This window comes from Sphingobacteruim zhuxiongii (genome assembly GCF_009557615.1).
Lineage (GTDB): Bacteria > Bacteroidota > Bacteroidia > Sphingobacteriales > Sphingobacteriaceae > Sphingobacterium > Sphingobacterium zhuxiongii.
Genome location: NZ_CP045652.1, coordinates 2,076,177 through 2,133,847 on the forward strand (window position 1 = coordinate 2,076,177; position 57,671 = coordinate 2,133,847).

At 38.7% G+C, this 57,671-nt stretch carries 44 protein-coding genes and 1 pseudogene (2 of these 45 cut by a window edge); 29 read left to right on the plus strand and 16 right to left on the minus strand.

Annotated elements, in window-relative coordinates; translation table 11 throughout:
* The 5 genes in view from GFH32_RS08880 to GFH32_RS08900 are tightly spaced (at most 46 nt apart) and all read left to right on the plus strand, a layout consistent with a single transcriptional unit that may run on beyond the window.
* Window positions 1-438, plus strand: partial view of a SusC/RagA family TonB-linked outer membrane protein gene (locus GFH32_RS08880; RefSeq protein ID WP_153511284.1) — the final stretch only. Its footprint begins 3,012 nt before the window's first position; only the last 438 of its 3,450 coding nucleotides appear in the window; its start codon lies beyond the left edge, outside the window; its stop codon occupies window positions 436-438.
* 12 nt (window positions 439-450) lie between these two features.
* Entirely contained in the window at window positions 451-1,839 is a 1,389-nt protein-coding gene (locus GFH32_RS08885) for a RagB/SusD family nutrient uptake outer membrane protein (protein WP_153511286.1), read from the plus strand.
* Between the two features lie 46 nt (window positions 1,840-1,885).
* Window positions 1,886-4,258 carry a TlpA family protein disulfide reductase gene (locus GFH32_RS08890; protein WP_153511287.1) on the plus strand — a complete coding sequence of 791 codons (2,373 nt, stop codon included), beginning with the start codon at window positions 1,886-1,888 and terminating at the stop codon, window positions 4,256-4,258.
* Window positions 4,259-4,278: 20 nt separating this feature from the next.
* Complete coding sequence (locus tag GFH32_RS08895; RefSeq protein ID WP_153511289.1) at window positions 4,279-5,175, plus strand: S1 family peptidase; 897 nt, start codon at window positions 4,279-4,281, stop codon at window positions 5,173-5,175.
* Window positions 5,176-5,182: 7 nt separating this feature from the next.
* Complete coding sequence (locus tag GFH32_RS08900) at window positions 5,183-6,553, plus strand: TlpA disulfide reductase family protein (protein WP_153511291.1); 1,371 nt, start codon at window positions 5,183-5,185, stop codon at window positions 6,551-6,553.
* A 220-nt stretch (window positions 6,554-6,773) separates the two neighbouring features.
* Here GFH32_RS08900 and ilvD read toward each other — a convergent pair whose 3' ends face one another.
* From ilvD to GFH32_RS08915, 3 genes are read right to left on the minus strand one after another with little or no spacing between them, the layout of a single operon-like run.
* On the minus strand, window positions 6,774-8,474 hold the full coding sequence (gene ilvD / locus GFH32_RS08905; protein ID WP_153511293.1) for a dihydroxy-acid dehydratase: 1,701 nt from the start codon (window positions 8,472-8,474) through the stop codon (window positions 6,774-6,776).
* Window positions 8,475-8,486: 12 nt separating this feature from the next.
* A complete protein-coding gene (locus GFH32_RS08910) occupies window positions 8,487-9,572 on the minus strand; it encodes a Gfo/Idh/MocA family protein (protein ID WP_202111215.1) in 1,086 nt (361 codons plus the stop codon).
* On the minus strand, window positions 9,569-10,447 hold the full coding sequence (locus tag GFH32_RS08915) for an amidohydrolase family protein (protein ID WP_153511295.1): 879 nt from the start codon (window positions 10,445-10,447) through the stop codon (window positions 9,569-9,571). The genes GFH32_RS08910 and GFH32_RS08915 overlap by 4 nt, the downstream gene beginning before the upstream one ends.
* 154 nt (window positions 10,448-10,601) lie before the next feature.
* Here GFH32_RS08915 and GFH32_RS08920 point away from each other — a divergent pair, with 154 nt between their 5' ends.
* From GFH32_RS08920 to GFH32_RS08955, 8 genes are all read left to right on the plus strand, one after another.
* The gene (locus GFH32_RS08920; RefSeq protein ID WP_153511297.1) at window positions 10,602-11,504 is read left to right on the plus strand and encodes an AraC family transcriptional regulator; all 903 of its coding nucleotides are present in this window, start codon (window positions 10,602-10,604) and stop codon (window positions 11,502-11,504) included.
* 111 nt (window positions 11,505-11,615) lie between these two features.
* On the plus strand, window positions 11,616-12,869 hold the full coding sequence (fucP, locus tag GFH32_RS08925; RefSeq protein ID WP_202111216.1) for an L-fucose:H+ symporter permease: 1,254 nt from the start codon (window positions 11,616-11,618) through the stop codon (window positions 12,867-12,869).
* Window positions 12,870-13,000: 131 nt separating this feature from the next.
* Window positions 13,001-15,373 (plus strand): alpha-L-rhamnosidase-related protein, encoded by a 2,373-nt coding sequence (locus GFH32_RS08930; protein WP_202111217.1) that lies wholly within the window; start codon window positions 13,001-13,003, stop codon window positions 15,371-15,373.
* A 173-nt stretch (window positions 15,374-15,546) separates the two neighbouring features.
* On the plus strand, window positions 15,547-18,615 hold the full coding sequence (locus GFH32_RS08935) for a SusC/RagA family TonB-linked outer membrane protein (protein ID WP_194285682.1): 3,069 nt from the start codon (window positions 15,547-15,549) through the stop codon (window positions 18,613-18,615).
* 10 nt (window positions 18,616-18,625) lie between these two features.
* Entirely contained in the window at window positions 18,626-20,437 is a 1,812-nt protein-coding gene (locus GFH32_RS08940) for a RagB/SusD family nutrient uptake outer membrane protein (RefSeq protein ID WP_153511301.1), read from the plus strand.
* A 2-nt stretch (window positions 20,438-20,439) separates the two neighbouring features.
* Complete coding sequence (locus GFH32_RS08945) at window positions 20,440-22,341, plus strand: sialate O-acetylesterase (RefSeq protein WP_153511302.1); 1,902 nt, start codon at window positions 20,440-20,442, stop codon at window positions 22,339-22,341.
* 26 nt (window positions 22,342-22,367) lie between these two features.
* Window positions 22,368-23,627, plus strand: coding sequence for a hypothetical protein (locus tag GFH32_RS08950; RefSeq protein ID WP_153511303.1), 1,260 nt, complete (start codon window positions 22,368-22,370; stop codon window positions 23,625-23,627).
* A 182-nt stretch (window positions 23,628-23,809) separates the two neighbouring features.
* The gene (locus GFH32_RS08955) at window positions 23,810-25,132 is read left to right on the plus strand and encodes a hypothetical protein (protein ID WP_153511304.1); all 1,323 of its coding nucleotides are present in this window, start codon (window positions 23,810-23,812) and stop codon (window positions 25,130-25,132) included.
* On the opposite strand, the gene GFH32_RS08960 is transcribed toward GFH32_RS08955, so the two are convergent.
* On the minus strand, window positions 25,035-25,886 hold the full coding sequence (locus GFH32_RS08960) for a hypothetical protein (protein ID WP_153511305.1): 852 nt from the start codon (window positions 25,884-25,886) through the stop codon (window positions 25,035-25,037). The two genes, GFH32_RS08955 and GFH32_RS08960, sit on opposite strands and share 98 nt — an antisense overlap.
* A gap of 715 nt (window positions 25,887-26,601) precedes the next feature.
* On the opposite strand from GFH32_RS08960, the gene GFH32_RS08965 reads away from it, so the two are divergent.
* Entirely contained in the window at window positions 26,602-29,841 is a 3,240-nt protein-coding gene (locus GFH32_RS08965; protein WP_202111218.1) for a SusC/RagA family TonB-linked outer membrane protein, read from the plus strand.
* Window positions 29,842-29,845: 4 nt separating this feature from the next.
* Window positions 29,846-31,537, plus strand: a complete 1,692-nt coding sequence (locus tag GFH32_RS08970) for a RagB/SusD family nutrient uptake outer membrane protein (protein WP_153511306.1) — start codon at window positions 29,846-29,848, stop codon at window positions 31,535-31,537.
* A 123-nt stretch (window positions 31,538-31,660) separates the two neighbouring features.
* Here the strand turns inward: GFH32_RS08970 and GFH32_RS08975 are convergent, their stop codons facing one another.
* The gene (locus GFH32_RS08975; RefSeq protein ID WP_153511307.1) at window positions 31,661-32,503 is read right to left on the minus strand and encodes a DUF6929 family protein; all 843 of its coding nucleotides are present in this window, start codon (window positions 32,501-32,503) and stop codon (window positions 31,661-31,663) included.
* A 380-nt stretch (window positions 32,504-32,883) separates the two neighbouring features.
* Entirely contained in the window at window positions 32,884-33,447 is a 564-nt protein-coding gene (locus GFH32_RS08980) for a hypothetical protein (RefSeq protein WP_153511308.1), read from the minus strand.
* A 280-nt stretch (window positions 33,448-33,727) separates the two neighbouring features.
* Here GFH32_RS08980 and GFH32_RS08985 point away from each other — a divergent pair, with 280 nt between their 5' ends.
* The 3 genes from GFH32_RS08985 to GFH32_RS08995 are packed head-to-tail and all read left to right on the plus strand — an operon-like array spanning window position 33,728 to window position 37,661.
* Window positions 33,728-35,314 (plus strand): hypothetical protein, encoded by a 1,587-nt coding sequence (locus tag GFH32_RS08985; protein WP_153511309.1) that lies wholly within the window; start codon window positions 33,728-33,730, stop codon window positions 35,312-35,314.
* Between the two features lie 9 nt (window positions 35,315-35,323).
* Entirely contained in the window at window positions 35,324-36,547 is a 1,224-nt protein-coding gene (locus GFH32_RS08990; protein WP_153511310.1) for a hypothetical protein, read from the plus strand.
* Window positions 36,548-36,557: 10 nt separating this feature from the next.
* Window positions 36,558-37,661 (plus strand): LGFP repeat-containing protein, encoded by a 1,104-nt coding sequence (locus GFH32_RS08995; RefSeq protein WP_153511311.1) that lies wholly within the window; start codon window positions 36,558-36,560, stop codon window positions 37,659-37,661.
* A 7-nt stretch (window positions 37,662-37,668) separates the two neighbouring features.
* Here the strand turns inward: GFH32_RS08995 and GFH32_RS09000 are convergent, their stop codons facing one another.
* Entirely contained in the window at window positions 37,669-38,304 is a 636-nt protein-coding gene (locus GFH32_RS09000) for a hypothetical protein (RefSeq protein WP_153511312.1), read from the minus strand.
* A gap of 412 nt (window positions 38,305-38,716) precedes the next feature.
* Between GFH32_RS09000 and GFH32_RS09005 the strand changes: the two genes are divergently transcribed.
* The 9 genes and pseudogenes from GFH32_RS09005 to GFH32_RS09045 all read left to right on the plus strand — a co-directional run bounded on the left by GFH32_RS09005 (window position 38,717) and on the right by GFH32_RS09045 (window position 45,600).
* Window positions 38,717-39,199 (plus strand): hypothetical protein, encoded by a 483-nt coding sequence (locus GFH32_RS09005; RefSeq protein ID WP_153511313.1) that lies wholly within the window; start codon window positions 38,717-38,719, stop codon window positions 39,197-39,199.
* 273 nt (window positions 39,200-39,472) lie between these two features.
* Window positions 39,473-39,826, plus strand: a complete 354-nt coding sequence (locus tag GFH32_RS09010; protein ID WP_160366831.1) for a hypothetical protein — start codon at window positions 39,473-39,475, stop codon at window positions 39,824-39,826.
* Between the two features lie 340 nt (window positions 39,827-40,166).
* On the plus strand, window positions 40,167-40,913 hold the full coding sequence (locus GFH32_RS09015) for a hypothetical protein (RefSeq protein ID WP_153511315.1): 747 nt from the start codon (window positions 40,167-40,169) through the stop codon (window positions 40,911-40,913).
* Between the two features lie 194 nt (window positions 40,914-41,107).
* A complete protein-coding gene (locus tag GFH32_RS09020; protein WP_153511316.1) occupies window positions 41,108-41,593 on the plus strand; it encodes a hypothetical protein in 486 nt (161 codons plus the stop codon).
* A 658-nt stretch (window positions 41,594-42,251) separates the two neighbouring features.
* A complete protein-coding gene (locus GFH32_RS09025) occupies window positions 42,252-43,244 on the plus strand; it encodes a hypothetical protein (RefSeq protein WP_153511317.1) in 993 nt (330 codons plus the stop codon).
* 159 nt (window positions 43,245-43,403) lie between these two features.
* Window positions 43,404-43,490, plus strand: a pseudogene (locus GFH32_RS18650) (polymorphic toxin type 10 domain-containing protein); the annotation flags it as partial.
* 35 nt (window positions 43,491-43,525) lie between these two features.
* Complete coding sequence (locus tag GFH32_RS09035) at window positions 43,526-43,810, plus strand: Imm27 family immunity protein (RefSeq protein WP_153511318.1); 285 nt, start codon at window positions 43,526-43,528, stop codon at window positions 43,808-43,810.
* Window positions 43,811-44,218: 408 nt separating this feature from the next.
* Window positions 44,219-44,704, plus strand: coding sequence for a hypothetical protein (locus GFH32_RS09040; RefSeq protein WP_153511319.1), 486 nt, complete (start codon window positions 44,219-44,221; stop codon window positions 44,702-44,704).
* 548 nt (window positions 44,705-45,252) lie between these two features.
* Window positions 45,253-45,600, plus strand: a complete 348-nt coding sequence (locus GFH32_RS09045; RefSeq protein ID WP_153511320.1) for a hypothetical protein — start codon at window positions 45,253-45,255, stop codon at window positions 45,598-45,600.
* Window positions 45,601-45,613: 13 nt separating this feature from the next.
* Here the strand turns inward: GFH32_RS09045 and GFH32_RS09050 are convergent, their stop codons facing one another.
* The 5 genes from GFH32_RS09050 to GFH32_RS09070 are packed head-to-tail and all read right to left on the minus strand — an operon-like array spanning window position 45,614 to window position 48,591.
* Window positions 45,614-46,000 carry an integrase core domain-containing protein gene (locus tag GFH32_RS09050; RefSeq protein ID WP_153511321.1) on the minus strand — a complete coding sequence of 129 codons (387 nt, stop codon included), beginning with the start codon at window positions 45,998-46,000 and terminating at the stop codon, window positions 45,614-45,616.
* On the minus strand, window positions 45,997-46,548 hold the full coding sequence (locus GFH32_RS09055; protein ID WP_153511322.1) for an IS3 family transposase: 552 nt from the start codon (window positions 46,546-46,548) through the stop codon (window positions 45,997-45,999). Before GFH32_RS09055 ends, GFH32_RS09050 begins: the two co-directional genes overlap by 4 nt.
* Window positions 46,494-46,775, minus strand: coding sequence for a transposase (locus GFH32_RS09060; protein ID WP_153509217.1), 282 nt, complete (start codon window positions 46,773-46,775; stop codon window positions 46,494-46,496). The genes GFH32_RS09055 and GFH32_RS09060 overlap by 55 nt, the downstream gene beginning before the upstream one ends.
* A 44-nt stretch (window positions 46,776-46,819) precedes the next feature.
* A complete protein-coding gene (locus GFH32_RS09065; RefSeq protein WP_153511323.1) occupies window positions 46,820-48,094 on the minus strand; it encodes a HEPN domain-containing protein in 1,275 nt (424 codons plus the stop codon).
* A gap of 20 nt (window positions 48,095-48,114) precedes the next feature.
* Window positions 48,115-48,591 (minus strand): hypothetical protein, encoded by a 477-nt coding sequence (locus tag GFH32_RS09070; RefSeq protein ID WP_153511324.1) that lies wholly within the window; start codon window positions 48,589-48,591, stop codon window positions 48,115-48,117.
* A gap of 166 nt (window positions 48,592-48,757) precedes the next feature.
* Between GFH32_RS09070 and GFH32_RS09075 the strand changes: the two genes are divergently transcribed.
* Window positions 48,758-49,150 (plus strand): helix-turn-helix transcriptional regulator, encoded by a 393-nt coding sequence (locus tag GFH32_RS09075; RefSeq protein ID WP_153511325.1) that lies wholly within the window; start codon window positions 48,758-48,760, stop codon window positions 49,148-49,150.
* 104 nt (window positions 49,151-49,254) lie between these two features.
* The gene (locus tag GFH32_RS09080) at window positions 49,255-49,557 is read left to right on the plus strand and encodes a helix-turn-helix domain-containing protein (protein WP_153511326.1); all 303 of its coding nucleotides are present in this window, start codon (window positions 49,255-49,257) and stop codon (window positions 49,555-49,557) included.
* A 257-nt stretch (window positions 49,558-49,814) separates the two neighbouring features.
* Here GFH32_RS09080 and GFH32_RS09085 read toward each other — a convergent pair whose 3' ends face one another.
* The 4 genes from GFH32_RS09085 to GFH32_RS09100 form a co-directional block, all read right to left on the minus strand.
* The gene (locus GFH32_RS09085; protein ID WP_317162877.1) at window positions 49,815-51,116 is read right to left on the minus strand and encodes a phage integrase SAM-like domain-containing protein; all 1,302 of its coding nucleotides are present in this window, start codon (window positions 51,114-51,116) and stop codon (window positions 49,815-49,817) included.
* 790 nt (window positions 51,117-51,906) lie between these two features.
* A complete protein-coding gene (locus GFH32_RS09090; protein WP_153511328.1) occupies window positions 51,907-52,701 on the minus strand; it encodes an SIR2 family protein in 795 nt (264 codons plus the stop codon).
* A 28-nt stretch (window positions 52,702-52,729) separates the two neighbouring features.
* Complete coding sequence (locus GFH32_RS09095) at window positions 52,730-57,373, minus strand: DUF3320 domain-containing protein (RefSeq protein ID WP_153511329.1); 4,644 nt, start codon at window positions 57,371-57,373, stop codon at window positions 52,730-52,732.
* A gap of 81 nt (window positions 57,374-57,454) precedes the next feature.
* A protein-coding gene (locus tag GFH32_RS09100) for a hypothetical protein (RefSeq protein ID WP_153511330.1) crosses the window boundary here: on the minus strand, window positions 57,455-57,671 show its 3' portion. The gene runs 668 nt beyond the window's last position; 217 of the gene's 885 nt are visible here — the last part of the coding sequence; the start codon falls outside the window, past its right edge; its stop codon occupies window positions 57,455-57,457.

Sequence of the window (57,671 nt, forward strand, 5' to 3'; positions counted from 1 at the left end):
CTATTCATCAATTTCCATCGACAAATTGAAATAAATTATGAAAATGGGGCACCTATACGTGACTATGGTATTCGTAATATGTATGCGCATATGCTGGATCAGCGCTGGAAGAATCCTGGTGATATTGCTACTGTTCCAAGAGTAACGCAAACTAATGTGCCTACTACAGGGGTGCTAGGAGATTTTTTTACCGCAGCAATGAACAGTGATTATTTGAGAGAGGAATTGACCATGCTACGTTTGGGAACGGTCATGTTCTCCTACAATTTGCCTGAGAAATTAGTTCATCGCCTTAAACTTTCACGCTCAAGCCTATTTCTTCAAGGACAAAACATCTATTCATTTTATCTAGATAGTAAGTTTAACCCCAATCATTATGTAGGATTACATTTGCCTATGCCAAGAAGGTTTACGGTAGGTATCCAATTAAATTTTTAATCATACAAAGGGATGAAATATTTTAAAAGCAGTTTTATTCAAGCCATAATCGTTCTAACGGTAGTTCTTACGAGTGGCTGCAGTAAATTAATTGAAGTAGACATGCCTATAGGCTCTACCGATAAGGATAAGATTTTTTCAACAGAAGGCGGAGCGGAGTCTGCTGTGCGTGGTATGTATGGCTATTGGACCGTGAAGGAAATGACGACTCATATTGGTGCGGCCAAGTTTACTGGCTTGTCTGGAGATGAGCTGGTGCGCCTCTCTTATATGGATACCGAGCGTTTATATTTTGAGAATGCATTGACCTCAGATCGAGGATTAGATCCCTTTTGGACCCATCCATATCATTTAATTTATCAGGCGAATAATATTATTGATAACCTATCTAACTCTACTAAATTTTCCAAAGACAAGGTAGACGGCTTCCTTGCAGAAGCGAAGTTTGTCCGGGCATTGATGTATTTCAACTTGGTTAACCTAATGGGGGATGTTCCTTTGTTATTGACTGCAGAATACACTAAGAATGTGAATGTTACCAGGTCGCCTTCTTCTGAAATTTATAAGCAAATCGAGGATGATTTGATTTTTGCAAAGCAGTTTGCGACGCATAAAACCTTAGCATTAGGGGATAGAAATCGTGTGACCAGTTATGCCGCTTCTGGTTTATTGGCGCAAGTATATCTTTTTCAAAAGAAATATGCTTTAGCGGAAGCAGAAGCAAACGAGGTAATTAACTCCAATGAATTTGTATTAGAGTCTATTGACAAAGTGTTCTTGAAGGAGTCCAAGGAAACTATCCTTTCGCTTGCGAATTGGTTAAATAATCCAGTTTCGGCATTTAGTATCGGTGGACCGGGGTTAACAAACGTGCATTATCGACTTTCTGATCAGCTAATAGCAAAATTTGAAAGTAATGATTTACGACTCCAACATTGGGGTAGAGCAGGGATCGATGAAGGTTTAGGGTCTATCGCACCATTTAAATATAAGTTTAACTTACCTTCTGAGGCGAATGGTAAAGTGGAAAACAAACAGATTATCCGATATGCGGAGATCTTGTTGATTCGTGCAGAAGCGCGCAACGAGTTAGATAAGCCTCAATTGGCGCTTCATGATATGGATCTTGTGCGGAATAGAGCAGGCTTATTGCCGCTAGCTACTCGAGTTCCAGCGTTGAATAAGGAGCAGATTAGAGACTTACTGTTTAAGGAAAGAGCAACCGAACTTTTCGCAGAAGGTAGCCATCGATGGTTTGATATTAAACGTCGTGGCGATGACTACGCAGTCAACTATATGAAGTCTATAAAACCTAGTTTTACCAAAACAGATTTATACTATCCGATACCACTTGGAGAGATAACGAAAAACCCTCAATTAGTCCAGAATGAAGGATACTAATATTTAAATAATTCAAAATTTAGTTTACCCGTTTTTTAATACGAATATGATGATAAAACACATTATACTGGCTTGCCTATGCCTAATTGCTTTGCAAGTACGTGCGCAAGATGCGAATATAACGCAGCGATCTCAAGAGTTATCACGAGAAATATTAGAGGCCAAAGATATCGATAAGAAGTTGGCGATCTACAATTCAAGTGAAGTACAGGCGCTATTCAAAGAGAATAAAAATGTAGAACCTGGCTTAGCGATATTTATTGCCATAGAGTACATCAATTTGGCTGATAAGGAAAATTCAGTGAAGTGGATGAACAAGAGCCGAGGAACAGGAATTGGACATGAAAATGTGGAATCTCGCTTTTATGATAAGTTTCAAGATCTGCAGGAGCACCAATTTGTTGTAGATGTAGTAGGTCCAGAGTTAGATAGCTTATATCTGATTATGGTAAATCGAAAAGACGCCGATGGATCTACATTTGCTTATTATCGACCGCGGATTTCTTACTACACGAAGTCATTGGCGGCAATCAATAAACAAGATGAAGTATTTAAGCATCTGTCAATGTTTTATCAGTATTGCGGTAATAAGTTCCTCAATATTAGCAATTATTACACTTATGGTGAAGCTTTACTACATTTAGGGAAGCATGATGAAGCGATTAAGGTTTTCGCAAAATTCAATACCGAGAAGATTGATTTTAGTGCTAAAATCGAGGAAATGAGCAATAAGTTGATTTCTAAAATCCCTAATGGTGATAAAAGATTCGCTCTGGTTGTAGATTCACAAGAGAATGTGCAGCGCACGCAATTTAAGAATCTGGTCACAGCAAGCTCAGAAATCAATGGCGTAGATATCGCGGATAAAGTATCTAAAAATAAATATATCCTCCTAGATTTCTGGGGTACATGGTGCGCACCATGTGCAGAATCACATCCCAAACTTATCGAGACCTACCATAAGTATAAGAATTTAGGTTTCGAAGTGATTGGTATTGCTGCTGAGAATGGCTCAGATTTGTCTAAAATAGAAAATACTTTACAAAATGAGATTGCCAAGCAAGGACTTCCATGGCTTCAAACCCTATGGTTAAGTAAAGACTTGAAACACCCTGCATCGAAATATATTATTACAGGCTATCCGACAAAAATCCTTGTCGATCAAACAGGTAAAGTTATCGCCCGTATTGAAGGTGGCAGTTTTAAGAACTCTGAGCGTCTAGATAACCTGTTAGCGGAACTTCTTGGAGATGAGGAAACAAAGTATAGGCTCGGTAAAATACGTATTGTAGAACCGTATTATGTCAAGTTTTATTCGGAGAACGATTTGGAGTTGAAAGTAGAAGCCTACGATCGATTTGTTAAGAACAGTGATCTCAATATTAAAGAGTTGAGAACTTGGAAAGACAAAATGGCGAAAGACTTAGTGAAATTGTTTATCGAGAATAATGATCTCGCGTCCGCTGGTAAGTACCATAGTCAAATTCAAGATAAGCACATTCTTGCGCAGTCTTTAAAGCAATTATTAAAGACTAAGAATAACCAAGATTATAGCCATGTGGCAAGGCAAATATTAGATGATTTCACAACAAAGACAATCTTTGGAGAAATAGTAAGCGAGTCCAATTTTAACGCATATAGTCAGCTCGCAATGCAATTGATTCACTCTTCAAAACCTGAACTTCAAGACAGCTTAATTGCTAAATACTTGTACCCGGTATCTAGACAAATGATGTATCTAGAAGAGAAAGTTGCCAATGGAGATTATAAACAGTCGCTTTCTTACCGTTTTGCTAAGATTATGGTGAAGAATCCTAATGATATAACTATAGCGAAGATTGTTCTTAACGATTATCTGATTGCGGCTGCAGAGCCGGTGTCACTTCGTGCTAATCTCCTGAACGAATTTAAGGCCATCCCTGATTTGGCAACCTATTTTGATGAGCATAAAGCACTCGGAAATGAAAAGAATGTTCAGTTTTTGAATCGCTTGCTTTCTAAGTCAGATGTAAACGATAAGGTACAGGGAGTCCTAGCCATCAATGAAAAATACGTGTTGGTTGATTTCTGGGGTTCTTGGTGTATTCCATGTCGTGCAAGTCACCCTCATCTAAATGAGTTGTACAGCAAATACAAGGATAAGGGATTTGAAATTGTTGGTGTAGCAGATGAAAAGGCAGGTAATGAATATGTTGCCTTAATGAATTGGAAGACTGCCATTCAAACAGATAATATTAAGTGGATTCAACTATTAGCGCTTGATCGCGAAGAAATCGACTTTGATCCCGTGAAGGAGATGTCGATTACATCCTTTCCAACGAAGATATTGTTTGATAAGGATCGGAATATCATTGGTACTTATTCTGGTGGAGATCAAGATAAATTAGACGCGAAATTGAAAGAACTTTTTGGAGAGTAATAGAATCTAAATCAAGAGAAATGAAAGCATTATTTATAGTATGTGCGTTGCTGTGTAGTCCCCACGTTTCGCATTTATACGCCCAGCAGGCACCGACGACAACAAACTTTATCGATAATAATGACGTATTAATTCGACATCAGCAGTCGACAGTTACGCTATTAGGGAAAAATCAAGTTCAGCTGACATCCAAGTTGGCTAAAGATCAATTAAAAGAAACGGAAGGAAAGAAGGTTCGATTGAGGAAAGCGAAGCAGCAGCGAGAAGCGCTGTCTGGTGAGGCCTTGGCGAAACTACTCCGTAAGTCGACTGTCGTTTTTGGAATTGCTTATGATTGTGGGTATTGTCCCGATGTGCATATTGACGCCGCTACAGGTTATATAATTGATCCCTCTGGCATTGTTGTTACGAATTATCACGTCGTGAAATCTTTTACTTCGATGGCCCGTAAGAATTTGGTGATGACTATTCAAACTAATGCGGGAAAGGTATTGGAGGTAAAATCGATTCTATCCGCTAATCAAGCCGACGACTTATGTATTGTTCAGGTCGATAGTCAAGGTGAGGAACTTAGTAGTCTGGCTTTAGGTCAAACAGCAGAACAAGGAGCGGAGGTTTACGTTATGGGGCATCCCTTTGGCAATTTCTTCCACTTCGCCAAAGGCATTGTTGCTAGAAATTATACCGATTATACAGATGAAAGCAAAACATCAAAACGTCCATTAGTTGATATTACAGCAGATTATGCTGGAGGTTCAAGTGGCGGTCCAATAATTAACAATAAGGGAGAGCTTATTGCGACTGTTTCTTCAACGAAATCTTTATACTATACACCGTTGGAACAAAAAAACTTGCAAATGGTGCTCAAAATTACAAGACCAGTGAGCTGTTTAAGAGACATGATAGAATTTAAATAATTGACAAATGAAAAAGATGATCATTCTTATGTTTTTAAGTTTTCATACTTGCTTCGCGCAGTCTTCTGTCCAGCAAGCAGTTGATAGCTTAAAACAAATAACAGACAAGTCAGAATTGTGCGACAAGTTAGATGCTTTAGCCAAAGGAACAGAGCGCGATTTGGATATCTTAATCGACTATTATTACATTAAAGATAACCCAAAAGTTGATTCCTTAAAGCAAGTAGCTATTCTTCGATTTCCCACTGGACGCATCGCATTTAATAAGACATGGAATGTCATGATGACGATTAAGCCTGCTGTGGAGCAAGAAAACGAGATCAATGACTTACGTCATAGATTTGATGCACAGCATTTAGAGGTCCCCATTTCTTCAGCTGCTATCCAGTTCGCAAAAGAGAAAAATACCGATAAGGCGATTGATTATTACCTTCAGCTAAAGGAAAACTACATCAAGCAGACGACGGCTGGTCTATTGGTCAAAGTGCTAGATAGCAATGAGCTCTCTAAGTTCGAGAAGATTGTTCAATCTGATATAAACGCGCTCAAGAAAGCTCCAAATGAAGGTTCCATTTATTATGGCTTTTTGGACGTATACGCGAATCTATTGATCAAGCGTGGTCGGTATAAAGAAGCGTTGCCCTATAGTAAACTAGCCTTTGATAATTTGCCTAAGCGCGATGAATTGAGTCGCAATTACTATTATTTATTGAGTAAAACGGGAAAATATAGCGATGCAATTGCCTTTTTGGAGGCGTCAGTTCGCTCAGGATTTGCCGATGAGGAGATTAAGGCGGAGCTTCGGATAGCTTATGCAAAACTTCACCCATCAAAAGACTTAAGTGTATATATGAAGTCGCTCAGATTAGACTTGCGTGCAGAATTGATGGATAAGATTAGAGCCATGGAGATCAAAGAAAATGTAGTCAATTTCAACCTAAAGGATACCTCTGACAAAGAGGTGTCCTTATCCGACTTTCAAGGTAAGATTGTTGTGATCGATCTATGGGCAACATGGTGTGGTCCTTGTGTGGCAGCGCTTCCCGCGATGCAGGAGGTTGTTGAACAATACAGGGATGATCAGGAGGTAGCATTTTTATTTGTTAATACTTTGGAGAAGGGAACAAAGGTGAGGGAGCGAGCAATGGATTTCTTCAAGAAGAACAATTACCAGATGGATCTCTATATCGATGAGATAAATCTAGCGACCAATTCTAGTGATGCTTATGATGCCTTAGGGAAAGGGGGGATCCCTAGAAAAGTTGTCATTGATCGCCAAGGGAAGATTCGCTTTAAGACTGCCGGATTTAGTGGTGGTAGAGACGACCTAGTGGAGGAGCTATCCATCATGATCGAGCTTGCTAAGGAAGAAATTTAAGGATTAGATTCGTGTAGTTGTTTTATGGATAATCAATTGGACAACGTACCTGATTTTATCACTTGAAAGAAATCGATCATCGTATTTCCTTGCCTTAGAGGAATCTTTATCCTTCAATAAGACATACAAAAACAAAAGCCTAGATTTATATTAGGCTTTTGTTTTTTATCTATTCAACGGCTTTGTAGCCTAGTTTCCTTTTCTGTATAGGCTTTAGCAATTACTTTGATGGTGTTGGTATATATAGATCTGTGACACAGCCGACCGATGCGGAGGTCACATTTTGCGCATACTTATAAAGCACACCGGAAGTTACTCTTGGACTTGGTTGAATCCAATTGTTTAAACGTTCCTTAATCTCGTTATCGGTTAGCGCAACAGTAATACTATTGTTCTTTACATCAATTGTAATTTCATCGCCATCTTCGAGGATTGCAATTGGTCCGGCTTCAAATGCTTCCGGAGCAATATGTCCAACAACAAAACCATGTGTTCCGCCAGAGAATCGTCCATCGGTGATCAAGGCGACAGAGTTTCCAAGTCCAGCTCCCATAATGGCGGCTGTTGGTTTTAACATCTCCGGCATCCCTGGTCCACCTTTCGGACCCACGAAGCGGATTACAATTACATCGCCGGCAGCTATTTTTCCCTCTTCAATCGCGTGTACTGTCAGATCTTCACTATCAAATACTCTTGCTTTTCCTTGAAAATACTCACCTTCTTTCCCTGTTATTTTCGCCACAGATCCGAGCGGTGCAATATTACCATGTAATATTTCAATATGACCAGATTCCTTTAACGGTTTGCTGACCGGGAATAAAATATTCAATCGGTTATCCCAAGGGCGGATGTTCTCTAGATTTTCCGCGAGAGTTTTTCCAGTTACTGTCTTACAATTCCCGTCTAGGAGCTTCTCTTCTAGAAGTATTTTCAAAATAGCAGGTGTTCCACCACTATCGTGTACATCCTCCATCAAATACTTTCCAGAAGGTTTTAAGTCAGCAATAAAGGGCGTATTATTGCTAATATGTTGTATGTCGGCTAAGTCTAGTTGTAGGCCAAATGCTTGTGCGATAGCTAGAAAATGCAAGACTGCATTTGTTGAACCTCCCAATGCCATTACGACCGTTAAGGCATTCACTAATGATTGTTGGGTAACAATATCTCGAGGCTTAAGGTCTTCTTTCAGTAAGATCTGCATGGCTGCGGCAGCCCGAATGCATTCCCCTTTCTTATCTTCACTTGTTGCAGGAAAGGAGGAACTGTAGGGGAGTGTGATGCCTAATGCTTCCAAGGAAGAAGACATGGTGTTGGCAGTATACATTCCTCCGCATGCACCGGCGCCAGGGCATGCATTCTTTATTATATCGTTGAGTTCATTCTCGTCGATAAGTCCAGCGATTTTTGAGCCGTAGGCTTCGAAAGTCGTCAATACATTTATTTTATTGTCCTTATGCTTCCCGGAGTGAATACTCCCCCCGTAAATCATCAAGCTAGGACGGTTTAATCGCCCCATAGCAATGGCAGCACCTGGCATATTTTTATCACAACCCATAATAGATATTAAGCCATCATACCACTGTGCGCCCATAATCATTTCGATACTGTCGGCAATAAGATCACGCGAGGGTAATGAATAGTTCATTCCCAAGGTTCCCATACTAATGGCATCACTAACGCCGATGGTGTTAAAGGTCATGGGATTGAGATCGTATTTGGGGAGTTCGCGAGCTACGATACTTGCCAAATCGTTAAGATGCATATTACAAGGGTTTCCAGAATAGCCTGCACTCGCGATTCCAATCTGCGGGAACTTTAGCGTTTCTTCGGTCAAACCAATAGCATGCAGCATCGCCTTGGATCCAGGTTGACTGTCATTTTCAGTAATTTGTCTACTGTACTTATTCAAAATTGTACTCATTATAAATAGGAATTAGAATGCCGATTCATCGGGGATGGCGGTACCGCCAGTATCATTAGAAAGGTAGGCTGCCTCGACTAATCGCATCGTGTCAAAAGCTTTATGGATGGAGGTGTCGTGGATAGCGGTTGGATCTTCAATAGCACACATTAAATCCGCCATAGTCGCAATAAACGCATCAGGATACCAATGTCCAGCAACCTCTTTGCTTATCCATCCTTTTGAAGGATGATCCGTTAAGTAGTATTCGAATGAATCGGGCTCACCTTGAGGGAAATTGATATTTTTGCCAATGACCGCTTTTATGGCGCCTTTCGTCCCTTCGAGTTTAATAAACGAGTCTTGATACTTCAGTCCATAGTCATGACCGTGATTAGTATTAACAAAGGCGCGAATCGCTTGTTGATAGTCAAATAAAATGATCGAACGCGTTGAGGATAATTGCATTTGCTTTGGATGTTGAAATGTTTTCGCATAAACGGCGCTTGGCATACCTAAGAAATGCTTGATGATATCCATATAATGTATACTATGGTATAGCATCTCCATTCTCGGTAGTCCAAATAGAAAGTTCCAAAGTTCCCAAGGATGGTAGATATTCATACGAATTTCAATATCGTGTAGTTCACCAATTATTCCTTGATCAACCATCTTTTTCGCCGCCAATAGCGAAGGGATAAATTTCATTTGAAAGTTAACGCTAGCGATCATTTTTTTTGCAACCACGAGATCCCGAATTTTCTTTGCTTCTGTTAGTGTTTCCCCCATTGGCTTCTGCATCATGATATAAGCACCATCGGGGAGCTGCGCGATAATTGCTAAGAGTTGAGAAGCCGGAACAGCGATATCAAAGATGGCATGTTTAGGCGCCTCCGAAACTAGCGCAGAAAGGCTGTCATAGCAGGTATTGATATCGAATTTCTCTTTCAATTTAAATGCCTTATTCGTGTCAATATCATAAATACCAGCAATCGGCCAATTTGCTTTGCGATACGCTGGTAAATGTGCATCTTCAATAATACCACCGGCACCTATCATATAAATAGGATAGCTGTTTTTCGGCATAGCAAACTGTGTAAGTGTGTTTATATCGATCATAAAGCGTTCTCTAATTGATAGAAATTAAGGGCATTTTGATAAAAGATCTGATGCAGTTCGTTTTCATTTAACTCGCGGCAAAGGTCTAGTGCACAATACAACCATTGCTGGTAAGTTGCAGCTTGGGTTACGACCGGCCAGTCACTCCCAAAAATTAATCGATTGACACCGAAATTTGATAATACCACTTCAAAATAAGGTAAGAGATCTTCTATATTCCAAGCCTGTAAATTTGATTCCGTTAGAAATCCAGATAATTTACAAGCGACATTTGGATTGGATGCCATATCTTTTATTTGATCCTTCCAGATCTTAATTTCTTTGGTTCTTATAGGCGGCTTTCCAGCGTGATCTAATATGAATCGTTGATTGGGGAAGCATTCGGAAAGCTTAAGCGCTGCGTCCATTTGATTAGCTTTCACACCTAAATCAAAACTCAAGTTGTGTTTTTCCAAGAGCGGCATGTTGTTCAGAAAAGTTTCTTTCTGATAAAGGGAAATAGGAGACTCTTCTAAACGTCGGATGCCTTTAATAAGCTTATTGTCTAACATGGCGATCAATTGTTGCTCAGCATGATCCATCTCTAGGGGAAAGTAAGGGATAATACAACGAACCCGATTATCTAGAGCGGCAAACTTACTGATAAAATCAATTTCCTGTTGGTATTCCTGCGGCAGGCATTCGCATTGAACAAAAATGAGCTGTTCAAGTTGCAGATTTTCTGTATCCTTTTGGAGATCCGCTAAGCGGAAACTTCTTTTTAATGTGGGGATTTCTTGTAGCCAAGGATAGTTCAGTTGCTCGATATCCCAAAAATGGATATGTGCATCTGTAAAACTATGGTTTTCGAAATAGGTTGATCGGTTAGAAATCATGTTTTAAAATTAGATAGAATTATAAGTCGATAATGGTATTCGTTTTGCCTAAATGCGTACGAAATTGATATAACGAACGACATTTCAGTTTTTTAAGGTAAATTGGGTATAAGTAATATGAATTTAGCAAATTCAATCGACCTAATAAACTAATATGAAACCGATTTATGCAAAACCACCTGTCGGAAATCGAACTGCCTTTCAAATCCGAAAGGATTATTTAGATGTCTTGGATACGAAATGGCATTATCATGCGGAATTTGAATTAGCATTTATTAAGTATCCCTATGGCAAACGGATCGCTGGTAAAAGTATCTCCACCTTTGAACACGTAGATCTCGTTTTCTATGGTCCCAATTTACCACATGCCTGGTCTGCTGATAATGGGCTCGAAAAAGAAAAGGAGTTTAATTACAACTCGGGCTTGTCGTCCTACGCAATCGTCGTGCATTTTAGCGAATCGTGCTTTGGGGAGTCATTTTTCACCATACCAGAGATGCTATCGATTAAAAACGTGTTGGAGCTCAGTAGTCGAGGCATCTTGATTGCTGGCGACTCCAGAGTAAAGATTATGGACTGGATGGAAGAAATGTTGATTACTAACGGTCCTAAAAAAGTGATCCTTTTATTGAAAATTCTCGAAGAGATTTCCATTTCTAAAGAGATATCCTTGCTTTCTTCAGCGGGATATTGGAATAACATCAATGATCATGACGCGATTCGCATGAGCACAATCTACGAATACATTATGAGCAATTTCAAGAATGAGATTGACTTAGGGGAAATTGCTTCTCGGGCACATATGACGCCATCAGCATTTTGTCGATACTTTAAAGCTAGAACGAAAAAGACAATGATCGAATTTATCAATGAACTTCGAATCAATTTCGCCTGTCAACTACTCGAAGAAAATAGAAGAAGCATTACACAGATTTGCTTCGAAGCGGGATTCAACAATACGTCCAATTTTAATCGACGATTCAAATTACTCAAAGGAATTACCCCACAGCAATATAAACTCAATATTCAACAAGTATATCTTAAAAACAAATCTTAAAAGTGCATTTGATTTATTACGTCAAATGCGTACATATTCTTAACAATCAAGTATGTGGCAAAGCTGGATTATTCAAACATCTTTGTTTAATACCATTAACCAATGATATCCATGAACAATGATAAAATGAAACCCCAGACAAATCCGTATCTATGGGCTTTAGTTACAGTAATTAGCCTATTCTTCTTTTGGGGCTTAGCCATCAGCTTACTTGATGTATTAAATAAGCACTTTCAAGATATCTTGCATATATCTAAAGGACAATCGTCTTTGGTACAAGTTGCAATCTACGGCGCATATTTTTTAATGGCATTACCGGCGGGTTTTATCACAAAAAAGTATTCTTATCAACGTGGAATCCAAATTGGTCTAGTTGGTTATGCCTTGGGCGCTTTTCTTTTTATTCCAGCTGCAGGCTTCTATCCATTTATCATGGCCTTGTTTATTATGGGCTGTGGTTTAGCTATTATTGAAACATCCGCTAATCCTTATATATCCATTTTAGGTGATCCATCGAAGGCTGTTTTGCGCTTAAATCTTGCGCAGTCTTTCAACGGATTGGGAGTCGTTTTAGGCCCGCTAATTGGAGGGCTTTTCATCTTTCAAAATGAGGCATCAACGGAGGAAAGCAGTTTGCATTCCATCAAAGTGGCATACTTTGTAATCGGTTTGCTCGTCAGCTTGTTGCTGCTATTGTTCTGTATGATTAAGTTGCCAAAATTTGATCTGAGTAAAGAAGAGCAGGAGGTAGAGGCTGCTGAAAGCTTATCGAAGGGAAAATCCTTATTTCAACGGCCGACCTTTCTTTTCGCGGTCCTAGCACAGTTTTTTTATATCGGTGCGCAAGCAAGCGTATGGGGATTCTTTATCAACTTTGTAAGTGATGAGTTTCCATCGATCTCAAATAAGAGCGCTGCCTACTACCTCACCCTGGGGATGCTGCTTTACATGATTGGACGATTCCTAGGGACCTTTCTATTGAAGTTTATATCGCCACAACGCCTGCTGTTCCTGTTCGCAAGTTTAGCACTAACGAGCTGTGTTGCGGCATTGTTGGCAACGGGATTTATTGCCTTGATCGCATTGATGCTATGCTGTTTTAGCATGAGTATTATGTTTCCAACGATTTTCGCACTCGGACTTGATAATTTAGGATCATTAAAAAACAAGGGTAGTTCCATTATGATTATGAGTATTGTGGGGGGCGCCGTATTTCCACCGATCATGGGAACGGTTGCTGATATGTACTCCATAAAGACTTCATTCCTGATACCTTTATGTTGCTTTCTTGTAGTAATCGCTTTTGCAATTTATGTGAACTATAATCGCGAAAAGTATATTGCATTTGCCAAAACAAGGAGTTAATCCTTTAAAGAACGTTAAAATAGTATGCAATGTGGCTAAATGTGTATTATATTATCCCGTCGAAAAGCCATAAACTTGATAAACCTATACAAACCTCTTGCACTGTGTGCGAGTTACCAAAACGACTAATTATGAGAAATTCAGTATTTCTGTGTTTTTGTATGCTACTACTAGGACTAAACTGTGCTGCACAAGATCCACGAATTAATCCTTCATTACTAAGTGGCTATTGGCCTTCTTCATGGATTTCCTGTCCTGATATTTCGCAAAAGGACTATGGTGTCTATCATTTCCGAAAGGAATTCAATCTCTCGCAAGCAACAAAGGAGTTTATTGTTCATGTTACAGCCGATAATCGATATCGCTTATTTGTTAATGGCCAACCTGTATTGAGTGGTCCTGCGCGAAGTGATTTAGCAAATTGGAATTTTGAAACTATTGATCTTGCTCCATTTCTAAAAACTGGGAAGAACGTTATTGCTGCGATGGTTTGGAATATGGGTGAATATGCTGCTGTAGGTCAAATTTCCAATCAAACGGCTTTTGCTATTCAAGGAAATGGGAAATTGGAGGAGCAGATAAATTCCGATACATCATGGAAGACCTATCATAATACAGCGTATTCTCCGACATCGATAGACAACACAGAACGACTAGGGGCATACATGGTGATTGGTCCAGGTGATCAAGTCGATGCAAGGGCTTATCCTTGGAGATGGTCCGAAGCAGACTATGATGATTCATCTTGGAAGGGAGCTCGAAAGTTGGTTAATAACCCAGTGACTAAAGGATATGGAACCGATAATTTATGGACGCTTACACCGCGAATAATTCCATTTATGCAAGAAATCAAGCAACGTATTCCAACCATTAGAAGGTTTTCGGGTATTCCGAAAGTAACGGAATTTCAAAAAGGCGAATCTCCGCTTGTCATCAAATCGAATTCGAAAGTATCTATACTTTTAGATCAAGAAGTTAATACAGTTGCTTATCCTGAATTATTAGTAAGTAAAGGAAAGGGAAGTCGTATTCAACTGACCTACGCTGAGTCTTTGTTTGATAAAGCAGGTAATAAAGGGCAACGTAACGAAATTGAAAGCAAAGAAATAAAAGGCAACTACGATGTGTTTTTGCCAGACGGCGGAAAGGATAGGCATTTTCGTCCTCTATGGTTTAAAACCTACCGCTATTTGCAGTTAGATATTGAAACTGGCGATGAGGAGCTTGTTCTTCAAGATTTATATGGCAGCAAAACTGGCTATCCGTTTGAGTTGAAAGCGAGCTTTAATAGCAGCGATAAGCGATTAAAAGAGATTTGGGAAGTCGGTTGGCGAACACAATTGATCTGTGCTGGCGAGACTTATTTCGATACTCCTTACTATGAGCAATTGCAGTATGAGGGGGATACGCGGATACAATCCCTTATCACACTATATATGACAGGAGATGATCGCTTGATGCGCAAAGCACTTTTAGATTTCTACCATTCGCAAACGCCAGAAGGCTTGCCACAAGGACGATATCCTAGTAGTCGTCTACAGATTATTCCAACCTTTGCCTTGTTTTGGGTTTCTATGATTCATGATTATATGATGCATCGTCCAGATCAAGAGTTCGTTGAACAGTTTCTTCCTTCGGTTCGCCAAGTCATAGACTGGTATGCTAAGCATATGGATCAGCAAAAGCAAATGCTAGGTCCAATGAAGTGGTGGAACTTTGTTGACTGGGATGCATTTGACCTTTGGGGCGTACCTGAGGGGGCCTTAGATGGTAACTCCGCATTAATTAGTCTTCAGTATGCCTATACTTTAAATCAGGCCGCAGAAATCTTCAAGCAATTCGATAATGAAACGGAAGCGACACATTACAAAAACCTAGCGAATAGTATTAACGAGCATACCTATCAACATGCATTTGATAAGACGAAAGGTTTGATGGCTAATTCGCCGTTGAAAAAAACATATAGTCAACATGCCAGTATTTGGGCAATCTTAAGTGGTGCAGTCAAAGGGCAAGAGGCGAAAGATGTCTTCGAGACCCTAATGAATGATAAGTCCATAAGTCAAGTTACTTTCTTTTATCGTTTTTATCTGACTCGTGCAATGAAGGAAGTTGGATTTGCAGATCGCTATTATGGTTCTCTCGATCCATGGTGGACGATGTTAGACTTAGGTTTAACGACCTTTGCGGAGAAGCCAGAACCTACACGTACGGACTCGCATGCTTGGAGTTCCAGTCCTAATTACGATTTCTTAGCAACAATTTGTGGTATTATGCCGAGTTCGCCAGGATTTAAAACCGTATTGGTTGAACCTGCATTAGGGGAGTTGACCGAGGCGGAGGGAGAAATGCCACACCCAGACGGGCTTATTTCCGTGAAGCTGAAGAAAAAGAAAGACAAATTAAACGCTGAAGTGGTATTACCAGCAGGAGTTACAGGGCACTTTAAATATAAAGGGAAAACGCTCTCGCTACAATCTGGCTTGAACAAAATTGCGATATAAACCAGAGGGAGGGCATCGGCGATTTACAGGCTTATGCTTTCCACTTTCGCATATAGAGGAAAAATTGAATCCACAGCACAAGAAGGATACATGTTTTGCTCGCACTAATCATTATAAACCAAATCTTATAAATTATGATCACACGGAGAATGACTAACGTCTGGCAAACCCAGATGAACGGGAAGGCCTGGCTTTGCCGGTTAATTTTATTGTTTTGCTGTCAGTTGCTGAGTCTACAATTAGCACAAGCTCAACGCGTATTTAGTGGAAAAATTCAAAATAGCGAAGGTTTGCCTGTATCTAATGCGACCGTTAAACTGACGGGATCTCAAATTAGTACGCAGACCAACAGTTCGGGTGTATTTACGATCAATTTACCTTCTAAAAACGCCCTATTGCAAATCTCTTCTGTCGGTTTTCAGAATCTAGAGATCAGTGTCGGTGGAGATGAAAATTATAGAAACATTGTATTAGTAGAGACAACAGCAGATTTGGCAGAAATTGTTGTTGTGGGCTATGGTGTACAGAATAAAAATAAAGTGACTGGGTCTATCGCAACAATTCAATCGGATCAATTGTCGACAGTTCCAGTGTCGTCGGTCTCCAATGCATTGGTAGGTAAGTTGCCGGGATTAATTGCGATACAATCCTCTGGTCAACCGGGACGTGACGCTGCTGGACTTAGTATCCGTGGCTTTGACGGTGCCTTAGTAATTGTAGATGGTGTAGAGTCATCTTTTAATAATATTGACGCCAGTCAAATTGAAAGTGTATCTATCTTGAAGGATGGTGCGGCTTCAATCTATGGTGCTCGTGCCGGAAATGGCGTTATCTTGGTGACGACGAAAAGAGGGAATATCGGTAAACCTGTAATTCAATTCAATGGTACGTCTACCTTACAAAGACCAACTTATTTTCAGAAAATGCTTTCTTCTGGCGAGTATACAACTCTTGTGTCGGAGGCTTACCTGCAGTCGGGTCAACCTGCCAATGCAGTGCCTTATACTAAAGATCAAATCGCTAAATTTTATGCGGCTACAGAGCCGGGTTTCTATAATACCAACTGGCAGGATATTATCATGAAAGATTGGGCAGATATGCATAATTACAATCTATCTGTTCGGGGTGGTTCGGAGAAGATTAAGTACTATGGATTTCTAGGTACGCAGAACCAGGGTTCATTCTGGAAAAAGAATGGTGGTGATTATAATCGCTATAATTTGCAGGTGAATGTCGATGCTCAGATTCTCGATAACTTGAGCTTTGGAATCACTGTTTCAAATATTGTTGACGTTATAAAATCTACACATCGTCCTCAAAATGGTGGGGGCTATTTATTTGCCGATTTGTATAATAACAAACCAATGTATCCTTCCGCTTTTCCAGATCCTTCCAAGGTGCCATATACTGGATCAGCGACGGGTGGCGCACTTGTACAATCCGATATGGAGCTCGGTGGTTATAACAACACCAATACGCAAAACCTGAGTAATACCGCCTACCTTGAATACGCCTTTAAAGGCATTGAAGGTTTGTCGGCTAAAGCCTTTGGGAACTATATACAGATCAATGATAACTTAAAATCATATGGACGGCCGGTCGATATGTACAATTATAATGTAGACAATCAAACTTATGAATTGGTGTCACAGTTTAATGCGAATACGCCTTTGTTCCAACAGAAGTCTGTTTACAAAACCTTAACAGGTCAGTTTTCGTTGAATTACAAACGTACTTTTAATGAAACTCATGACCTAAGTGCTATGTTACTGCATGAGGTCATTAGCTATGATTATGATTATATCAATGCGGGAAGAACAGATTTCACGTTCCCGACTCTTGACCAAATGTTTGCCGGTAGCAGCAGTACGGTGAGCAATAATGGCTCTGCCAGTCAAATGGGAAGAAAGAGTTATGTAGGTCGATTAAACTATGCTTATGATCAAAAATATCTAGCCGAGTTAATCTTTCGTGCGGATGCTTCCGCTAAGTTTCCAGCAGATTCAAGATGGGGATATTTTCCAAGTGTTTCCCTAGGATGGAGAATTGCGGAAGAAGAATTTATGAAACCGCTGACATGGTTAAACGATTTGAAGTTAAGGGCTAGTTATGGCTCATCAGGCTACGATGGAATCGGAGATTTCCAATATCTCGCAGGTTACGGACCGACTTTAATGCCTGTATTATTCGGCGGAACGCCAGTTTTAGGAATTACCTCATTAGGTATGGCGAATCCAGCGCTTTCTTGGGAAAGAATTACCAATTATAACCTAGGTCTTGATTTCGCCATGTTAAATAAAAAAATCTATGGAGAGTTTGATGTCTTCTATAGAAATAGAGAGGGTATTCCTGCGAAGAAAACGGTAAGTCTTCCTTCAAGTTTCGGTGCTGAGCTACCGCTTGAGAATTTGAATAGCCAAACCAATAGAGGTATGGAGTTTAAGTTAGGGACCATGGGCAACTCGGGAGATTTGAAATGGGATGTAAGCGCCAATATTTCTTACCAACGTGCAAAATGGAACCATGTGGAGGAAATTGAGTATACGGATGCAGATGCTGAAAGAATTTATAAGCTTTCTGGAAATTGGGTGGATAGAACGGTTGGTTATGTTTCAGATGGACTGTTTACTAGTCAAGAGCAGATTGATGATTTGACATTCAAATACCCTGGTAACCCGACCTTGAATCTCGGTGACGTGAGATATGTTGACGTGAATAATGATGGTGAGTTAGATTGGAAGGATATGGTGGAAATTGGAAAAGGACAAATTCCCAATTTTATTACCGGTTTAAATATCGGCTTAAACTACAAAGATTTTGACCTAGCAGCATCTTTTCAAGGGGCCTTTGGATTCTATAAAAGAGTTTCATTAACCTCTTATACGAAAACATTTTTTGACAACAGATGGACGGAGGAAAATAATGATGGGGATGCTTTGATTCCGCGTTTGGGAGGAGCTGGATCTAATGGCTACTTATCGGATCGTAATTTTATCAAATCTGATTATTTCAGACTTCGATCCTTTACCATTGGCTACAACTTGCCGAAATCTGTTTTAGTTGCATTAAAAATGCAACAAGCAAGACTTTATCTTGGAGGTACCAATTTATTTACCATCAGCAAACTCGGAAAGTTTATGCTAGATCCTGAATCACCGTATGCAATTCAAGATGGGCAGCCAACCACTTCTTATTATCCGCAGCAAAAAACAATTATGGTTGGTTTTAATGTTTCCTTTTAACTCGTAGATTATGAAAAAGATATATGTATTTAATCTCTTAGCCCTTTTATTACTTGGAGGTTGTAGCAAGGATGTACTAGATCGCAAACCTTTAGATCGTATCTCAGAAACCATTGTATGGAATGATAAAAATGCTGTGTTAGCCCATTTAGCCGGCAGTTACAGTATGATGAGTGTATTAGAGAATGAAACACCTGAGAAATATGTTGGTATTCGTCCTGGCGTAGGTTGGACAATTGAAGGACAGGTTGGAGCAACCCTAATTACTAATTTGACGGATGAAGCCACCTGGGGAATGTATCCTAACTGGGCAGTTTATAGAAATAGTGGAATTACAATTAATGGAGGTCTATTAGAATGGTGGGAGAACTCCTATGTTATTATCCGTCAGTTGAACGAATTTATTGAACAAGTTCCCAATTCATCGATTGCCGAAGACCTAAAGAAAAGTCTAGTAGCGGAAGCTCGTTTTCTGCGGGCCTATAATTATTTCTCGATGGTTCGACGCTATGGTGGAGTGCCGTTGATTACTAAAGTTCAACAAATCTCCGACCCACAAGAAGAGCTTTATCCGAAAAGAAATACAGAGAAAGAACTCTACGATTTCGTTATTAAAGAAATGAATGAGGCATCGTTAGATTTACCAGCCGTTAACCAGCAGGGTAGAGCTTCTAAATATGCAGCATTGAGTTTATTAAGTAGAGCGGCTCTATATGCGGGTAGTATTGCTGAATTTGGGCAAATACAATTGAATGGCTTATTGGGAATTCCAGCAAACGAAGCTAATGCATATTATACAAAAAGTTATGAAGCATCTCAAAAGATTATCCAAGAAGGCGTTCATAAATTATACAATGGCAGTGCAGACAAGACCAAGAACTTTAGAGATATATTCCTCGTTAAAGGTAATCCAGAGGCTATTTTTGTTGTACAACATAACGATAAGGATATGATTGGTTCTGGTGGTAATGGATGGCGTTACGACTTCATACAGGGACCATTGCCAAATGCATGGTATAACGGCAATCAAAATATGGTCTACCTCTCTTTTATTGCCTCTACATTTGAAAACGTCGATGGGACGCTTCCAGATCTTTCAACGAGTACTTTAACCAGTAAGCTTTGGACTATCGACGAGTTATGGGGAAAATTGGAACCTCGATTCTTCGCTTCAGTGTATACGCACGGTACTCCATGGCAAGGTTCAACAATCGACTGGCATAAATCATTAAAGGTAAATGGGCAATATCTTTCCGACGCTAATGGAGCTTATCAGGGCACCCCGCATATTGGATTGCAAGGGCAAAAACTAGGCGCGCATACGAGTTTCGGCGTGTTGAAATACCTCGATGAAAACAAGAATAACATGTCCGCAGATTTTGCATCAAGTCAAGATTGGATAGTCTTCCGTTTCGCAGAAATCTTGTTAAACCACGCGGAATCGGCTTTCAAATTAGGGAAAACTGCTGAAGCACTGACCGTAGTGAATCAATTACGGGACAGAGCAGGGGTAAAACCGAGAACAAATATTACATTCGATTTGATTCAAAAAGAAAGAAAAGTAGAGCTCGCTTTTGAAGGTTCTCGTTATTGGGACTTGAGAAGATGGCGTATTGCGACAAATGTACTTACTAAACGGGAAACTGGATTGCGATATACGTTAGACTTCGCCAGTAAAAAGCTGGAATTACAAGTCTTAGAAAAGGTAGACGGTGGGCCGAATGTTGCTGCTATTTTTGAACCGCATCATTATTATCTGCCAATTACAAAGACAAGAACGCAACAGAATACCAATTTGGAAGAAAACCCTAATTACAGGTAAGGATGAATAGATTTCTGATCTCAATTTGGCTAGTATTCTTGCTGCCGATTATGGTTGTCGCTCAAGTCAAATTACCGGCCATCTTCGCGGATAACATGGTTCTTCAGCAGTCCCAAGCAATTACCGTTTGGGGGACAGGGACCGTAAATGATTTGATCCATGTCAAATTCGGCGGAAATGAACATCAGTTCAAAGTTGATACATTAGGAAGGTGGCTCGGCCATCTTCCTGCTATGACAGCAGGAGGCCCTTACACCATGGAAATAAGTACAAAGGATAGCAGTATTGTTTTCCAGCATGTGATGATTGGAGAGGTTTGGCTAGTCTCCGGACAGTCTAATATGGAATTTGGACTTGCAGGTTCCGAAAATGCAGAACAGGAAATAGCAGCATCCGACTTTCCTGACATTCGCTTTTTTCAAGTAAAACAGGGTATGTCAGATGAACTGGAGACTGAAGTCACCGGGAATTGGCAGTCGAGTAATCCTATGCAGGCACCTAGTTTTTCTGCCGTAGCATACTTCTTTGCGAAAAAACTGCATCAGCAAAAGAATGTTCCAGTAGGAATCATTCAGGCGGCTTGGGGAGGAACAGCAATTGAGCCCTGGATCGGTAAGGATGCTATCCGTGCCTATGACAATTTACCCTCGATTGAACCAGTCCCCGTAAAGCAAAATGTAAGTCTGCTATATGAAGCATATTTAAAGCAAGTTGACCAGTTTGAGCATGCACAGGATGGGTTGAAGCAAGGTGTCGTGAACAAAAACTTCGACGATAGCAAATGGAGACAAGTAAAGTTCCCACTGAGTATATCGGCCATCTTTACGACAGAGACAGACCTTTACATCCCAGGATGTTATCTCTGGTTTAGAAATAAAATAAAACTAGCAGATAAAAAAAACGACTTGTCTCTTCATTTAGAACAGTTGGAAGGTCAATTTGAGATATACTTTAATGGTGTTAAGCTCGATACTGAACAATTTCTTCCTTCGAAAAAGCTATCCATTCCGAAGAACTTATTAGCGAAAGGGGAAAATACAATCGCCATCCGCATACGTAGTTTGTGGGCAAATGGCATTCTTGGTAATAATGCGGAAAGCCTTTATTTCATACAAAACGGAAAGCGTATCGCACTTCCTGATACTTGGGTATGTAACCCAGCTATCGAACCCAAATATCCCGATCTACCAAGGGAAAGAAATAATCAAGGTGTGCTCTTTAATGCGATGATAGTACCGCTGATACCCTATAGCATAAAAGGCGTATTGTGGTATCAAGGCGAAGCAAATACATGGAAACCTGAAGATTATAACTTTCTCTTTCCTATGCTGATTAACGATTGGCGGATTCGATGGAAGCAGGGGTATTTCCCTTTTCTGTTTGTACAGCTTGCAAACTTTGCAGGTAATGAGTTAGCGGCTGCAGATGATAAATGGGCAGTACTTCGCGAGGCGCAGCGGAACGCGCTAAACTTGCCAAACACCGGGATGGCAGTAGCAATAGACGTGGGGGATTCTAAAGATATTCACCCCCGCAATAAAAAGACTGTAGGTGAACGATTATATGCTACTGCACAGTTTATAGCCTATCAAGATCAACAAGCGGCTTATTCAGGTCCGATTTACAAGTCGATGGAAAGACAGGGATCTAATATAATTCTATCATTCAATTATACGATGGGCGGTCTAAAGTATAAAGGTGAACGTTTGACAGGATTCACAATCGCAGGAGAAGATGGAGTATTCAAAGGTGCAAATGCAGTAATCGTTGGGGATCAAGTTAAGGTTTATTCAGACGAAGTAACAAACCCTATACACGTACGTTACGGTTGGTCTGCAGACCCTGAATGCAATCTTTATAATCAGCGTGATCTCCCTGCATCGCCATTTCGAACCGCCTTATAATTTTCATTTTATAAAATTGATAAACTATGAGAAAAGCACTATTAATTCTAATCAATATAAGTTGTTGTTTATTGGGAAGTGTATATGCCCAACAAAAGCAGCAAACACTGTCTTCTTCACCAGATAAATTCGCTATTGGCGTCTTTTGGCCACCGGTATGGGAATTTAGCAACGAAGAGCAATATAAGTGGATTGGAGAGGCCAATATAGACTTCGTAGAGAACGTAAAAAACGCAAAGATGTTTAGCGAAGAACATAATATGCATTTGCTAGCACTGGCAGCGAAGTATGGATTTAAAGTTACGGTCGCTGATCCAAGAATTTTTGGCACTGATGCTGAAATTGCGGAGGCTGTGGCCACCTACAAAAACCACAAAGCCTTAGAGGGATATTATATCAAAGATGAACCCGATTCAACAGAATTTCCATGGGCCTCGACGATCTATAAAAAACTTATTGCGCTAGATCCTGTACATGTTCCGCATGTTAATTTATTTCCGAATTTCGTCATCCCTAGCTACGAAACGAATCATGTCGAGCGATGGGTAAATCTCGTCGGAGCAGATAAATTGAAGTACCTTACTTTTGATCAGTATCCGTTTATGGCAAACGGTAGAATTCGCCCAACCTACTATGAGAATTTAGATATTATCCGCAGAGTTGGATTAAAATATAAGGTGCGTACTGCCGCGTATTTACAGTCTGTAGGTATTATCGACGCCTATAAGCGACCAAGTGAAAGCGAACTGCGATTCAATATCTACTCGGCACTAGCCTATGGGATAAAACGCCCTGTATGGTTTACTTATTGGACACCCACAAATGCAGGGAAGGAAATCTTTACCGATGCGATCATAGATCCTTATGGCCGAAAAACTGATCTCTATGAGCCGTTCCAGAAATTGAATAAAGAGGTAAAACAAATCAGCGAGATCTTATTCAATTCCGAGGCCCTTGAAGTGTACCATGTCGGTGCGGATTCTGCTATAGCAATCCAAAGTCTTCCGGTTGACTTTGTCATACAACCGACTAGCAACGCTGATGACCTGATCATCACAAAGTTCCTGCATAAAAATGGCGATCAATATATCATGATGGTCAATAAGTCATTAACAGTGGCAAAAACGTTATCCTTCAAAATATTGGATTCGGGTGTCAAACAATTGACAAGTTTAACGGTAAAAGATCAATCCTTAAAAAAGGAAGGTTTGAGTATCGATAAGCAAAGGACGTTTTCGTTGAACCTTTTACCTGGAGAAGGAAGGATGTTGCTTCTCGGGAGATAAGTCTGCCGAAAATATGAGTCAGAGCAGTCTGCACATTGTGTGTTGTAGATTGCTCTGGTTAATATAATACAGGTATTGGTCAATGTGTTATGTGTTTAAATGGAAGAGTGTAGGTAACTTAATTGTCAATTACTATTCTTAAAATAAGGAGATAATAATCACACATTTTAAAACCCTATAAGATGAAAAATTTATTTCTTGGATTTTTATGCTGTTTCAGCCTATGCTTTTTCAGTTGTCAAAGCGATCTGGAACCCGAGGATGTTATCAACTCGAAAGTATTGAAGGCTAAAAAGGAATCATCATTAAATTCCCTAAGCACCACAGGATTCGCGGACAACTTTTTAATCGGAGTCTATTGGCCACCTACATGGCCTGATGTAAATGATAATACATTTCAGACGCTATCTGCAGCCAATGTAGATATTTTGCAATACGTCATCACATATACCGAAGCGCAGAACCTGAGCATTCTAGATAAATCGGCACAATACGGTATGCGTTCCATTATTTTTGATGCCCGAGCCTATGGTACAGATGCAGATATTGCAAGTATGGTAGCTGCTTATTCCTCGCACAGCGGCCTTGCTGGTTATTATGTCAAAGATGAACCGAATATGAGTCAACTTGATTGGGCAACAACAATATACAATAAGATTAGGACTTATGATCCTCTTCATCTACCGCATATCAATTTGTTTCCTAGTATCGCTGTACCCGCTATTCTAGGACCAATTAACTATGAAACTGATTATGTACAGGCCTATATAAACAAAATCGGTGCTGCAAACTTGAACTACCTAACCGTAGATATCTATCCCTTCCGTGCTGATGGAACCATATTGCCGGAGTACTATAGCAATTTGGATCTAATCCGACGCCTTGCGATCTCCAATGGAGGGATAAAGACTTCCGCATATTTGCAATCCATCGGTATTAGCGGGCATTATAGAAGACCTAATGCTAATGAACTGCGCTATAATGTCTATTCTATGTTAGCTTATGGAATTAAATATCCTGTTTGGTTTACCTACTTTACACCGGTAAATCAAGGCGAACCCTTTACTAACGCAATTATTGATTCGCTAGGTAATAAAACCGATCTATATATACCGTTTCAAAATCTAAATGCCGAGATGAAGATATTAGGAAATCGCCTCATGAAACTTCAGGCTTATAATGTTTATCATCATGGCACAAATATTCCAGCAGGAGCAGAGGTGTTGCCTTCATTACATTATATAAAACCTGTAGATCCGACAGCTGATTTAATTATCGGCCATTCTAAAGACTGGTCTGAAAGTGGTCGTAATTACGCGATGATTGTAAATAAGAGCTTGACAAGCTCAAAAACATATACTTTCCAAATTGCAGGTTGGATAACGAATATGGCTGAAGTATCGAAAGTTAATGGCGCGCTAAACCCAATCGCGATAAGCGGAGGGACAGTAAGTCTGACACTGCTGCCTGGTGAAGGAAGACTTTTTGCTTTCCTACCTTATTAAAGTAATTAAACTTGATTAATCTAATATATTGGTCTGTATGGATGGTGCTGTTTCCTTCCTTCAGACCAAATTTCAATCTGTAAATAAAATAGGAATTTGCGTTGATGCTAAATATCGTTTTGTCCCAAATCAAGATATTCGCCAAGTTATCCACTTCAAACTTGTCACTCATTTGGTTTAATGCATTTGAATATGCAGTTAGGTCGGCCAAGAGTAGAATCAATGCTTCTTTAGTTTGCATGTAATCTAACCTAATTTCTTTCTTCGTTGAAAGAGGTACAAACTCTTCGTAGGCATCTGAACAACGTATAATAATTTCATTCTTTGATTTAAGGATAATCGGACTTGGATGACTTGTCCTAAGGTAAAATTCATTGAAATTTTCATCCAATATGGCTTTCCAGGTTTGTATCTCTTCTAATAATCCGCAACATTGAGGAAAGAGTTCAATCCGTTGATTCACTGAAATGGCATAACCACCAAACAATGATATCGAATTTTCAAGTTCTGTATTTTCAATATGGAGATTGATGATCCGCTCCATATTTATCATATCGATATCAAAAAGACGATATTGGTGAATTCCAGATAAAATAGGTTCAGGAAAGTTCTTGTAGTTTTTCGCGATAAGTCTTTTTTGATAGCAGTCGGATTCTGCATCGTTTGCAAATGGGAAATCACTGTTTGAATCCTCAGTCGGCTTATCCTTTTTTGTTGGGGGCTCTATTAATGCAATAAACTTGATTTCATTCATATTTATTTACTCACTAGCTAATACTTCGTAGGCTTGCAATTCAATCGATAAATTGCTTCATCATGAAATTTAGACAAAAAAATCAATAAATAAACTCTTTCATCAAAAGTAACGAACAATCCCTATGTGCTCTACGAAACAATACGATTATCCGCATGTTTTCTAATTTATATTCAAGCTTTTCCAATCACCTTCAAAATTTCAGTGCTGGTTTATAGGTAGTCGCGTCAAACAAAACTTCAAAAAACGGGTTATCTTGACTAGTTAGAATCGCATAATGCCCGAATATGGGGTCGCAATTCCCAACTAAAGTCCCATATCTTAAGAATTCAAAGATGATAGTCATTCTTAAAATATAGGCTTTGATTTTTGCTCTCCGCTACATCTTGTAGCTACATTTCAATTACTTGGTAAAATCACGTACACATATGGTAATATCGTAAATAATATTGCAAAGGATTTCAATTTACTTTATAACATTATTAAGCAATTGGAGACCTTTTATTTTGATTTGAGTATTTCAGCCTTAACTTAACTCTACCTCAATTTAGCTTAATCAGTTTGTTTTAGAAATATAGAAGCTTAATAGGCCTCTTGTAAAGAATTTTGCCCTTTCGTGCAGATGCTGTATTACAATATTGCTCTGACCTCGAATGAGTAATCTTTTGATATACAGAATATTCTTAAATAAGTTAAACCATCTAAATTATGAACTATGAAAAGTAAAGTTTTGATGCTAAAAAAATGTAAATGGATTGTATGCCAAATACCCATTTATATTAGCATGGCTACGGTGTTCACGCTTCCCAACACAACATTAGCCCTAGAGCCAAATCCTGCACGTATACATTTTGAGGGGCAGGATCAAATTACAGTTAAAGGTACCGTAGTCAACCAGCAGTCGGTTCCAATTACTGGAGCAACGGTCCGCGTAATAGACATGAATAATGTTGTGTCTACAGACGGTAATGGTCAATTTACAATCGCAGCAAAAGAAGGATCTATTCTAGAAATAACCTTCATGGGCTATAAAAAAGCGACCATCTCCGTAAAGAATAGTAATGATCTCAACATTGTGCTGATTCCCGATGATAATTCAATCAATGAGGTCGTTGTAGTCGGATATGGAACGAATAGAAAAGGAAATCTAACAGGTGCAGTCTCGAGTGTTTCTTCGGAAGCAATTGAAGGACGCTCTATTGCCAATGTAGGACAAGGATTACAGGGCCTAATTCCCAATTTGAATGTTTCTACAGGAAATGGTAGGCCGGGTTCTGGTTCTTCATTTAACCTTCGCGGATATACATCTATTAATGGCGGTGGACCATTAGTATTGGTGGATGGTGTGCAAATGGATCCCAATCAGTTAAATCCCGATGACGTGGAATCAGTAACTGTATTAAAAGATGCCGCATCGGCAGCCATATATGGTGGACGAGCAGCATACGGGGTAATATTAATCAATACTAAAGCCGGAAAATACAATGCGCCGACTAAGGTGTCCTATAATCTAAATCAGGCTTATTCAAAACCAACGGTGTTACCAGATCTAGCAAATTCGCTGGAATATGTCACCATGTACATGTTAGCGGATAATACTGGCCGATTGACAGGAGGTGCAACAGGCTCCTATGGTTATAATGATCAGGACCTTGAACACATTCGTAAGTATATGGCAAATCCAATTCCCGAAAATGCGGTATATATTGATCCAACAGACCATACACGATATCGATACTCAGGAAACACCAACTGGTTAAAGGAAATGTTTCCGGGAAATGAACCTTTAACACAACATGATTTCTCTATTTCCGGTGGTGGCGAGAAGCTGAATTATTTGGCGTCCCTAGGTGCTTTGTCGCAAAAGGGTGCCGTATCGGAAGCAAATCAAAAGTATAAGCGCTATAATGCCAATATGGTGGTGAACTTTAAAGCAGCAAGCTGGCTTGAGTTATCTACAAAAATGAGATTTAATCGTAAAACTAACGACCAGCCTGCCGAAGCTGCAAGATATGGTATCGTTGGAGATCGTATTGCTGATGATTTAAGACCTGTGATGCCAATCTACCATCCAGACGGCCATTATTCGGGACAAGGTAACAATACCAATCCATTCGCTAATCTAGAATATAACGGTCGTAACACCTTGAAGTCCGATGACCTTTGGTTGACAGGAGGATTTGTAATCAAGCCGATTAAAAACGTAAGAGTTGTCGGTGATTTGACTTGGAATGCATACCATCAAAACAATAAATCAAATGTGAAGCCTTATTATGAATATGGGGCACCAGCGATAAAAGGTGATGATATAACGGACCCTACAAAAGCTCATTTGATTGGTTTATACCCTCATAATAACCCATCCTCAGTTTATGAAGCGAATTCGCATGATAATTACAGCGCAATCAACTTGTATGCAGAGTACGAAAACACATTTGGTAAACATTATTTAAAAGGAATGGTTGGTTACAACCGTGAATATAAGGTCAATGAGTCTTTCAACGTCAGAGCGAAGAACTTATTGAATCCTGATTATCCTTATATAAAATTAAATAATGACCTAAAGCCTGATGTAGGAAGTGGGATAGGAGACTGGGCATTAATCGGACAATTTTTCCGTGTAAACTATGTATACGACGATAGATACCTATTAGAAGTAAACGGTCGCTATGATGGATCATCACGATTCGCAGCCTCCGATCGTTATGTATTTAGTCCTTCGATATCTGCTGGATGGAGACTTTCCAACGAGGCATTTATGGATTTCACTAAGCCCTTATTTAATGACATTAAGTTAAGAGCATCCTATGGTAAGTTGCCGAATCAATTGCTTGAAAATAAAGGATTGTATCCATATATAGCGACAATGCCTTACGGTACTACAGGTTACTTATTCAACGGATCGCAACAAACTTTTGTGCGCTCACCGAGCTTAGTAAGTCAAGGATTTACCTGGGAAGAGGTAACCTCTAGAAATATAGGTTTAGATATTGCCATGCTTGACAGTAAATTGAAAGGCTCGTTTGATGTATATAACCGCGATACGAAAGGGATGATTGTTGGCGGACTTGTTGTTCCATCAATTTTAGGAACCAATGTACCAGAAAGAAATGCCGCAGATCTGAGAACCAAAGGTTGGGAATTAGAACTATCATGGGCAGATAACCTTTCGAACGGACTACGATACTTTGCTTCCGTTAATGTGGGCGATAGTAAAGCTGAGATTACAAAATATGATTTAAATCCTACAGGCATTATTGGGCAGTATTATGTTGGTAGTCAGATTGGCGAAGTATGGGGTTTTACTTCAAATCGACTGTACTCAACAGATGCTGAAGCTGCGAGTGTAGACAATAGCGCAATCTGGGGTGGCAAGTGGCTCGCTGGGGATGTGAAGTATGAAGATCTAAATGGTGATGGAAAGATTAATTATGGAACAAGCACCTTCGACAATCCTGGGGATCGTAGGATTATAGGTAATAATCAAGCGCGATACAACTACGGATTCCGATTAGGTGCAGAGTTTAAAAACTTTGATCTAACGATGTTTTTCCAAGGAATAGGTAAGCGCGATGCCTTTATCGGAGGAACTTATTTCTGGGGATTCACCAGCGAATGGGCAGCCCCAACAACGGCATCTTTAGATTATTGGACGGAAGAAAATCAGGATGCCTATTTCCCAAGACCTCGATTCGGCGGTGGTGGAAATTATCAAACGCAAACCCGCTATATGCAAGACGCATCTTACCTGCGAATGAAACAATTAAGTGTAGGATATACCTTGCCGGCTTCTTTGCTGCAACGTCTGAAATTGACGAAGGTAAGGGCTTATTTCACGGCTGAAAACCCTTTCCAATGGACCAAGATGTTCGAAAGCTACGACCCAGAACAACTTGATCGTCAAGAATATCCTTTGGTTAAATCGCTAGCGTTTGGTTTACAAATTAACTTATAAGAAGATGAAAATTTTAAAGATAACACTATATACATTTGTCGCAACGCTTTTATTGCAGAGCTGCAAAGACGATGGCTTTCTAGATCGCTTTCCGAAAGATGCATTCAGCGAACCCACGTTCTTCAAGACCGAAGACGACTTATTACTCTATGCGAATGGCTTCTACGATAACTTGCCTGCAATTACTAATTACAGTGAGGACAATAACTCAGATGTCATGGTCCCAAGAAGTATCAATGACCTTTTAGCGGGTACCTATGTTATTCCAAATAATGGCGGCGGATGGGCTACAGGCGACTGGCAAGCAATCCGCCAATGCAATTATTTTCTAACTCGTTATAGTCAAGCAAATACAACCAATAAAGAAATCTATGCTGGCGAAGTCCGCTTTTTTAGAGCCTTGTTTTATTGGCAAAAAGTAGAACGCTTTGGCGATGTTCCGCTAGTGATTAAAGATTTAGATGAAACTTCTGAAGAACTATTTGGACCGCGTGTCAATAGAAACGAGGTTATGGACTTCGTACTTGAAGACCTGAAGTTTGCCGTAGAAAACCTACCAGCAAAAGGAACACAAAAAGCGGGCAGACTCAATAAAGATGTCGCGCGTGCTTTGTTATCTCGCGTCGGACTATGGGAAGGTACATTTAGAAAATACCATGCCTTAGGGAATCATACAGCCCCATTAGAGGCATCCGTTCAGGCATCCCTTGATTTGATGGCTGCCAATAGCGGCTATAAACTCTATACGACAGGAGACCCAACAAAGGATTATTATAACTTATTTATTCAACAAGATCTAAGTAACAATCCGGAAAATATTTTGAACCGTGCATATATCTTGAATATCAGCACGCAAGGATATTCACGTACGGCAACAGAAAACAACACTGGCGTGAGCAAATCCTTCGTTGAGCAATATTTATTTACAGATGGTAAACCTAAAGACTTAACGTCCTTTACCTATGATGAGAGCTCGCCCTTAAAAGAGCATCTCAATAGAGATCCTCGATATGCTCAAACTATCGCAACACCTAATTTTATATGGCAATTTAATTCATCTACATCCACACCAACGGGATTGCCAGCGATCGGAACTTCTAGAACAAGTACGGGTTATTGGTTGATTAAAGGAAGATCAAGTGATGCTGCACAATATATTGCTAACCAATCTGATATAGATGCTTTTATCTTTAGGTTTGGAGAAGTGCTGTTGAATTTTGCCGAAGCTAAATATGAATTAGATGGGACGATTTCACAGACTGATTTAGATCGAAGTATTAATCTTTTAAGAGCGCGTGTCGGCATGCCTAAACTATTAACTACTGTCGCTAACGATGTCAATGGAGTAGACTACGGTTATAGCATCGCGCCGCTATTGCGCGAAATTAGAAGAGAGCGTCAAGTCGAACTAATTGGTGAGGGTCAACGCTGGAAAGATATACTACGTTGGAAAGCAGGTAAGTTAATTGAAAGCGCTAAATCTATTTTAGGAATGAAATTAGATGCAAACTTGAAAGCTGAATATGTTAACCAAGGAAAAGACATCAATGCTATTGAAACCAACGCCGACGGTTATATCATTGTCTATCCTAGCGTATCTGGTGGAAAACGCGTGTGGAATAATAAAAACTATTATTACCCACTTCCTATTGATCAGATCACATTAGCAAAATACACGCAGAATCCAGGATGGTAATCAGATAAACTGCTAAATACCGTAAGAAAATAGGGAAGACTTAATTGCTTCCCTATTTTTATATCCTAATTTGGCCTAAGCCAGCCAATAAGCACTCTTCAAAACCATAACCTCATACAATCGCTATTGTATCGGATAATCTAACGCTAGTTTATATATAGTCGCGGTATCCCCAAGTCCATCATTATCTTCACACAGCAGAAATGAAAGACGATCTGGATGCAGCTGATAAACAGAAATACCCTCGAACTTTTGATCCTTCGAGATTAGGGTCGTAAATACAATTTTTAAGGTCTTTAAATCGATAATACCGAATAGTGTTCCCCCAATTTTCCCATCCTCATAAGTGGATTTTCCTTCTTCTGCGGTAGCGATAAAGAACAACGTATCGTCAAGCAGGGTGGCACCAGAGAAACCAAAAGGCAATCCATTAACTTGTGGTAGCGCAATATCAACCGCAGATATAACGGCAGAATCTGGCTTATTAATATCGCTAATCGTAAACAAAACATTGCGACCAGCAGGGCCATTCCCACGGTTTAGAAACAAGCAATGATCGCCATAAGAGGCTGCAGCCTCCAAATTAAAGTCCAATTCATCGATCTGTGCGGTCGCACGCAGCCGTTGATACAAATCGCTTAACGAAAGCTTGTCGACTTGCTGATTCTGGGGTGAAAAAGAAAAACCTAATTCACGTAGGGGAGTGGATCCCGATCCAAAAACATAGAAGCGACCATCTTGATAAAGCATGGCTTCAAGATCCAGCTTCTTAGGCTTCTCTATCTGTTCCATAGGCGAATGCTCCTGCAAAACATATTTATGGAGCTTTGTACTTGCCATCTCATAATGATACAAATAATTGCTATGATCAGATAGGAGATAAATTTGTCCATCCTGATATTCTATACCGGAGGCGGCGCTAATTCCAATAATATCGCAGAATGTCGCTAAAGTAAATTCGCTCATTGAATTGCTTATAATTGTACACTGCAATTTAAGCTATTCAATACAATTCAGGGCAATTAGCGACGATCTGTTGAATGTAAATAGCGAATAAAATCATTTCTAATGCCGAAAGATTAGATGGCTTGAGTCTGTAAATAAGCAATCTGTCGTAGGTATTTCCGAAGGCAAGAGTTAAAGAATTCCTTAGAATATAATCTATTTCTTGTAGGATATACTCCCTCTATAAGACGAACCAGATGAGCCGTTGTAATCAAATACCTGCGGATAATCCCCATTATGAAAGTAGTCGGTGTAAATAAAGTTCACACTTTGATTATCTGAACTGGAGTTTTTAATAATCAGGCTATTACTATATGCGAATTCCGATATAGATAGAATACTTAGATATGTAGATGCCCAACTGGGAGTGGTAAGATTCGAAAAAATTCCTTTCTGATTCGAGTAGTTAAACGTTTTGTGGTTTCTGACTTGTCAACGGACTCAATGCTCAGTAGATTACTATTATTATCGTAAGTGTAATTTTTTAAGATCTTTCCGTTGATATCTTGCAGTTGTATCAGTTGACTGCTATTATTGAGAATAAGAATTCGCTTGTCGCTCGATTGCCCAGAAGACATTGTCACTTCAATTTTATTATTTCCATGATAAGTAAAATGAAACGAAGATGTCGTAATGGTGGTACTTAAATCAGATTGCTGTACCTCAGTTAATTTGTTGTCAGAATTATAAATGAATTTTAGGCGATAAAAGGAATTGGACTCTCCAGTTCTTATTCGATTCACTTCAGATAAGAAAGTTTTATTAGTATAAGTAAAGTGACTCTCTGTTCCAAGAAAGGTTATTTTTTCTGGTAGAATAACAGAAATCTCGTCCGTTTGGTCTTTCTTGCAAGCTAGCACAAACACCAAGGTAATCAATAATAAAAAGTAATTAATGCATTTCATAATACGAATGTTTGGTTAGTTATTTTAAATATATATTAAATAATTAAATGATGGGGAGCTATAGCCCTATTTTTTTGTAATTGTTTCTTCGAGTCCCATCTCTTATATTTTTGTAGAATATAAAACACGTTCTCTTTTGTATCAACAACAAGCATTTCCCTCGGTCAAATTCCGCATTCAATAATTGATAATCATAATTCATCATCTTGTTTTTCAGCGCTTTGCAATATTGTGCATTTTTAATAGCACAAATATTAAATAACCATAAAACTTTAAGATCATGAACAACGATGTATTTAAAATTATGGAAGATCTGAAATGGAAGGCTGTTGGTGTTGACCCTAGTACAGGTCAGACGCCCAACAATCAGTTTGTATCCTTTCTACCGATTGGGCTCCCTATACCAGAAGAGGACTTCAAAAATCCATGGACACCAACGCAGTCCAATCTAACTGAAGCCGTTAAATCAGCAAAAGCAAACCAGGCTGGCACTAGTGATGCCAGCGATCCGGCGAATACCCCCGCCGCGTCGGCATCCGCAGCTATAGAAAATGTACTGTTAACAGCAGGATCCATAGGCCAATCCATGAATGCCTACCTCCAAACATTTTCATTAACGGATACAAAAATCTCTATCGATGAAACCTATCGCAGTTGGCCGAATGCAGCTAAAGTAAACGACACTTGGTACGCGATCATCAATGGAGCAAACGGATTAGCGTCCGGACTTGAGGCAAACGAAGATATCAAAGCGGCCTTATTACGCGCAGAGAAGTTAATGGTCGATGAAGAAGGAAACGATACCCCGAAATTTGCAAAATACAATCAATATCGCGACGAATATTACGATGCCGTGCGAGAGCGGGATCGCCAGTATGCCAACGCACTGAGCGATGCTTTAAAGTTTAACCTCTGGCCCATGCAAGGCAAAATCTATCAAGACGATGTCGAGTATGCTTGGGATAAATGGCAATCCCGAGGTGCCAAGCAAGAAATTGAAGAAGCAATGGCCCTCTTATCGGCGCAGGGGATTGATCCTGCTATACTTATGATACGTCGCGCAAAGATGAAATATGAAAATAGCCTAATCGCCATGCCAGGCATTGGCAATATCCCGTACACGTTTATTACACCAGGTAAATGGTACTCCGCCAACGGACCCGGATGGAACACCTATAGCCAAACGGATTATCATTCTGAGAAAACATTTGATACCGTTTCCACAAAGAAAGAAATGTCCGCAAAAATTAGCTCCGGATTTAAACTTTTTGGAAAGCTAGACGCTTCTGTAAACCATTCCTCAAAGCATACTGAGAAACATGTCAGCTCGAGCTTCGAAGGCCTCACCATTACCTGCTCTTATTGTATTGCCAACATCAACAGACCTTGGATGGATAGCACCCTAATGAATATCGGCAACTGGTTTCTTATGGGCAATTACGCGGAAGGATGCATTTCAACCGGAAAAGTAGATCAGGAATTCCACCCAGATGATCCCAAACAGTTTGTCTTGCTGCCTTCGGTGGTGACCAGCATGATTTTAATTAAAGATGTAGTTATTGCTTGGAGTAGTGCTTCATTTGATTCCAACGAAATTACCGATACCGTGAAAAATGGCGGCGCAGTCGGATTTGGGAATCTATTTGTATCGGGCAGTGGATCTGCAAGTTATAGAAAAGATCAGTATCATCAGGATCAGACATTCGACCAGAATACCCGACAGCTACGCGTCGATGGCGTACAGTTAATTGGTTTTGTATCTTCCATTATGCCATTTGCTCCGAAACTGAATGGCGCAAATTACACCCAGAAGAAAAAGGAAGAGCCGAAAAAAGAAGAACCTGTAAAAGAAGAAGAGAACAAATAATTGGCTGATATGGACTTTCAAGAAAAACTACGGGAATTTTTTCTGAACCAATTTAAGGATGGAATGGACCAAAGCAAATTCTTTATCGCCTTTGAACCGATTGGCTGTATGATTGATGAGCTTGATCCCGCGGATCCGCAAAGTAAAACCAAAGCTAACGAGCAATTGTCCATTCTGGCAGAACGCCTCCCGGCTATACAAGAAAGTATGAGTTTTGGGACTTCCAGATTTACAGATTTATTAGAAACCCTAGTTTACGGAAGTGCATTTCGTGAAGACCTCTTTGAGGAGTCTGAAAAAGGCGATTATAAAAAGATCTTTAATCGCGCAAAAGCCGAAGCGCTGGCAAAATTGGAACAGGGAAAAAGAGCCTCCGTCGTCACAGCGACAGGCTCTTACTTTCTTGTTACCGGGCAACCAGAAGCGTGGTATAATAAAAACGCAGCAATTTGGACGTCCAAATCGTTCTCCCAAAAGTTTACAGAACAATCGGCATCAGAAGAGAAACCTATGAGACTCGATCTTCAATGGAAGAGGATCGATCAATCTCGAATAACTAGTCCATTGCAAAATAAATTCGAAGGCTTGATTAAACATCGTTTAGTTAGTGATAAACCAATTGTAAAGGAATTCCAAGTAAAATTCCCTTTGCAACGAAGCAATAGCAACTTCCAACAAATGAAGCTGCAGCATGTCCGTAGCAATCGAATCAATATGCCGGTTGAACCAACCCAGCGAATGGATCTTAAGCTACAGCATTTGCCGCCAATCTTGTCCAAACGGATTGAACTAATCCACATGCTAAAGAAGGATGATCTACTCGTACAACAACCTTCACAGGCGGATGGTTTCGAACTGTCATTTGACTACTGTTTGGTCAATCTACAGCGAGATTGGTTCGATCGATCACTGCTTCATTATGCTAAACTTTGGTATGCGAAAGCCCTTGAAAAAGACTTCTTCTCCAATGGAATGAAGGATAACACTAACAGGGGTGAACTGAAATGTATCACGACCGCGATGATTTTGGTTAAGAATCTCAAGATTGTCGCCAAATGGAGCCAACAAGATAAAGTGAATGCGGGCGACAGCATCAGCTTAGGATTTTTCAATGTCGCAGACAGTGAAATAAACAGTAAAAACGAATTAATAAACCCTGGGATTCAGGCCTTAGGTTGGATATGTGAGGTATTTCCGGCATTGCCTATCGTTAGTGATCCCAAACTAACGTAAGAAACTTATTATGGAAAATTTTAGAACAAAGATCGCGGAACTCGCCAGTCGAGGCTTCGATACTGGCGCCATACTCAATGAGCAAGACTTGCCGGCCAGCGGCGTAGCTATTTGTCAAAATTGCGTGTTGTATGCTTGTCCAGATAACTTAATTTTCGAAGTACATGGAAATATATTGATGAAATATCAGGAAGCAGGTGAAACAAACTCGAGCTTGGGATATCCCCGTTCGGATGAGATGGACGATCCAGAATTTTCAGGCGGAAAAGTTAGCTACTTTGAATACGGAAAAATACGCTGGCAATATCCCAACGGGAGCCAGATTGAAATGTATGAATATGTCGATTTAGATAGCTTTGAACAGCAACAAGCACCATTGCGCGAGAAGCTCCAAGAGATAGCGAATTATGCGTTCGAAGCGCTTTCTGAATCGCAGCATTCCATAGAACAGCGAATTACGAAGGGGAATAAGGAGTCTTGGTGTGGCAAGGCAGTTGGATATTTCTATGCCCGCGCAGGTGCGCCAACAAAAACGACAAGCCAATTTATGAATACCAGTAATATCGCATTATTTGGATCCTATGGCACCACGACTTTCGATCAATCCGGAGAGTTACGTAGCGACTACCGCGAGAATACGACTTTAAAAGAGCAGCATGTTGCGCAAGATGCCGCCAGGAAGATGATTACCTTCGAAGACATAGAGGCCGAATACGACTTGGATATCCTCCCAGGAGATATCGTGCTCGTTGATAATACAGGAAAGGGTGGTGCCGATCACATTCAGATTGTCTATAAATATAATCGCGAAAATCGCATGCTAACGGTGATTGATGGCAATGGAAGCGGTTTTGCATTAGCCTCCCTTGGAATTCCAAATAATGATGCCGAACTCCGTAAACTTTCTCCCGACGGTATCCCCGTTGCAGATAAAAAACAGTGGATAGAAGATGATCTCGGTATTTCCTTAATCTATCAAGGCGATGTAGGTGGACACGTCAGTATCTCATGCCATATTCTAAAACCTGAATTTCAAATCACGCATAAAGATAATGCCCTAAAACACAAACGTGTATGGGCAATAGTTAGACCATCAATATTGGATTTAAATTAAACCGAATTTACAATCCCTTTTGCTTTTCCTGATAGCGAAGATTATAGTCCTTGACCAATTGATTTAAAGCATTTTGGTTGGATTTCGTATTGAAATCATGTTCCAGGGCTTTGATTGCGATTTCATCATCCGCAAATAAGGCTTTTACATGGGCTAATCGATCGGCGAATTCGGGGTTAAACAATCCATCCGGATTGTAGTAATAGACGGTGTCGACGCCCTCTTTATAGATGTTGTAAATTCGAAATTTCGAAATCTCGGATTGTCCACTCGATGCGGAAAACATCAAGTCATTTTCAGGAATAAGATGCATAGGACCTGCATCTTCTAAACAGAAGAAACGCGGCTTCTTGCGTTTCTTATTTGTCTCGTGGTAAGAGAGAATATAACGACGATTTTTCACCAAATCATGCGCAGAAATGATATCGTTACTTTTTACCATAATCGGCCTTTTTTCTCCCTCGCGACGGACCTGCAAAAAGTTCTCTGAAGTCGAAAGGATTTCACAGTATACGGTGTCATTGGAATTCGTCACGTAAAAACCTTGATGTGCTTGTGCGGATACCATCTTCGTTAATGATAGCATAGTAAGAAGGAGTACGATTGTCAAACTACGAGACCAATTCTGTTTTGTAAAATGCATATGAAACTGTTAGTGTAATCAAAAATAATTAATGAAGGTTAATTTGTGTCTATATTTTTTTAAATAATTTTTCCACCTTCGATTGGGTACTTAGCTACTTTGGCTCCTCAATTGCATGCATTTATAATGATAGTTTTAGGGATGGTATTCGATATAAAACAAATCAAAATGTTTACGTTATATTTGGGAATAGTGATTGAATGAGAAAATACTTTAAGGTTTAGGTTAATTCCTTCGTCATTCAAGTTTTTCCTTCTAGCTATTAATGTGCAGATTTTGAAAAAGGAAACGAAGACTAAACAATTCGTTTCATCGATTCTTAGCATATTATTTAATTTGGATAGCGATGCCGCATTTATTTGAGCAAACTAGGAGGATGTTAAAAAGAGTTTTAAACCGAACTATATCAGTGATGAATTTAAAGTGTATTCAACTGATTTTCTTGCTTTCCCTTTCTATATTCTATGCATGCGATTATCAACACATAGGGGGTCCAGGACCGGAGAACTCATTTTTTCTGCGTTCGGAAAAACACGAGATTAGGGATACGTTACTGAAAAGAGAGATCTTAATTGACTCCATAATCGTTGACTACGATGGAGTTTCTAAGCTTAGTTTACAAGTCGTCAATCATCAGGATCGTATCGGACAAGTAGAGTATCATAAGTTAGTTACGGTATGGAAGAACGGATATTCGAATTTATATGCCTGCGAAAATGAAGGCGTTCAGGACGTTTCAGGAAAGTACACGCTAAATTATAACCTTTATGCTCATGAAAAAGAGGATCAAATTTTCGTGGTTTTGAAAGAGAATCCTTTGGAATTATTTCCGCTTCCTGCAATATCAAATGCTCGGTATCTAGATAAACGAGCATCACTCAATCGTCTACGATAAAGGACTAAGGTACGAAGCAAGTCTAAATCAAGCCATTAGGATCTATATCAATACCAATTCCATTTAAGTAAAGGAATTAAGGATAAGTTGACTGAATTTTAGCTATTACTTTCTTATAATAACATGTTTTATCGGTTTCATCGATTTCTATAATGTCGACATCATTTGCTTTTAGCAATTGAATTTTATCGATCGATTTTGCCATATATGCGCTGGGTATATAATAGTATAATTTGTTTTTGATAAAGCCGCTTCTTTTATAATATTTGCTGCGTGCACGATAGCTTAAATGTTTTTGAACTGGCTCTTCTTTTTGCGTTGGCAGAGAATTGTCCAAATCTTTATAGTCATCTAGATAAATTGAGTGTTATTGAGAGAGAATGTACTGGGGTAGGGCAGTATATTTTTTTAAACTATAATAATGATTCTGACCTTTTGATGATTTCTGAAGATATTTTGTCTATTGATAAATTGATAGAAATAAGGGATCTCGAGTTAATTTTAGGTTTTGTAGGGAATGTTAATGAAGGTAAATTGAGTAATATCGAGATATTTGTAAATGGATCTGATGACTGGAATTGTGATTATACTGGTTTTGGTTTAAGAGAAATAAGATTGTCTCCGTAAGAGTTCAATATTTCGGTACAATAAATCTTTCAGATCTTATACTGACTTCTTTCTTAAATCTATTCAATAGATTGGTTTTTGATTACCGTGTTGCTAAATTGAAAATTTTTGCTTCAATTTCCGTCACTGGCGCCAAGCCCCGAAACGTTGTTTGCAATCCACTTCGCTTCATACTAGCAATTGCCAGGGGTCTTACTTCGTTTTTATCAAGTCGCACGCTGCACGAATTGCTTACTATAAAGGACTTTGCTAAATACCTCCATTTTCCTATCTTCGATTCAGCTCTGCGACTTCGCAAAGTAGCTGGGATATATTGAATTAATTTAAGCAAACATTCCAAATGACAAAAGCATTCTTGACGCTCTTTTTAACTTTTAGTTTGACAATTTTATATGGACAAACTTTTAATGAAAGATATGGACAGCCAATTGTTGTTCTAGTGGAAACAGACCCTTGGCTTATGGTTATTGGTTCAGATGTTCCAACTTTTGCCTTATATGAAAATGGACAAATTATTTACAAGAAAATAGTTAACAAAGAATGGAAATATTTTGAAGTCTCAAATGACAGAGAAACAACACAAAAAATCGTAAAGTCATTTGGAATTACTGATAGTCTAATGAAACAGAAAGATTTTATTGAGGCTTCAAGTTGGACTGACCAACCGACAAACGTTATGATTTTAAACTTTGATACGGTAAGACAAATAAGTGTCTATGGTAGCATTCGTGAAACTAAAACCGAAGCAAGAGCAAAAGTGCCAAAAGATTTCTTAACTGTATTTGACAACTTAATTAAATTTGAATCTGACAAAGCCAAAGAGTGGTTACCAGACACAATTGAGGTTTTGGCTACAATGTACAATCATTCACCTGAAAAACCTTTAAAGTGGAATGAGGAATGGAATGACATAAAAAGTAGTTCAACAGTTAAAAGGAGTGATGGCTTATTCAGTATTTACTTAGACAAGAAATATTTTGATGACTTTGTCAAACTTCTAAAAAATATAAAGGAAAAACAAGCAGTAGAAATTAATGGAGAAAAATACTCATTGACATACAGATTACCTTTTCCAAATTTACAATGAAATACAAGCCGCACACAACATTAGTTTGGCAAAATGCGGGGTTAAGTTCAGAGATGTACATCTCGCTTGTTCAGCAGCTCTATTTGATGAAGACGCAAACTGTTTGTTGTAATTATAGATAACGACATTAAATAAAACGACATAACAAATGGAACTACCGAAAGACAGAATAATTAATGCATTAGAAATATACCATGTATAGAAAGATTGTCAAGTTGATGATAAGTGCCTTCCTGTTCAGTGCTTTTATTGGATGTGATTATTTTGCAGCAGGCAGCAATTTAATGGCAGAAAGGTATGAATATGAGGTTTCAATAGATTCATTAATTCAAAAAATTAATACATTTAATATTTTAAATGGAGTTAAGTTAGAAGAGTCTGCTTTTAAAATAGATAAGAATAGTCCTTATTTTCACCAAGGTACAATTTATGATCATAGTACAGATGAATCTTACCTTGTTCTCATCCCGACACCGATCGAATCTCCGACTGAGTTATTGTTAGTTTCTCTTAAAGACAATAAGAGTGGTAAAATTGTGGGTGTAAATCAGGAACCGTCAAATAATCAGGAGATTATTGATAGAGGAGCTGTGATAAGAAAATTTGAAGATCGAATACTTGATAAACTGGGCTTAGAGTATCATCATACTGGAAATGCAATGAATAAAAAATATGATTAAATCATAATTTTTGTCGAAAATAGACGCTATTACTTAAGAATATAATTCTAAAAGTTCAATCTTTATCGGTTTCGGCGATCTAGAACCTTAGTTGAGCCAGTGTTCTTGAGCTTTGTTGATCTTGAGAAGATATTAATGAAGACGAATACATGGGACTATTACCAGTATATGGTAAATGCAGCGTAGGGAAAATCTTTGTTTGGTTTAGTTGTGAGAATAAATGGAGGCTCAACTTTATCAACGTTTCATAATTAAGCTGACACACAGCTTGGTTAAAGATTACTGTTAGGGTCAATTAGAAAACATTCATGCTGTAATAATCGATTGTGGTGCTGTTACTCTTTCTTTTGGAGATTGGATTGATCATGAAAGAGCGATAGGGAGTTATATGTACTTTATAATATCGCGATTTGATATATTCCAACTTTAAAATCACAAACCGGCAAGTCCAGGCTTTTTTTTAAAAGCTTGTTTAGTCATAAAATTTTGGATGCAGGTATCAATGACAATGAACATAATGCTTTTGGTATCGGCATCCATTTTTTATATTGTTGATGCGTTGTACCTTTTTTGTCGTAGCTATCATCAGCTAAATGAGCTTATTCAAAAAGTGATAGACCAATCTCGAAATAGTATAATTCAATTTTATTGATTCGTAATGAAAATATACTTAATGTTTTATGTTCTTAATGCGTGCATTATACTGAGTCTCAGTTCTTGTAAAAGTGAAGAAACGGGATATTCTGGTGAAGATTTGCAAGGAGTTTGGGCTATCGAAATGGATAAAGAAAATATTCTACGAAAGGTGTCGAGGACTGATCACAGATTATATTCCAAAAGGTATTTTTATGACCAAACATCCAATGCAATACGAGGTTTTCGCTTTTATGGAGATTCTTGTGACTACAAAGGCGGTTTTTTTGATAATACGAATATAGATAACGGTTTGCCCTTGCCGCTTGGTTCCAACACTGTCTACCGTATAGTAGGAGATACACTCAAGATATGGGATCTGGGCGAGTCGGAGTGGAAAAAAACCTTAATTAATCGTCTGACCCATGATACTTTAGTCCTTAGGGCAGTGGGGGACGATCGTTTGTTTAAATACCGTAAAATTAAGAAGAACTCTCAAACAATCGAAAATTTTGATGAAATTATCCTCGCCACTATCTCGCCAGATTATCTTTCGGACGAATTTTATTATTTAGATAAACAAGGAGCTTATATTTATCAGAAGTTTGATCTGAGAGGATTGGATACACTTCGATATCCTATGTACCGATATAGGCTAAAATCAAGTCAGTTAGAAACTATTAGAAGAAATTTTGATTATGTTGATTTAGATTCGTTGAAAGAGGAGTATATTTCTTTCCATTCAGGAGATAGGACTTACTTTTTTTTGTTTTTCATCAAGAATGGTAAAATAACAAAAGTGATCAAGGATGATAGTGGTGTATCGCCAGATGAATTGCAATGGGGGTATGTCCCACTGATGTACTTAAGGAGGCAAGTAAACATGGATTATATTACTGATATTAAAGATTGCACTGCATGTATAAAATTAAAAGGGCAGGCACCTGAAATAATGAAAGAGCTAAAGTTACGGTTGGATTGGGACTGGGAAGAGATTAAAAACATCAAAATAAAGTAATAATATTAATCCCTACGATTATGGTGCGAGGTTCTACGATGCGATTGTAGGGAGATGGAACAATTGGAAAAAAGAAAACTCTGAACAACGGAAACACCGTAATTAAAGCGGAAAATAGCAGAACAAACAGAAATAATCTAAAAAAGTTCAAGTGGTCTCTCATCACCAATAAATCGAGGCAATCCAGGGTTTGTAGGATTTGGCTTAACAGCCGGAGGAGCAAGAGAATTTACAATACCTAATTAACAAATACCTTCTAACGCAATTAAAGCAAAAGTAAAATGACAGAGTTAGACAAGAAGGAAACTTTATTAAAAGGGACGCTAATTAATCTCTTAAATTCAATTGAGTATGATGATGTGAGCAACCGAATATTTTTCCTTGTGGAAAATTATTTAATAGAAATAAATGTTGATTCTAGTGGTTGGAATAGATTGTATAAAGATCCAAGAGATGGGAGGTATTGGGAACTTTTTTTTTCTAATAGTGAATTGCAAGGTGGTGGTGCCCCGACTTTAAGATATTTGATAAAAGAAGAGGCTATAATGAAATATAATTTAATTTAGATTTGGTAGTTTACTAATTAGAATTTAGAAACATATAAATATAAAAGATCAACGCATAGTAGAATACCTGAAGAACCCATTGTTTTGGAAGCTTTGGTTTGGGTGTATTTATTCGAAGACGGTGGCTTTAAACTATTGGGGACAGAATGGGGCTGGATTTATTAAAATAAACAATTCGAGTTTATTGGTCCAGATTAAAGGAGATATAGGTTAATTGCCTTGATATATTTCATTGATTGAGTTTTAGGGAGATAATATACTGGCGCGTCGGATAAATTCTCAAGAAGTGTTTTTACGCAGTCGATTGGCTTTCGGGGAAACATATATATACAAGATAGTTTAGGTAGAAAAATTTTCAGCCTCAATATATGATCAAAGAAAAGAAGAATTAAAAATTAGAAATATACCATGTATAGAAAGATTGTCAAGTTGATGATCAGTGCCTTCCTGTTCAGTGCTTTTATTGGATGTGATTATTTTGCAGCAGGCAGCAATTTAATGGCAGAAAGGTATGAATATGAAGTTTCAAAAGATTCATTAATGCAAAAAATTAATACATTCAATATTTTAAATGGTGTGAAGTTAGAGGGACATACTTTTAAAATAAGTAAGAATAACCCCAATTTTTACAGAGGTACAATATATGACCATGGTACAGATGAATCTTATATTGTTCTCATCCCGAAACCGATTGAACCTCCGACTAGTTTATTATTAGTTTCTCTTATAGATAATAAAAGTGGTAAAATTATCATCGTAAATCAAAAGCCATCTAATAATCAGGAGATTATTGATAGAGGCGTTGTGATAAGAAAATTTGAAGATCGAATACTTGATAAACTGGGCTTAGAGTATCATCATACTGGAAATGCAATGAATAAAAAATATGAATAAATCATAATTTTTGTCGAAAATAGAAGCTATTACTTAAGAATATAATTCTGAAGGTTCAGTCTTTATCGTTTTCGGCGAGCTAGCACCTTAGTTGGGCCAATGTTCTTGAGCTTTGCTGAACTTGAGAAGATACTAATGGAGACGAATACAAGGGGCTATTACCAGTATATGGGGGGAAATCTTTGTTTGGTTTAGTTGTGATGAAAAATGGAAGCTCAATTATACCAATGTTTCACAATTAAAATGACACACAGATTGATTAAAAAATACTGTTATGGTCAATTAGAAAACATTCATGCTGTAATAATCGATTGTGGTGCTGTTACTCTTTCTTTTGGAGTTCGGATTGTTGATTAAAGAACTATTTTTTTATCACGTAAGATGAAATGGAAACTTAAATCAAACAGCCTGACCGAAAGCTTGAACCTTTTAATGAACATTAGAAATAAATTGTTGCTTTGAACTCCGAAACCCGCACGAACGAAATGCCCCAAAACGTTAGCGGTCAGCTTAACCAACGACATCGCAAAAATTAACAGACAACGAATTTGAAAAATAAAGGACTTCTACTAACAATAATCATTTTCTTTCTGATAGTAAACACAACGTACTATTGGGAAGGAAAACTTGGATTTTTTGCATTTCCTGCATTCTTAATTTTGGTCATTATTTTTTTAGGACTCGGAGTTGCACTGACAAGGCAAATCTATTTTTTAATCAAAGAAAAATTTACCGACAAAAAGCGAATAATAATTATTGGGCTTTTAACACTTGTGCTGTTACTGACTTTTAAAAAACCGTTTGGACTTATAGACTTTGACAAGCTTGAAGGCGGCAATGTTTTAATAGCAAAAAGAGAGGGTTCTGCGAATTGTATGACTGGAATTGCAACTTAAAAGTGGAGACTTTTTATGCCACTAATAAACTAGTTGATTTATAAAATTTTTCCATTTCATTTGGTGTTTTATTACCTAATCCAGAATGGATTCTTTTTTGATGGTAAAATCCTTCGATGTATCTAAAGATTTCTAATCTCGCAGCTTCCCTGTTTGCAAATTTTCTGTGATAAACTAATTCACATTTTAGTGTTTTGAAGAAGCTTTCCGCGACTGCGTTATCCCAACAATTACCTTTCCTGCTCATACTTTGGATAATTTCATTTTTTCCTAAGAAAGACTTAAACTCGTTGCATGCATATTGAGCACCTCTATCTGAGTGGAAAATCAGACCCTGTTTTACATTCCTTTGTGCAATAGCCATTTTAAGTGCTTTTAAAGTTGTATGCTCTGCCGTCATGTCATTCTGAACGACCAACCTATGATTTTTCTATCGGCAAGGTCGATAACAGTAGTAAGATACAGCCATCCTGATCCAGTCTTGATGTAGGTAATATCACCAACCCATTTTTGCGATAGGCCATCTGTAAAGAAATTTCTTCCAAGGAGATTCTCAGCAAGTTGAAAACTGTGTTTGGAATCTGTCGTTATCTTAAATTTCTTCCGAATCTTGCTTCTTAGATTCAATTTTCTCATCAATCTGGCGACATAAGAACGTGATATTTTATGATTTTTCTTATTCAGTTCTAAAGTAATTCGAGGACTGCCGTATATTTGGTCACTGTCCTGATGTTCTTGTTTTACCAGTATAGATAATTCCTCTGTTCTCTTATCTCTGTTGCTTTTTGGTCTAGAAATCCATTTGTAAAACGAACTACTGCTTGTATTTATAATCTTGCACATCTTTTCAACTGCGAATAGGTTCATATGCGATTTTATGAACTCATATTTTCTCAGTCGCCCTTGGAAAAGATGGCTACCGCCTTTTTTAAGATTACGTTTTCTAATTCTGCTTCCTTTAAACGCTTTTTTAACTCCCTAATCTCTTGCTCCTCTGGAGTTAATTTATCATTCTTTGGTAATAGTGTACCTCCATTATATCTAGGATCTACACGCCATTTACTTAATCTACTTGCATCTAGATCCAACTCTTTTGCTGCTTCCAAAACCGAGCCCTTTAGAGAGGACAACTCTACTGCCATTTTTTTAAATGACTCATCAAATATTCTTGCCATGTCTTAACAAATTTAATTCTATTTTATTTTAAATCTGTCTCCACTTAAAGGTAGCAACTCCACTTTTGCTCCTCACACATGTTTCCTTTTTTGGGATGCATATAAAGTTTGGATAGAAAATTAGTTGATTTTTCTGTAGGGGGTAGCTCGTAGAGAATTTTATGGATGAGTGGATTATTTTCATCGATCAGCTGCTGAATCTCAGATATAGCGTAATTCAGGATGAAGATTTTAATTTGAAACCTTTCTTGTATATCCTTTATCAGTTGGTGTATTCGATCCCTTAACGGTTGATCTGTGATCAGCAGGATATCCAGATTTCTAGCAACCGTAGTTTCTTGCGCATATGAAAAGTTAACTCCCCTAATTTCAAAGATCCTATTCCGTGATCCAAAGATTTGAAGGTATTTTTTCTCCGGTATTTCCTGATCTAAGTATGCTAGTATAGGTTTCATATAGTCCAGTATCGGAAGATTTGGGAATTGATTCGCATCCGTATGGTAGGGCTCGTTTGCATTTAGGAATTTATATCTGAAATCCGTTGTGATCTTGATGATGATAGTTTCTGATAGTTCGGTCAGCGCTTTCATCTTCTGTTCGATCCTTTCAAGGGTTTCTAGCGAAATCTGGAAATCATCTTCATACCGCGTTGCACGGTAGATTTCTTCAAGAATTTCCAAAAGATCATTATCCTCCGTTTGATCTACATCAAAGACAGGTTTGTCGTAGGGATAAATTTTACATAGAGTCGCATTATGGCACCTAATGGAATGGGTAATTTTGTCCTTTCCCATCAGGATAATCTCCAAGTTCCTATAGGTTTGTTCCAGAACCTGATGGATCATAAAAGATGACATGGCGTATTTAGATCGGGATTTGAAATGATAATATCCATCTTTGAATTCTTCTATCTTTTTAAGGTCTCTTTGCTGAACTTCTTTAGAAAGCGCTAAACACGCCGATGGATCAAAGTCATTGGGGATTGGAGAAAACTTGGAATCAGGTTTTTGATAGACCAGGTTTTCAGGTTGGCAGGTACAAAATAGAAATATATTTCCCTTTTTGACCTTTTCTCTAGCCTGAAAAGCAACAAAACATTTGATCAGATAGTTTTCATATTCTTTTATACAGTTCATCATCTTTGGGGTAATTTCTCCGATGATATTGACATACTTGTTCGATAGCAAAAGGATTAGTTCCTGGTGTTCGCCTGATTCATGGAAGTCGCTCCGATAGATACATTCGATCAGGAAGTTAGTAGTCAAGATCTGGATTACTTCTTCTAGCTGTTTGTCCAGATGTAATGCTGTGGAAATCATAACAATTAGTTTTAAAAGATTTAGATATCGTCCAACAGCGAAATCTTTTGGGAATTCCGGTGCTTATTAAACCACCACTGGACCCATTTTTGGTTAAAAATATGGTGCCCTGCATAAAAGACATCGCTCTCGCTGCCATCGATATCCAAACTGAACGATCTGGAAAAGTAGGCTTGGTTTACTTTCAGTTCTGACAGCATCTCTTTGATCTCTTTCCTGTCATAGTCACTTTTTTCGGTTCTGCAAGAGAGAAAGAATCGGTTCGCTAGATTCCTTTGCTTTTTTGTAGCATCCATTTTAAAACCGAAGGCAAAGTTATCCAGGTATTCTTGGATGATCTTTTCAGGCGTCAGACCGAGTATGGCACAGAGATACCTAATATTTGCATGGACGAAGATTGAATACTTTTTACTGCGGGAAGAATATCGTTCATCGATTTCATGGTATTTACTGCAAACCTGTTCCATGGAAAGGAACTTTTTTCTTAATCTTTTCATATTGTTATTCCTTTTTAAATATGAAGTTCAGCACACTAACTAGTCTATACAATTCAGAACCTCGCATAAATTATCCTAGAAAGAGAATATGTTATCCGTGAAATATTCCTTAAATTCGTAAATGGGTTGATCGAAAGATTTATCTTTAAAAAATTGACATCGAATTATGGAAAGGACACAACATATCCACGAAGGAAGAAATATCAAAAGATTCAGGGAAATGCTAGGCATGAAGCAAGAAGCTCTTGCTTTTGAACTGGGCGAAGATTGGACACAAAAGAAAGTGTCACAATTGGAAGCCAAAGAGGCAATTGAAAATGATATTATAGAGCAAGTTGCTAGAATTCTAAAAGTAAGTCCTGATGCGATCAAAAATTTCAATGAGGAATCAGTTTTCAATGTAATAAATAATACATTTCAGGACAGTAGTTCTGTAAATAATAATTATTTATGTACAATTAATCCACTTGAAAAAATTATTGAACTGTATGAAAGGCTTGTTATAGCTGAAAAAGAAAAGGTAACATACCTAGAAGAGTTATTAAAGTCAAAAAACTAAAAATACACATACATTAATGGCATCCCCTTCAAATTTTGATTGGGATGCTTTTTTATTTATTGGCTATATTCCCATTTTAAATAATTAAATAATCAAGGAGTGATATGGAAAAGTTGAGAAGGGACCAATTGGTTACATTAGAGGATTTAGAAGGGCTGAAATTGGAATTGCTGGATTCGATGGAAAAGTTGATCAGAGCAAAATTCCGAGATCATAAGGTCAAACGCTGGATGAAATCAGCAGAGGTAAGAAAATTGCTAGGATTTTCTCCTGGAAAGCTGCAGTCGATTAGACAAAGTGGAATTTTGCCTTACACACAGATCGGAGGAAATATCTATTATGATCCAGAGGATCTGGCAAAACTGTTTAATGACAAAAAGCGTTTTAAAGACGATTTTCAACCATGAAGGGCTTCGGTAAGTCAGTTCCGCCAGAACTAAGACATGTCAGATCTATTTCTTAGAGAAGAATATCAAGCTTGAATTTGCTCAATCTTTCTTTGAACATTATAATTCCAAGGGATGGAAAAACAAAAAAGGAATGCTTTTAAATAACTGGAAATCTTTAGCTTGGGATTGGATAATGAAAGATATCTATGCAGTATAAATATTTTTTCGATAGCATAATAATGAATATTCTGGCTTCGAATTCGAAGCCAGAATATTCAAAGAGATAAATTGATCAGTTTTCCATTCTTATCAAACACTTTACTTTTTACATTTTCCCAGGTTCTGCTGATTCTGTTTTTCTTAATCTTGGCATATCGCTGTGTCGTCCTGATAGTCTTATGACCGAGCATCTTGCTCACTTCCTCAAGGGAAAACTCAAAGACATTGAGCATCATGTCAGCAAAGGTATGCCTAGCCAAGTGCGTATTCAATTCTCTCCTGATTCCACAAATAACAGCTATTTCCTTTAGGTAGGCATTGTACTTGGAATTGCTATTCACGGGAATGAGGTGTCCAAATACCTTTCTGCAATCGTGATTCTTATATTTAGCGATGATCTCCTCGACGATAGGCATGATGGGAACCATTTCGGTCACTCCGGTCTTTCCCCTTTCTTTGACGATCCATTTTTCTCCTGATCGTCCTACATGGACAATATGGCTTTCTGAAAGCGAGTATACGTCCTGAAACGCGAAGCCAGTAAAGCATTGTAGGATAAACACGTCCCTAACTTCTTCTAGCCGTAATATGGTCAATTTTTTGTTCCACAGCAAATAGACCTGTTCATATTCCAGAGGGGCTACGTCCGTTTCATCACCTCCGCATCGGAACTTTTGAATAGGATTTTTATCGATCAGGTTTTTAGATTCAGCGATAGAAAGAAGCTGTTTGGTGTTCTTGATCTGCTTCTTAGCAGCTGCTTCTCCAATAACCTTTTCTCGCTCAATGGTAAGGTACTTATAGAATTTAGTGGCAAATGAATAGTCGATCTGATCAAGATCCAGATCAGCAGATTTATAGACAAACTCGATAAATTCTGCTAATTTGTTTCTGGTCGCTTTCCACTGCCTGAGGGTTTCCGCTGATCGAATTCCTTTATGAACCATTTCGCTGAAATTCTGAACATATTGATCTGTTAGCTCTAGTAGGGTGTATGATTTACTTTCTTTTGTGGCCTGGGCTTCGCCTGGCTTATGATTCGCAGAAAGTCCTTTATAGACATTTCTGACCATAAAAGGCGTAATGTGGTCATATTCAAACTGGAGTTTGAGAAAATGTCTTTCCAAGTCTGTTTCTATCTGGTTGATCCTGGAATTGAACAGTTTGGCTTCTGGACAGCCATACACTCGTTTGGTCTTCGTGTTCCAGTACTTTGCAGGAATCTTCTTTCCGATGGAAAATTCCACCTCAGAAGTATCGATCGTAATGCGGCACATAATGGGTGCTGAACCCATTTCATCTGCTTTGGATTTTCTGTGCCAAAAAAGGACAGATAATTTTTGATTGTTTTTCATCATTTTTAAGTTATTTTGAATATTAAAAAAGATGTTCTTACACACTGAATTACAGTAAATTAACACAAAAAGTACTGCCCTAATTTAGTGATTTAAAAAGGGCACCACTTTGGGCACCACTTTTTATGATTCGGAATGACCTATTCTGATTTACAAATCTGCGCTGAGAGCGTTTAAAGCGATATTATAAACAAAAAAGGCGCTATTTCTAGCGCCTTTTGTGATCCCGCTGGTACAAAACTCGAACTCTTTTTTGGAAGATTTAAGAAGATTAAGCCATCTTAAAGACACTCCGTACCAATCTGATTTATTCGTGGAAAAGGTTAATCAACCTAAACAGTCCAAGGTTCCTATAAAAGAAAGAAAACTAAAAATATGAATACATCGCCGTCATTTTATATATGCGAAGAGAACCTGTTGTATCAATTTGGTTCACAGTTTTTTATTGACATAAAAAAAGGAGGTAACTATGGTGTAGTGTTTCCTTAAGTGGCTCTATGGTAAGAAGTTCGAACCAATTTTTGGAAGATTAATAGATGATGAGTCATCTTCTGGATACTTAGTATCTTTAATATTTAAACTTAATATAATTATCGAAGTTATATTTTGAGCGTCCAAACAGCTTTTAAAATAGTGCATTGACTCTCGTTACTTCAAACTCAAAAACAGCTATGATTTAATAATGTTCCTGCTATAAAAAATGCCCAGTTTACTATTAAAAAACTGGATGTTTTTCTGGGATTGTTTGGATACACTGTCCTAACAAACACTAGTGTTTAGTAGTTTTCTGCTATTATAATTCTTTGAGTAAGTTTTTCGGATCAAAGCACCGAATTGTTATATCTGTCCTAGGGAAAAGTAGTGCTTTAACTCTTTTTCGAACTTTTTGATAATCAGGATTGATAATTATAATTTCCCTAGTCATTTTACTTTGTGTAAATGTCCCATTTAGTAAAAGGCATAGTTCTGCATCCAATGGATCAAGGGAAAGACCGTATAGAAGAATAGTATTTGCCTCGGACAAGAACTGATATGTTGCGAAGTGATTATAACCTAAGGCATCATTTTCGGCATCGCTTCGGTAGTTTTCCATGGAGGTTTCCGAAGGGAGGTAGATTTGTTCGTACTGCTCGATGCTACCGTGAAGATGAAACACTTTACTACTGTCAATATCGTAATATTTATCTTTAACCCAGTGGTCTGCTGCATCATCAATTACCGTGTCCCAATTTGTAGATACAAAGCCAAATAAACTATTGGGATTTGCAAGGACGAAATTATTTAAAATAGACTCAAATTCCTCTCTTGGCTTAAGAAAACCAGTTTCTTGAGCATTTCTTAACGAAAGGCATACAATTTCCTTCATAGCGTTAACCATATCTCTTTCTTCATTCAATTGAGCAATGCCTTTAGGCGATTTGGAGTACAGTCTCAACGCGCAGATTAATTTGGAGAATAGGAAGTTGGCAGTATCCGAATCCGTGTCCTCATTATTTATTCGCCTAAAACAATTAAGAATAGGTTCCCAGGCATTTTGAACTGCTCCGGCTCCAATAAGTATAGCTATTTTATTTTGTTGAATTGACATAATGATGAAAGTGATTAGTTATTGATAACTATAGCGGTTTCAAAAAGTCTCCGTCTCTTGTTATTTTCTCACTTTCTAAGGCATAATTAATAGATTCTAATATTGATGCTCGCATATCCTCCGTTACTCTCGAATAACCGAAGATTTTAGCGATTAAAGGAACAGCACTTTCGGGTTGTATTGCAATTGAATTCTCTACCACTTTAGCAATGGCAAGATTCATTTCTTCGGGGGCAATGTAAATTAGTTTTCGTGAATTAGCGTTCAAAAAGCTTCTATCGCGAATCTTGGCAGTATCATTTTCGGGATACCATAAGAAGTCATCTTTTCTAATGACTAATCCATTATCGACTGCATATGCCGTTGCATTCGTGATTGTCGCACGAATACGGCTACCAATTTTTGAAACACCGTTTGCATCGGTTATTCTCCTTGCCATTTCTTCAAAATGTACGGGGCTTTCGATTTTTACTACATCAGCTATCCAATTTCCAAGTCTTCCAGAAGAGTATTTGTGAAGTTCCTGAAAGGAAACTTCCGAAGGAAGGGTAGCTACTACATATTTTTCGTAAGACTCACTTTGCTCGACTTTATCCTCGCGAATCAAACTTTTTAGATCTTCCATTAATTCTTCTTCAACAGCATCATTATGTTCGGTCTGTATCCTTGCCTTTTCAATTGCATCTACAAGCAATCGTAATTCTCCTTTTGGATTTCTAAACCAATCTGTGCTCCAAACATGGAATAGATTCCAACCCATGCTTTCAAGAACGGTGCTGCGCAACCTGTCACGATCTCTGGCAGACTTAGCATTATGATATGACCTACCATCACAATTTATTCCGAGCAAATACCTTCCGGGATGGTCAGTGTCTACAACAGCTAAGTCTATGTAGAATCCCGCCGAACCTACTTTTTCCCGTACATTGTAACCTTGTTCCCGAAGTCCTTCAGCAACGATTTCTTCAAATGGTTGCGGTTTGTATTCCATTTCTTCTTTGTCGCTTTCAAATTTTCCATGTTGTGCATAATATAAAAAGCTTTTTAACGCCCGTATCCCAAATTTTGCGTTTGGTCCGGGATTCATATCCGCAGCAGTTATATTCGTAAATACTTCACAACGGCTTTTTGCTCTCGTAATCAAAACATTCAATCTTCGCTCGCCGCCTTCATTATTTAACGGTCCGAAACTCATCGGTACTTTTCCGTCTTCAGTCCTGCCATAACCAATACTGATAAAAATGACATCTCTCTCATCTCCCTGGACATTTTCGAGATTTTTGACGAAAAACGGTTCGTTAGGATGACTTCTAAAGAAACTTTCTACATCCGGGTTTTTCCTACGGCGTAATTCAATTGCATTTTGTATTGCCTGCATTTGCGCGGTACTGAAAGCGACAACGCCAAGACTTAATTTTGGGGTGTGTATTGCATGATGCATAACCGCATCTGCAACTTTATCAGCTTCCTTAGCATTAGTACGGGTTTTGCCCTTATCATAAAAAGTATCAGGTAAATGATTGAAGGCCAATCCCATTCTATTTTTTGATCCTGGGCTTGGGAAAATGATCAGCTTGTTCTCGTAAAACTCCTGATTTGACAAACTTATCAGCGATTCATGCCTGCTACGATAATGCCAACGGAGCATGCGCTGCGGCGCACTTTGGGCGTCGCACATACCGAGAATGCTTTGCATATCTGCCGTTACGTTTTCTTCATCTTCTGTTTCGGTGTTCAACCTATCGAAGAAACTTGTAGGGGGCATCTGTTTCGTGTCCCCTACAACGACTAATTGTTTCCCACGCAGTATTGCACCAAGAGCATCTACCGGACGAACCTGGCTGGCCTCATCGAAGATTACCAAGTCAAAATCGATACTATCTGGAGGTAGAAAATTTGCAATGGACATTGGACTCATCATGATCACCGGTTTGATTGCCTGAATGGCAAGGCCGGCTTCCTGCATTAGCTTTCTTATAGGCATATGTCTTGCCCTACGATTAAATTCACTTTTAAGTACATTTATCTGGCCACCGCCGTCTTGTCTAGGCACAGCTTCCCAATGTTTGAGCGCTACCTTAGCGATGTTGTAATATTGATTTAGGATATCGAGTCTTTTGAACTTTTCGATGATGTCTTCGTGATTAGAACGTTCAAATTTTCGTAGAACTGGACTATTTAGCATGGCCTGCTCAATTAGTGACTCGTACCATGATTTTTGTATAGCTGTCTTTAAGTGTGTTGATGCGTCCGGCCAGTTTTCCACAACGGTAATCAAATAACCTGCTCCTTCCTTTTCTATATTTTCCTTAAGGACGTTCCATGATACTGCTTTGTGAATGTCAGGTAAATCGGCCGTCCAACTGTCTAAAATATCTTGCTGTTCCTGAAAACTACTTTCTTGAATTTCGTTATCATTTAAGTCAAGGTGTAACAGTAAGTTTTTAATAGCCTCGCCTTGCGCGTGCAGCACAGATTTTAAATTATTTGCGTATTGAGCTGCCAGTGCTGGTTTCTCATTTTTTTCTAAATATGTAAGAATCGACGCAAGGATTTCCCCTTTTTGAATGGCGGCATGTACAGACTGTAAGTATTCGAATGCGTTTTGAACTGCATTCCAATCGGTACGTTTTTTTTGCCAATAGTTCCCAAACAATCTTGTCGCTAACGGTTCGAACGAAGATAAGGTAGCACTAAGACGCTTTCCTTCCATCATGGCATTTACATACTCTATCTTCGTTTCAAGTTCGGCAGGCGCAGTTGTGTTTAACAAACCTGTTAATTGTTTTACCGCTTTTCTATAATCCCCGATAAGGAATTTATACCACTTTTTACCATGTGCGATAAGATTTTGGCGTATTTCCAGTACGTTATGTTCCCATGCTTCAGGAATAAACACCGAATCAAACTTCAGATGTAAATCCCTGAGACGGATTCCGGTGTCAATAACTTCGGCAATATCCGCCTTGTTATCTAACCATGCCGTATCTGTAATTGCCATCGACTGTACGCCCGGATTATTTGCAGCCGTTGCTACGGTTGCTATCAGTTCAGCTACTGTTTGTTTATCGTTAGGGGTATTTACATTAAGCGATTCCGAAACGGTAGCAATAATATTGATAAGTTCCTTGGTGTATTTACTTGCTCCGGTAAGTAATTCTTTTGCGGCTTCTTCATCTTTTGGTAAAAACACAGTCAGCCCGGTACCATAAAACAGTAGCTTTTCTGGTTGTCCAATTTTTGACAACCGTGCCTGAATCTGCTCAGCAAGAATTTCTATACCTTTCAAGTATGGAAAATCCCATGATCCGATGTCATCAACAGCAATCCTTGGAAATTTATAATTGTTACTCTCTTTATTTATCTTTAAAAGGTGCCCCATCACTTCCTGTGCAGAATGCCCACTCTGAGCGATGACCTTATTTACTTCATTACAGTACGCATTTAATTCGTCTATTACCGGCTTAAGGAATTGTATCTCTTCTTCCAAGCGGGTGGTGGTGGGCTTACCTAGCTCCAAAATCCTCTTTAACTCCGTATGGAGTTCCCGTTTGTTTGCCTTATGGCTATGTAATTCGAGACAGGCTTCGCCGAGATTAACGCTATCTAATCTCCGTTTCACAACTTCGAGAGCAGCCATTTTTTCAGCAACAAAAAGTACCTTTTTCCCATTACCGATAGCGTCAGCAATAAGATTTGTAATGGTTTGGGACTTTCCGGTGCCTGGTGGTCCCTGAATTACCATATTCCGTCCTTCATTTACAGCCAGCATCGCAAGTAGCTGTGAACTGTCTGCGTCGACAACCTGTAGCAACTGATCAGCATTTGTTTCCTGATCGAGATGATGTTCTTCGCCGATTAAAGGTTGTTGTTCATTAAAGCCGCCGCCGAAAAGCGATTGTAGAATAGGATGGTCAAACGGTTTTTTGTCATCTGGCCACTTCGAACTGTCCAAGTCATGATAAATCATGAACTTCCCGAATGAGAAAAAGCCAAGCTCTATGGCGTTTGTATCAACTTTCCAATTATCGATATGGTTAATCCTATCCTGTATATCGGTAAAATAAGATTGAAGATTAAACTCTTCCTCTTCGGACAGATCGGGGATGGTGATGTTAAAATCAACCATCATTTTTGCCTGAAGCGAGAGGTTAGCACCAATTTCGGCTCCGGTGTACCTCAGACGAAAACGCTCATTAGCACTGGAACGCTCTAACGAAACAGGAATTAATAGGAGCGGGGCTTTACGAAGATCTTCGGTATTTCCTTTCTCATACCAATTTAGCATGCCCAGTGCCAAATAGAGCATGTTGACACCCTGTTCTTCTATACTAGTCCTGGCAAAATAATAAGTGTTTAGAATTTTCGTCTGGAGTTTCTGCTCTGTATCATCAGTTTGCAAGCGCGTATCGTTGTAAGCATCCTGTAATTCACTTTCAGTTATTTCAGGAAACAAAAATAATTCATCGTCATCTTCTTTACCCGGTCGCGCCAAAAAAGTCATGGCCTTGTTTTGGGATACCAAGATATCATATACTGATAGAGATTGTTCCTGAACGATTGTTAAACCACGTGCTTTCGGCTTTTTGTAATTCAGCAACGTATTTCGCATACCGAGATCAAGGAGTTCCTTTCTAGATGCCTCTATTTTGGGAAGTATGTTTTCTGACATGATTGAAACTGTGAGATACTAAAATAGCTAAAAAATATTTAGAAATGAGCTGTAAATCAATCTATTTCTGTGAGTAGCTATCTATTTTGAAGTAGCTTTGAGTTTTTGGGCATTGCAAATCTGAAAAACTGCAGCTTTCAAAACCTGCCAACTAATACCTGCAGTATGTTTGTCAGGATTGAAACCAGAATTCATTTGTTCATAGGGATGTATGTAGTTCCTAAAGTCTCGCAACGAGTGACTGAATTTTTTCACGTCCTGTTTCAAGAAGCCGGTCTCACAGGCTACATCTATCAAA

What these genes read in the sequence shown, in the direction of transcription:
- GFH32_RS08885 (WP_153511286.1), top strand. Translation starts at nt 451, where the DNA reads ATGAAATATTTTAAAAGCAGTTTTATTCAAGCCATAATCGTTCTAACG.
- GFH32_RS08890 (WP_153511287.1), top strand. Translation starts at nt 1,886, where the DNA reads ATGATGATAAAACACATTATACTGGCTTGCCTATGCCTAATTGCTTTG.
- GFH32_RS08895 (WP_153511289.1), top strand. Translation starts at nt 4,279, where the DNA reads ATGAAAGCATTATTTATAGTATGTGCGTTGCTGTGTAGTCCCCACGTT.
- GFH32_RS08900 (WP_153511291.1), top strand. Translation starts at nt 5,183, where the DNA reads ATGAAAAAGATGATCATTCTTATGTTTTTAAGTTTTCATACTTGCTTC.
- ilvD (WP_153511293.1), bottom strand. Translation starts at nt 8,474, where the DNA reads ATGAGTACAATTTTGAATAAGTACAGTAGACAAATTACTGAAAATGAC.
- GFH32_RS08910 (WP_202111215.1), bottom strand. Translation starts at nt 9,572, where the DNA reads ATGATCGATATAAACACACTTACACAGTTTGCTATGCCGAAAAACAGC.
- GFH32_RS08915 (WP_153511295.1), bottom strand. Translation starts at nt 10,447, where the DNA reads ATGATTTCTAACCGATCAACCTATTTCGAAAACCATAGTTTTACAGAT.
- GFH32_RS08920 (WP_153511297.1), top strand. Translation starts at nt 10,602, where the DNA reads ATGAAACCGATTTATGCAAAACCACCTGTCGGAAATCGAACTGCCTTT.
- fucP (WP_202111216.1), top strand. Translation starts at nt 11,616, where the DNA reads ATGAACAATGATAAAATGAAACCCCAGACAAATCCGTATCTATGGGCT.
- GFH32_RS08930 (WP_202111217.1), top strand. Translation starts at nt 13,001, where the DNA reads ATGAGAAATTCAGTATTTCTGTGTTTTTGTATGCTACTACTAGGACTA.
- GFH32_RS08935 (WP_194285682.1), top strand. Translation starts at nt 15,547, where the DNA reads ATGAACGGGAAGGCCTGGCTTTGCCGGTTAATTTTATTGTTTTGCTGT.
- GFH32_RS08940 (WP_153511301.1), top strand. Translation starts at nt 18,626, where the DNA reads ATGAAAAAGATATATGTATTTAATCTCTTAGCCCTTTTATTACTTGGA.
- GFH32_RS08945 (WP_153511302.1), top strand. Translation starts at nt 20,440, where the DNA reads ATGAATAGATTTCTGATCTCAATTTGGCTAGTATTCTTGCTGCCGATT.
- GFH32_RS08950 (WP_153511303.1), top strand. Translation starts at nt 22,368, where the DNA reads ATGAGAAAAGCACTATTAATTCTAATCAATATAAGTTGTTGTTTATTG.
- GFH32_RS08955 (WP_153511304.1), top strand. Translation starts at nt 23,810, where the DNA reads ATGAAAAATTTATTTCTTGGATTTTTATGCTGTTTCAGCCTATGCTTT.
- GFH32_RS08960 (WP_153511305.1), bottom strand. Translation starts at nt 25,886, where the DNA reads ATGAATGAAATCAAGTTTATTGCATTAATAGAGCCCCCAACAAAAAAG.
- GFH32_RS08965 (WP_202111218.1), top strand. Translation starts at nt 26,602, where the DNA reads ATGAAAAGTAAAGTTTTGATGCTAAAAAAATGTAAATGGATTGTATGC.
- GFH32_RS08970 (WP_153511306.1), top strand. Translation starts at nt 29,846, where the DNA reads ATGAAAATTTTAAAGATAACACTATATACATTTGTCGCAACGCTTTTA.
- GFH32_RS08975 (WP_153511307.1), bottom strand. Translation starts at nt 32,503, where the DNA reads ATGAGCGAATTTACTTTAGCGACATTCTGCGATATTATTGGAATTAGC.
- GFH32_RS08980 (WP_153511308.1), bottom strand. Translation starts at nt 33,447, where the DNA reads ATGAAATGCATTAATTACTTTTTATTATTGATTACCTTGGTGTTTGTG.
- GFH32_RS08985 (WP_153511309.1), top strand. Translation starts at nt 33,728, where the DNA reads ATGAACAACGATGTATTTAAAATTATGGAAGATCTGAAATGGAAGGCT.
- GFH32_RS08990 (WP_153511310.1), top strand. Translation starts at nt 35,324, where the DNA reads ATGGACTTTCAAGAAAAACTACGGGAATTTTTTCTGAACCAATTTAAG.
- GFH32_RS08995 (WP_153511311.1), top strand. Translation starts at nt 36,558, where the DNA reads ATGGAAAATTTTAGAACAAAGATCGCGGAACTCGCCAGTCGAGGCTTC.
- GFH32_RS09000 (WP_153511312.1), bottom strand. Translation starts at nt 38,304, where the DNA reads ATGCATTTTACAAAACAGAATTGGTCTCGTAGTTTGACAATCGTACTC.
- GFH32_RS09005 (WP_153511313.1), top strand. Translation starts at nt 38,717, where the DNA reads ATGAATTTAAAGTGTATTCAACTGATTTTCTTGCTTTCCCTTTCTATA.
- GFH32_RS09015 (WP_153511315.1), top strand. Translation starts at nt 40,167, where the DNA reads ATGACAAAAGCATTCTTGACGCTCTTTTTAACTTTTAGTTTGACAATT.
- GFH32_RS09020 (WP_153511316.1), top strand. Translation starts at nt 41,108, where the DNA reads ATGTATAGAAAGATTGTCAAGTTGATGATAAGTGCCTTCCTGTTCAGT.
- GFH32_RS09025 (WP_153511317.1), top strand. Translation starts at nt 42,252, where the DNA reads ATGAAAATATACTTAATGTTTTATGTTCTTAATGCGTGCATTATACTG.
- GFH32_RS09035 (WP_153511318.1), top strand. Translation starts at nt 43,526, where the DNA reads ATGACAGAGTTAGACAAGAAGGAAACTTTATTAAAAGGGACGCTAATT.
- GFH32_RS09040 (WP_153511319.1), top strand. Translation starts at nt 44,219, where the DNA reads ATGTATAGAAAGATTGTCAAGTTGATGATCAGTGCCTTCCTGTTCAGT.
- GFH32_RS09050 (WP_153511321.1), bottom strand. Translation starts at nt 46,000, where the DNA reads ATGACGGCAGAGCATACAACTTTAAAAGCACTTAAAATGGCTATTGCA.
- GFH32_RS09060 (WP_153509217.1), bottom strand. Translation starts at nt 46,775, where the DNA reads ATGGCAAGAATATTTGATGAGTCATTTAAAAAAATGGCAGTAGAGTTG.
- GFH32_RS09065 (WP_153511323.1), bottom strand. Translation starts at nt 48,094, where the DNA reads ATGATTTCCACAGCATTACATCTGGACAAACAGCTAGAAGAAGTAATC.
- GFH32_RS09070 (WP_153511324.1), bottom strand. Translation starts at nt 48,591, where the DNA reads ATGAAAAGATTAAGAAAAAAGTTCCTTTCCATGGAACAGGTTTGCAGT.
- GFH32_RS09075 (WP_153511325.1), top strand. Translation starts at nt 48,758, where the DNA reads ATGGAAAGGACACAACATATCCACGAAGGAAGAAATATCAAAAGATTC.
- GFH32_RS09080 (WP_153511326.1), top strand. Translation starts at nt 49,255, where the DNA reads ATGGAAAAGTTGAGAAGGGACCAATTGGTTACATTAGAGGATTTAGAA.
- GFH32_RS09085 (WP_317162877.1), bottom strand. Translation starts at nt 51,116, where the DNA reads ATGATGAAAAACAATCAAAAATTATCTGTCCTTTTTTGGCACAGAAAA.
- GFH32_RS09090 (WP_153511328.1), bottom strand. Translation starts at nt 52,701, where the DNA reads ATGTCAATTCAACAAAATAAAATAGCTATACTTATTGGAGCCGGAGCA.
- GFH32_RS09095 (WP_153511329.1), bottom strand. Translation starts at nt 57,373, where the DNA reads ATGTCAGAAAACATACTTCCCAAAATAGAGGCATCTAGAAAGGAACTC.